Annotated in this window: 52 protein-coding genes (1 of these 52 running past the window's edge); 29 read left to right on the top strand and 23 right to left on the bottom strand. The window is 55.7% G+C overall.

The window, feature by feature from the left end; translation table 11 throughout:
- The 4 genes from panB to MOY_RS15095 all read left to right on the top strand — a co-directional run.
- Window positions 1-242, top strand: partial view of a 3-methyl-2-oxobutanoate hydroxymethyltransferase gene (gene panB, locus MOY_RS15110; RefSeq protein ID WP_009101428.1) — the end only. It extends 550 nt beyond the left edge of the window; only the last 242 of its 792 coding nucleotides appear in the window; the start codon falls outside the window, past its left edge; the stop codon is at window positions 240-242.
- A gap of 45 nt (window positions 243-287) precedes the next feature.
- Window positions 288-1,157, top strand: coding sequence for a pantoate--beta-alanine ligase (gene panC, locus MOY_RS15105; RefSeq protein ID WP_009101427.1), 870 nt, complete (start codon window positions 288-290; stop codon window positions 1,155-1,157).
- A 26-nt stretch (window positions 1,158-1,183) separates the two neighbouring features.
- Window positions 1,184-1,564 carry an aspartate 1-decarboxylase gene (gene panD, locus MOY_RS15100; protein ID WP_009101425.1) on the top strand — a complete coding sequence of 127 codons (381 nt, stop codon included), beginning with the start codon at window positions 1,184-1,186 and terminating at the stop codon, window positions 1,562-1,564.
- Between the two features lie 192 nt (window positions 1,565-1,756).
- The gene (locus MOY_RS15095) at window positions 1,757-2,935 is read left to right on the top strand and encodes an acetyl-CoA C-acetyltransferase (protein ID WP_009101422.1); all 1,179 of its coding nucleotides are present in this window, start codon (window positions 1,757-1,759) and stop codon (window positions 2,933-2,935) included.
- A gap of 114 nt (window positions 2,936-3,049) precedes the next feature.
- Here MOY_RS15095 and MOY_RS15090 read toward each other — a convergent pair whose 3' ends face one another.
- Both MOY_RS15090 and MOY_RS15085 read right to left on the bottom strand, forming a co-directional pair.
- Complete coding sequence (locus MOY_RS15090) at window positions 3,050-4,219, bottom strand: MFS transporter (protein WP_009101419.1); 1,170 nt, start codon at window positions 4,217-4,219, stop codon at window positions 3,050-3,052.
- Window positions 4,220-4,498: 279 nt separating this feature from the next.
- The gene (locus tag MOY_RS15085) at window positions 4,499-4,783 is read right to left on the bottom strand and encodes a hypothetical protein (protein ID WP_443134867.1); all 285 of its coding nucleotides are present in this window, start codon (window positions 4,781-4,783) and stop codon (window positions 4,499-4,501) included.
- Between the two features lie 346 nt (window positions 4,784-5,129).
- Here MOY_RS15085 and MOY_RS15080 point away from each other — a divergent pair, with 346 nt between their 5' ends.
- Window positions 5,130-6,071, top strand: coding sequence for an exopolyphosphatase (locus tag MOY_RS15080; protein WP_009101416.1), 942 nt, complete (start codon window positions 5,130-5,132; stop codon window positions 6,069-6,071).
- Window positions 6,072-6,216: 145 nt separating this feature from the next.
- Window positions 6,217-7,422: a CaiB/BaiF CoA transferase family protein gene (locus MOY_RS15075; protein WP_009101414.1), complete on the top strand. Its 1,206-nt coding sequence runs from the start codon at window positions 6,217-6,219 to the stop codon at window positions 7,420-7,422.
- Window positions 7,423-7,567: 145 nt separating this feature from the next.
- Here MOY_RS15075 and MOY_RS15070 read toward each other — a convergent pair whose 3' ends face one another.
- The 7 genes from MOY_RS15070 to speB form a co-directional block, all read right to left on the bottom strand.
- Window positions 7,568-9,040, bottom strand: a complete 1,473-nt coding sequence (locus MOY_RS15070) for an aldehyde dehydrogenase family protein (protein WP_009101410.1) — start codon at window positions 9,038-9,040, stop codon at window positions 7,568-7,570.
- A 13-nt stretch (window positions 9,041-9,053) separates the two neighbouring features.
- Complete coding sequence (locus tag MOY_RS17685; RefSeq protein ID WP_250645364.1) at window positions 9,054-9,233, bottom strand: hypothetical protein; 180 nt, start codon at window positions 9,231-9,233, stop codon at window positions 9,054-9,056.
- Window positions 9,154-9,789, bottom strand: a complete 636-nt coding sequence (locus tag MOY_RS15065; protein ID WP_009101405.1) for an MBL fold metallo-hydrolase — start codon at window positions 9,787-9,789, stop codon at window positions 9,154-9,156. Before MOY_RS15065 ends, MOY_RS17685 begins: the two co-directional genes overlap by 80 nt.
- Entirely contained in the window at window positions 9,786-11,096 is a 1,311-nt protein-coding gene (locus MOY_RS15060; protein WP_009101402.1) for a purine-cytosine permease family protein, read from the bottom strand. The genes MOY_RS15065 and MOY_RS15060 overlap by 4 nt, the downstream gene beginning before the upstream one ends.
- A complete protein-coding gene (locus MOY_RS15055; RefSeq protein WP_009101400.1) occupies window positions 11,086-12,774 on the bottom strand; it encodes a 5-guanidino-2-oxopentanoate decarboxylase in 1,689 nt (562 codons plus the stop codon). The genes MOY_RS15060 and MOY_RS15055 overlap by 11 nt, the downstream gene beginning before the upstream one ends.
- 10 nt (window positions 12,775-12,784) lie before the next feature.
- A complete protein-coding gene (locus MOY_RS15050) occupies window positions 12,785-14,167 on the bottom strand; it encodes a YjiH family protein (protein WP_009101398.1) in 1,383 nt (460 codons plus the stop codon).
- 105 nt (window positions 14,168-14,272) lie between these two features.
- On the bottom strand, window positions 14,273-15,223 hold the full coding sequence (speB, locus tag MOY_RS15045) for an agmatinase (RefSeq protein ID WP_009101397.1): 951 nt from the start codon (window positions 15,221-15,223) through the stop codon (window positions 14,273-14,275).
- A 287-nt stretch (window positions 15,224-15,510) separates the two neighbouring features.
- On the opposite strand from speB, the gene MOY_RS15040 reads away from it, so the two are divergent.
- From MOY_RS15040 to recQ, 6 genes are all read left to right on the top strand, one after another.
- Window positions 15,511-16,926: a sigma-54 interaction domain-containing protein gene (locus tag MOY_RS15040; protein ID WP_009101395.1), complete on the top strand. Its 1,416-nt coding sequence runs from the start codon at window positions 15,511-15,513 to the stop codon at window positions 16,924-16,926.
- 113 nt (window positions 16,927-17,039) lie between these two features.
- On the top strand, window positions 17,040-18,170 hold the full coding sequence (locus MOY_RS15035) for an ABC transporter ATP-binding protein (RefSeq protein WP_009101392.1): 1,131 nt from the start codon (window positions 17,040-17,042) through the stop codon (window positions 18,168-18,170).
- A 41-nt stretch (window positions 18,171-18,211) separates the two neighbouring features.
- Window positions 18,212-19,492: an ABC transporter substrate-binding protein gene (locus tag MOY_RS15030; RefSeq protein WP_009101391.1), complete on the top strand. Its 1,281-nt coding sequence runs from the start codon at window positions 18,212-18,214 to the stop codon at window positions 19,490-19,492.
- A gap of 80 nt (window positions 19,493-19,572) precedes the next feature.
- On the top strand, window positions 19,573-20,457 hold the full coding sequence (locus MOY_RS15025; RefSeq protein WP_035540867.1) for a carbohydrate ABC transporter permease: 885 nt from the start codon (window positions 19,573-19,575) through the stop codon (window positions 20,455-20,457).
- On the top strand, window positions 20,454-21,308 hold the full coding sequence (locus tag MOY_RS15020) for a carbohydrate ABC transporter permease (RefSeq protein ID WP_009101387.1): 855 nt from the start codon (window positions 20,454-20,456) through the stop codon (window positions 21,306-21,308). Before MOY_RS15025 ends, MOY_RS15020 begins: the two co-directional genes overlap by 4 nt.
- Before the next feature lie 62 nt (window positions 21,309-21,370).
- The gene (recQ, locus tag MOY_RS15015; RefSeq protein ID WP_009101385.1) at window positions 21,371-23,197 is read left to right on the top strand and encodes a DNA helicase RecQ; all 1,827 of its coding nucleotides are present in this window, start codon (window positions 21,371-21,373) and stop codon (window positions 23,195-23,197) included.
- Window positions 23,198-23,234: 37 nt separating this feature from the next.
- On the opposite strand, the gene MOY_RS15010 is transcribed toward recQ, so the two are convergent.
- The gene (locus tag MOY_RS15010) at window positions 23,235-23,813 is read right to left on the bottom strand and encodes a YgjV family protein (protein WP_009101383.1); all 579 of its coding nucleotides are present in this window, start codon (window positions 23,811-23,813) and stop codon (window positions 23,235-23,237) included.
- Between the two features lie 223 nt (window positions 23,814-24,036).
- On the opposite strand from MOY_RS15010, the gene MOY_RS15005 reads away from it, so the two are divergent.
- From MOY_RS15005 to MOY_RS14955, 11 genes are all read left to right on the top strand, one after another.
- Window positions 24,037-24,450 carry a DUF350 domain-containing protein gene (locus tag MOY_RS15005; protein WP_009101380.1) on the top strand — a complete coding sequence of 138 codons (414 nt, stop codon included), beginning with the start codon at window positions 24,037-24,039 and terminating at the stop codon, window positions 24,448-24,450.
- A gap of 12 nt (window positions 24,451-24,462) precedes the next feature.
- On the top strand, window positions 24,463-25,068 hold the full coding sequence (locus MOY_RS15000) for a DUF1190 domain-containing protein (protein ID WP_009101379.1): 606 nt from the start codon (window positions 24,463-24,465) through the stop codon (window positions 25,066-25,068).
- A 19-nt stretch (window positions 25,069-25,087) separates the two neighbouring features.
- The gene (locus tag MOY_RS14995; protein ID WP_009101376.1) at window positions 25,088-26,254 is read left to right on the top strand and encodes a glutathionylspermidine synthase family protein; all 1,167 of its coding nucleotides are present in this window, start codon (window positions 25,088-25,090) and stop codon (window positions 26,252-26,254) included.
- 217 nt (window positions 26,255-26,471) lie between these two features.
- Entirely contained in the window at window positions 26,472-28,484 is a 2,013-nt protein-coding gene (locus MOY_RS14990; protein WP_009101374.1) for a methyl-accepting chemotaxis protein, read from the top strand.
- A gap of 12 nt (window positions 28,485-28,496) precedes the next feature.
- A complete protein-coding gene (cheB, locus tag MOY_RS14985; protein ID WP_009101372.1) occupies window positions 28,497-29,567 on the top strand; it encodes a chemotaxis-specific protein-glutamate methyltransferase CheB in 1,071 nt (356 codons plus the stop codon).
- The gene (locus tag MOY_RS14980; protein ID WP_009101368.1) at window positions 29,564-30,991 is read left to right on the top strand and encodes a CheR family methyltransferase; all 1,428 of its coding nucleotides are present in this window, start codon (window positions 29,564-29,566) and stop codon (window positions 30,989-30,991) included. The genes cheB and MOY_RS14980 overlap by 4 nt, the downstream gene beginning before the upstream one ends.
- Before the next feature lies 1 nt (window position 30,992).
- Window positions 30,993-33,101, top strand: coding sequence for a hybrid sensor histidine kinase/response regulator (locus tag MOY_RS14975; RefSeq protein ID WP_009101366.1), 2,109 nt, complete (start codon window positions 30,993-30,995; stop codon window positions 33,099-33,101).
- A gap of 37 nt (window positions 33,102-33,138) precedes the next feature.
- The gene (locus MOY_RS14970; protein ID WP_009101365.1) at window positions 33,139-33,495 is read left to right on the top strand and encodes a response regulator; all 357 of its coding nucleotides are present in this window, start codon (window positions 33,139-33,141) and stop codon (window positions 33,493-33,495) included.
- Window positions 33,496-33,579: 84 nt separating this feature from the next.
- Window positions 33,580-35,259 (top strand): diguanylate cyclase, encoded by a 1,680-nt coding sequence (locus tag MOY_RS14965; protein ID WP_009101363.1) that lies wholly within the window; start codon window positions 33,580-33,582, stop codon window positions 35,257-35,259.
- The gene (locus MOY_RS14960; protein ID WP_009101361.1) at window positions 35,249-35,782 is read left to right on the top strand and encodes a chemotaxis protein CheW; all 534 of its coding nucleotides are present in this window, start codon (window positions 35,249-35,251) and stop codon (window positions 35,780-35,782) included. The genes MOY_RS14965 and MOY_RS14960 overlap by 11 nt, the downstream gene beginning before the upstream one ends.
- A 1-nt stretch (window position 35,783) precedes the next feature.
- Window positions 35,784-36,191 carry a hypothetical protein gene (locus tag MOY_RS14955; protein WP_009101359.1) on the top strand — a complete coding sequence of 136 codons (408 nt, stop codon included), beginning with the start codon at window positions 35,784-35,786 and terminating at the stop codon, window positions 36,189-36,191.
- A 12-nt stretch (window positions 36,192-36,203) separates the two neighbouring features.
- Here the strand turns inward: MOY_RS14955 and MOY_RS14950 are convergent, their stop codons facing one another.
- The 11 genes from MOY_RS14950 to MOY_RS14900 form a co-directional block, all read right to left on the bottom strand.
- On the bottom strand, window positions 36,204-37,409 hold the full coding sequence (locus MOY_RS14950; RefSeq protein WP_009101357.1) for a molybdopterin molybdotransferase MoeA: 1,206 nt from the start codon (window positions 37,407-37,409) through the stop codon (window positions 36,204-36,206).
- Entirely contained in the window at window positions 37,402-37,920 is a 519-nt protein-coding gene (gene moaB, locus MOY_RS14945; RefSeq protein WP_009101355.1) for a molybdenum cofactor biosynthesis protein B, read from the bottom strand. The genes MOY_RS14950 and moaB overlap by 8 nt, the downstream gene beginning before the upstream one ends.
- A gap of 3 nt (window positions 37,921-37,923) precedes the next feature.
- Window positions 37,924-38,250, bottom strand: a complete 327-nt coding sequence (locus MOY_RS14940; RefSeq protein WP_009101353.1) for a DUF1244 domain-containing protein — start codon at window positions 38,248-38,250, stop codon at window positions 37,924-37,926.
- Window positions 38,251-38,335: 85 nt separating this feature from the next.
- Entirely contained in the window at window positions 38,336-39,436 is a 1,101-nt protein-coding gene (locus tag MOY_RS14935) for a formate dehydrogenase subunit gamma (protein WP_009101351.1), read from the bottom strand.
- An 11-nt stretch (window positions 39,437-39,447) separates the two neighbouring features.
- On the bottom strand, window positions 39,448-40,062 hold the full coding sequence (gene fdh3B / locus MOY_RS14930; protein WP_009101348.1) for a formate dehydrogenase FDH3 subunit beta: 615 nt from the start codon (window positions 40,060-40,062) through the stop codon (window positions 39,448-39,450).
- A 75-nt stretch (window positions 40,063-40,137) separates the two neighbouring features.
- Window positions 40,138-42,990, bottom strand: coding sequence for a formate dehydrogenase subunit alpha (locus MOY_RS14925; protein ID WP_009101346.1), 2,853 nt, complete (start codon window positions 42,988-42,990; stop codon window positions 40,138-40,140).
- 25 nt (window positions 42,991-43,015) lie between these two features.
- Window positions 43,016-43,219 carry a twin-arginine translocation signal domain-containing protein gene (locus tag MOY_RS14920; protein WP_009101344.1) on the bottom strand — a complete coding sequence of 68 codons (204 nt, stop codon included), beginning with the start codon at window positions 43,217-43,219 and terminating at the stop codon, window positions 43,016-43,018.
- Between the two features lie 30 nt (window positions 43,220-43,249).
- On the bottom strand, window positions 43,250-43,864 hold the full coding sequence (locus MOY_RS14915; RefSeq protein WP_009101343.1) for a TorD/DmsD family molecular chaperone: 615 nt from the start codon (window positions 43,862-43,864) through the stop codon (window positions 43,250-43,252).
- Window positions 43,865-43,868: 4 nt separating this feature from the next.
- Window positions 43,869-45,593: a 4Fe-4S binding protein gene (locus tag MOY_RS14910; RefSeq protein WP_009101341.1), complete on the bottom strand. Its 1,725-nt coding sequence runs from the start codon at window positions 45,591-45,593 to the stop codon at window positions 43,869-43,871.
- A gap of 186 nt (window positions 45,594-45,779) precedes the next feature.
- On the bottom strand, window positions 45,780-46,403 hold the full coding sequence (locus MOY_RS14905) for a DUF3306 domain-containing protein (RefSeq protein ID WP_009101339.1): 624 nt from the start codon (window positions 46,401-46,403) through the stop codon (window positions 45,780-45,782).
- Window positions 46,400-46,840 (bottom strand): DUF3305 domain-containing protein, encoded by a 441-nt coding sequence (locus MOY_RS14900; RefSeq protein ID WP_009101337.1) that lies wholly within the window; start codon window positions 46,838-46,840, stop codon window positions 46,400-46,402. Before MOY_RS14900 ends, MOY_RS14905 begins: the two co-directional genes overlap by 4 nt.
- A gap of 172 nt (window positions 46,841-47,012) precedes the next feature.
- Between MOY_RS14900 and MOY_RS14895 the strand changes: the two genes are divergently transcribed.
- The 5 genes from MOY_RS14895 to MOY_RS14875 are packed head-to-tail and all read left to right on the top strand — an operon-like array spanning window position 47,013 to window position 51,752.
- Window positions 47,013-47,870: a formate dehydrogenase accessory sulfurtransferase FdhD gene (locus MOY_RS14895; protein WP_009101335.1), complete on the top strand. Its 858-nt coding sequence runs from the start codon at window positions 47,013-47,015 to the stop codon at window positions 47,868-47,870.
- Window positions 47,867-48,487, top strand: a complete 621-nt coding sequence (gene mobA / locus MOY_RS14890) for a molybdenum cofactor guanylyltransferase MobA (protein ID WP_009101333.1) — start codon at window positions 47,867-47,869, stop codon at window positions 48,485-48,487. The genes MOY_RS14895 and mobA overlap by 4 nt, the downstream gene beginning before the upstream one ends.
- Entirely contained in the window at window positions 48,484-49,737 is a 1,254-nt protein-coding gene (moeA, locus tag MOY_RS14885) for a molybdopterin molybdotransferase MoeA (RefSeq protein ID WP_009101330.1), read from the top strand. The genes mobA and moeA overlap by 4 nt, the downstream gene beginning before the upstream one ends.
- A complete protein-coding gene (gene moaA, locus MOY_RS14880) occupies window positions 49,734-50,741 on the top strand; it encodes a GTP 3',8-cyclase MoaA (protein ID WP_009101327.1) in 1,008 nt (335 codons plus the stop codon). Before moeA ends, moaA begins: the two co-directional genes overlap by 4 nt.
- A 3-nt stretch (window positions 50,742-50,744) precedes the next feature.
- A complete protein-coding gene (locus MOY_RS14875; RefSeq protein WP_009101325.1) occupies window positions 50,745-51,752 on the top strand; it encodes a CobW family GTP-binding protein in 1,008 nt (335 codons plus the stop codon).
- Here MOY_RS14875 and MOY_RS14870 read toward each other — a convergent pair.
- On the bottom strand, window positions 51,720-54,713 hold the full coding sequence (locus MOY_RS14870; protein ID WP_009101322.1) for a bifunctional diguanylate cyclase/phosphodiesterase: 2,994 nt from the start codon (window positions 54,711-54,713) through the stop codon (window positions 51,720-51,722). The two genes, MOY_RS14875 and MOY_RS14870, sit on opposite strands and share 33 nt — an antisense overlap.
- Before the next feature lie 293 nt (window positions 54,714-55,006).
- Between MOY_RS14870 and MOY_RS14865 the strand changes: the two genes are divergently transcribed.
- Window positions 55,007-55,912, top strand: a complete 906-nt coding sequence (locus MOY_RS14865) for a LysR family transcriptional regulator (protein WP_009101320.1) — start codon at window positions 55,007-55,009, stop codon at window positions 55,910-55,912.
- A 60-nt stretch (window positions 55,913-55,972) separates the two neighbouring features.
- Here MOY_RS14865 and MOY_RS14860 read toward each other — a convergent pair whose 3' ends face one another.
- Window positions 55,973-57,490, bottom strand: a complete 1,518-nt coding sequence (locus MOY_RS14860) for an NCS1 family nucleobase:cation symporter-1 (RefSeq protein ID WP_009101318.1) — start codon at window positions 57,488-57,490, stop codon at window positions 55,973-55,975.
- Window positions 57,491-57,671: the final 181 nt, after the last annotated feature.

The following is a 57,671-nucleotide window of genomic DNA, read 5'->3' as shown; positions in this document are numbered from 1 at the left end:
CGGCAAGCTTAGGCAAAGCGGTTACCGAGGCCCTGGACGTACCGGTCATTGGCATTGGTGCAGGCCCCGATACCGATGGGCAAATTCTGGTAATGCACGATGTCCTTGGCGTTACCCACGGTCGCACACCACGCTTTGTGAAAAACTTTATGGTCGACGCAGATAGCATTCAGAACGCTTTTCAGGACTACCATGAAGCGGTCAAAACTCGCGCCTTCCCAGCACCGGAACACTGTTTTTAAGCGGTGTTTTCACTTTTGTAGCCTGTGAACGACGAAACTTCTCTTATGCGTACTTTACGAGACATCAACGAACTACGTAGCGCTCTAGGCGAGCACCGCTTAGACGGCCAGCGCATTGCACTGGTGCCCACCATGGGCAACCTGCATGAAGGCCACCTGGCGCTCGTCGCGCGGGCCCGCCAAATTGCCGACATCGTAGTCGCCAGCCTGTTTGTGAACCCCATGCAGTTTGGTCCCGGTGAAGACCTTGATGCATACCCACGCACGTTTGAGGCAGATCACGCAAAGTTGAGCGATGCAGGCTGCGATATGTTGTTCGCCCCGACGGTTAGCGCGCTCTACCCAAACGGCTTGACGGCTCAAACCAAAGTACACGTACCAGAGGTCGGCGAAGGCCTGTGCGGTGGCTCACGACCTGGGCATTTCGACGGCGTATCTACCGTCGTCAGCATGCTGTTTAACCTCGTACAGCCAGACGTTGCCTGCTTTGGCGAGAAGGATTACCAGCAGCTAGCAGTGATTCGTAAGCTGGTGAGCGACCTGCATATGCCCATTGAGATTATCGGCGTGCCTATTGTGCGTGCCGAGGACGGCTTGGCGCTCTCTTCGCGGAATGGATACCTAAACGAGCAAGAGCGCACCACGGCTCCGATGCTCTATCGCACTCTCTGTACACTTAGGGACGCGCTGGAACGCGGCGAATCCATCGAACAGGTACTACAACAGGGCAAAACGACCCTGTATGATGCCGGCTTTACGCCCGATTACCTTGAGCTGCGCGATACCACCCTTGGCCCAGTAACCGCCACCACGCGCCAAGCGGTAATGCTAGCTGCCGCGAAGCTAGGCCCTGCCCGGCTTATCGACAACCTCAGCGTGCAGCTGCCAAGCACGACTACTGACGCTAGCCGCTAGGCTAGCTTCACTATTTAGGAGTTACCATGCATACCATTATGCTCAAAGCCAAGCTGCATATGGCTCGCGTTACTCACGCGGTACTCAACTACGAAGGCTCCTGCGCTATCGATGGCGACCTTCTCGATATGGCGGGGATTCGCGAAAACGAACAGATTCAAATTTATAACGTAGAAAACGGTGAGCGCTTCACTACCTACGCTATTCGCGGTGAAGAGGGCTCCCGGCTAATTTCCATTAACGGCGCGGCTGCGCACTTAGCGGCCCCAGGGCATCGTATTATTATTTGCAGCTATGCTCACTACTCCGACGCTGAGCTGGACAACCACCAGCCCGCACTGGTGTATCTGCAAGAAGGCAATCACGTTAGCCATACCAGCAACGCCATTCCTGTGCAGTTAGCTTAAACAGAATCACTGAGTAAGCGCACTTATTAACGGGCCGTTGATCGGCCCGTTTTTATTTACCCAAAATTGCGTATTGCCGCAACGCACAACCTTCCCCTATGCTGAAGATACGGCTGAGAGATACGGCTAGCAGAGTACGCCTATCAGGCAACTGGTTTCAGAGTGTCTGTTATTTACTCCAGGAGTCATTTTATGCAAGAAGTAGTCATTGTTGCGGCACGCCGCACCGCCGTAGGCGCTTTCGGTGGGTCCCTCGCAGGTATTCCCGCGAGCGACTTGGGCGCCTTAGTGATCAAAGATATTCTCGCCTCCACCGGCGTTTCTCCGGATCAAGTTGACGAAGTATTGCTGGGCCAAGTACTTACCGCAGGTGTTGGCCAAAACCCGGCACGGCAAGCGGTGATTAAAGCAGGCCTGCCTGAATCTGTTCCCGCCATGACGATTAATAAAGTCTGCGGCTCCGGTTTGAAAGCGCTTCACCTAGCCACCCAGGCGATCCGCTGTGGCGATGCCGAGCTCATTTTGGCCGGCGGCCAGGAGAATATGTCCGCATCGCCCCACGTGTTGCCTAATTCCCGTAACGGCCAGCGAATGGGTGATTGGAAAGCGATCGACACCATGGTTCACGACGGCCTGTGGGACGCTTTCAATAACTACCACATGGGCATTACCGCTGAGAACCTGGCTGAGAAATACAGCATCACCCGCGAAGCCATGGACGAGTTCGCTGCTGCATCTCAGCAGAAAGCAGCTGCCGCCATCAAAGAGGGCAAGTTCAAAGGGCAAATCGTGCCGGTGGAAATTCCACAGCGCAAAGGCGATCCGGTGGTGTTTGATACCGACGAAAACCCACGCGAAGTATCGGCTGAAAAGCTTGGCGGCATGCGCCCAGCGTTTAAAAAAGACGGTACCGTGACCGCGGGTAACGCTTCATCACTCAATGATGGCGCAGCCGTCGTCATGCTTTGCTCCGCAGAAAAAGCCAAAGAACTTGGCCTTGAGCCACTAGCGCGCATTGCTGCCTACGCGAACGCTGGCGTTGACCCCGCGATTATGGGCATTGGCCCCGCACCGGCCACCCGCCGCTGCTTGGAAAAAGCGGGCTGGAGCCTGGACGACCTGGATCTAGTTGAAGCCAACGAAGCCTTTGCCGCCCAAGCACTGTCGGTAAACAAAGAGCTTGGCTGGGATACGTCCAAGGTCAACGTCAACGGCGGCGCGATTGCCCTGGGCCACCCGATCGGCGCCTCCGGTTGCCGTGTGCTGGTTACTCTGCTGCATGAGATGATCGCGCGTGACGCCAAAAAAGGCCTCGCGACATTGTGTATTGGCGGCGGGCAAGGCGTTGCGCTGGCGATTGAACGCCCTTAACGCCTAGGCATCACCTACCGGCTTAAACCCTCTTCGCAATTATGAAAAAGCCCTCGTCATTTCAAACGACCAGGGCTTTTTTAATGTTTATTCGTGTAAAACAGCACGGCCATTTCAGCGAGCTTTTACGCCTACCACCGTGCTGGGTGTCCTCAGCACCAGTAATGCGCCGACTAAGAACAAGCCAGACGCTATCCACATGGCAATGGGTAAGCTAGTGCTATCCATCACTTGCCCACCCAACATGGCCCCCAGGCCAATCGACATATTAAACGTAAACGCCATTAGCGCAGTGGCCGCCTCGGTGTTTGGCGCTGTACGTATAATCCACGTCTGAATACTGACCGAGACGCTGCCAAATACCGCTCCCCACACCATCAATAGCATCACACCGCTGCTCGGCTGCCCGCCTAACAGTGGAAAAGCGGCTACGACAATTAGCAACAGGCTAGGAATAACCAGCACGGCGCGATAAGGGTGACGCCCAGCAAACATACCCGCCGCTATATTACCCATGATGCCCGCTGCTCCATAAAGCAGCAGTAGGCTGCCCACATGGCGTTGAGAAATCCCACTGATTTCTTGCAGAATCGGGCTGATAAAAGTGTAAGCCGCGAAGTGCCCAACCACCACAAAACCCGTGGTTAAGACCGCCACGCGCACGCCGCGATTGCTAAACTGCTGAGCAAGCACCCGCAGGCGCACCGGCTCGCGCGGTGGTAGTGGCGGCAGCCAGCACCATAGCGCAATAGCCGTTAATAAACTAAAGCCCCCTAACGCTCCAAAGGCCACACGCCAGTTGCTGTAGTCCCCCAGCAGCGTGCCTAATGGCACGCCGAGCACCGATGCCGCCGCAACGCCACCAAAAATCATTGTCATCGCTTTAGGCACCTGAGCTTCAGGCACTAAGCGTGGTGCGATACCGCCTGCAACGGCCCAAAAGCCACCAATGCTTAGTCCCACCAGCACACGGGCGGCCAACAGCTGACCAAAACTGCTCGCAAACGCCGAGAGTAAACTCCCCACCACCATGACAACCATGAGTACCGTGAGCATGATGCGTCGATCTAAGCGCCCTACAGCGACGGGTAGTAAAGGCGCTGAAAACGCAGCAACCACGCCAGGCACCGTCACCATCAACCCCGCCATGCCCGGCGTAACCCCCATTGAATAAGAGACTTGAGAAAGCAAACCAATCGGCAGTTGTTCTGCAGTCACCAATAGAAAAATACCGGTCATCACGGCGACCACCGCCCACCAGCGCGGTGTTTGTTCCTGCTCCATGGCTCTCTTCTCTTTTTCTGTACGACCTATAAAACACTGCGCTAACCGCAGCTAATAAATAAGGAGGAGGACTATACCCGTAATATGGGTTAATTAGCGATATCTGCTATCGCTATGCCTGGATGGAAAATGGGATGAGCTTTAAAACCTGCTATCGATAATATTTACAGCACACAGAGGGTAGGTAACGCGCGCACCAAAAATGCCCCGCAGCTGGCGGGGCATTTTTTATCTCATCCATGAGACGTTGAAGCGATTAATCCTTTAGCAGGTTAGAGATTACCAAGCGGTATCATCTTCTTCCTCAGTTTCCCACTGATCCTGCTCATCGTCCTCTTCATACGTAAATTCTTGCTCTTCCTCTTCAAACTCAGTAGTCGCGTCGTGCTCATGCTCAGTGTCGTAAGAGTTGAAAGAGCCTTGATCGTCCTGCATGGTCTCTTCTTGCGGAGTCGGCTCGTACTCGTCATTGCCTTCCATTCCAGCGAAAGCTAATGGGCTGGCCATCAGGCCGAAAGATACACCTAGGATGCCGAGTTTCTTTAAAGAATCCTTCTTCATCATCATGCCTCCTCATATGGCTTCTTGGTAAAAGCGTCATGCCTTCCTGACATTTCGCTCTTACCCAAGTCATTGCACAGGCCATACCCAAAAGTGCCAATAAAAAATATAAATTATAAAAATCAATAGTTTAAAAACAAAAACACTGTGCCAACTCTGCGCCTAGTTAATGTTTAAGGCGCTTTTAATTGTTTACTAATGACACATGGGGCCTAGGTGCCCATGCCAAGATACTCCGCTGTACGTTGGCTAAACCGTTGGAGCAAGCGACGATAAGCCTGGATGGTTTGTTTTAACCCTTAGTGACTACTGGTATCTTTTGTTGACCTTCATCGTCATGAGAAAAACCATGCCTACGCAACAAGCCTCCACGTTTCGTTTAGTTACCCGCAGCGATTTTGATGGGTTGGTATGCGGTGCACTGCTCAAGCACCTACGCCTTATTGATGAAATCACCTTCGTGCATCCAAAAGATATGCAGGATGGCAAGATTGATATCGATGCCAACGACATCACAACCAACCTGCCCTATGTACCCGGCTGCCACTTGGCCTTCGACCACCATTTAAGCGAGACCGTGCGTAATGTGGAGCGGGCAGACAACCACATCATTAACGCCGATGCGCCATCCGCTGCTCGTGTGGTCTGGGAGTATTACGGCGGCCATGACGCCTTTCCCGCCCGATGGGACGATATGATGGAAGCCGTTGATAAAGGCGACTCAGCTCAGTTTAACAAAGAGGAAATTTTAAACCCTCAGAGCTGGGTACTGCTTAATTTCATCATGGATGCGCGCACGGGCCTGGGTCGCTTCCGCGACTTCCGCATTTCCAACTATCAATTGATGATGAAGCTGATTGACTACTGCCGTGAACATACCATCGACGAGATTCTCGCCCTTGATGATGTTCAAGAACGCACAGCGCTCTACCGTGAGCACGAACAATTAGCGAAAGAACAGATTCAGCGCTGCGCCACCGTACATGGCAATTTAGTGGTGCTAGACCTGCGTAACGAAGAGACGATTTACGCCACCAATCGCTTTGTAATTTATGCCCTATACCCCGAGTGCAATGTCTCTATTCATGTTATGTGGGGGCTTAAGCAGCAGAACACCGTGCTGGCGATTGGTAAATCGATACTCAACCGCTCAAGCCACACGAATATTGGTGAGCTATGCCTTAGCTACGGCGGCGGCGGGCACTTAAATGCGGGAACCTGCCAAATAGATAACGACCAAGCTGAAAGTGCACTCACTGGCATTATTGAGCGCATTAATGCTGATGGGTAATCTCCACCCGTAATATGCTTCGCCCCTGGCTCAGATTATATGATGGGGCGAAGTAAACCTATTTCTCTCTTCTCAATACCCCATCGTTTTGGCAGCCAAGCCACCCGTTTCAGCATCATCATTAGTCGCACAGAGAGAGGCCTTCATGAATGTTTCCGAAGCGCGCCAGCTTCCGCTACAGGGCTTAAAAGTGCTTGAGCTCGGCCAACTGATTGCCGGGCCTTTCGCCACCAAACTGCTGGGTGAATTCGGTGCCGATGTGATTAAGATTGAGCCGCCCGGTACCGGCGACCCACTTCGCAAGTGGCGAATAATTGAAGACGGCACCTCGCTGTGGTGGCACGTCCAGACCCGCAACAAGCGCTCGGTGGCCCTGGATTTACGCAGTGAAGAGGGCCAACGTCTGGTACGCCAGCTTGCCACCGAGGCCGATGTGGTAGTTGAAAATTTCCGCCCCGGCACGCTTGAGAACTGGGGACTGGGTTATGAAGCGCTCTCAAAACTCAACCCCCGGCTGATCATGGCGCATATATCCGGCTACGGGCAGACAGGACCGTACCGCGACAAGCCCGGCTTTGGTGTCATTGGCGAAGCCATGGGAGGGCTGCGTTACCTCACAGGCCAACCGGGGGAGCCTTCGGTACGCGTGGGCGTAAGCATTGGCGATTCCCTTTCTGCCCTCTACGCGGTCATCGGCACCCTACTGGCACTCCAGGAGCGCAACCGCAGTGGCCTGGGTCAAGAGATCGACGTGGCGCTGTATGAATCGGTGTTTGCGATGATGGAGAGCCTGCTGCCGGAGTTCGATGCCGGCGGCCAGGTTCGCGAACCCAGCGGCAGCGCCCTGCCCGGCATTACCCCTTCCAACGCTTACCGCTGTCAGGGCGGCGATTACGTGCTGATTGCCGGTAACGGCGATAGCATCTTCAAACGCTTGATGAGTGTCATTGGCCGGGATGATCTCGGCTGCGACCCAGCACTGGCCCATAACGATGGGCGCAGCCAGCACGCCGAGATGATTGATGCCGCTATTCAGGCCTGGACTGAAGAGCGCCCTCGGGAGGCCATCTTAGAGGCGCTGGACGGTGCCCGTGTGCCAGTAGGCTATCCGTATACCGCCGAAGATATTGCCGTTGACCCCCATTACCTAGCGCGGGAGATGATTCAAACTTTTACCCGCCCCAACGGCAAAACGCTCAAAGTACCCGGCGTGTTGCCAAAGCTTAGCGCTACCCCTGGGCGAATTGGCGACGGCGGCCCAACGCTTGGTCAGCATACCGACGACGTGCTGGATGAGCTGGGCATTGATCACGAAACCCGCGCCAAACTGCGCCAAGCGGGCATCATCTAAGAAGCGTGCTTAACGTGAACCCGCCAAGCCCATGCCCCACCAAAATCGAGATCTAAGACGTTGCCCCGCAACGTCTTAGAGATTGAAACAGGCTTTATCTCAACCTCTAAAGGAGGATAAAGCCCACTGATTTGACGCGTTCGCCTTATGCAGGCCCTACGATATGCTTCACTTCCAGGTAAGCACTTAGCCCCCAGGGGCCAAGCTCACGACCAATGCCGCTGCGCTTGAAGCCACCCCAGCCGGTTTCGGGTAGCACTAGCTGCTCACTGTTATACCAAATGCTGCCTGCCTTAAGCTGGCGGCCAATACGCTTTGCCCGCTCAGGGTCACCGCTAATTACCGTTGCCGCCAAACCATAGGCACTGTCGTTGGCAAGCTGGATAGCCTCGGCTTCGCTTGCCACGCTGCGACCGCAGAGCACCGGGCCAAAAATTTCTTCCTGCCATAAACGGCTCTCGACCGGCACGTCACGGTAAAGCGTGGGCGCGAGGAAGTAGCCTTGAGCGGGTAGCGTGCGGTGTTTGCCGTCGCGCACGACTGAAAGCCCCTCCTGTTCAGCAATATCCAAATAGCGCTGCACGGCATCACGCTGCTTGGCGCTGGTCAAAGGCCCTAAGTCGGTGCCTTCAGCAAGTGGGTCGCCTAGCGTTAGCGCATCCATCCGCTCGGCAAGGGCGGTATAGAGTGCTTCTGCTACGTCTTCATGCACCAATAACCGTGAGGTCGCAGAGCAAATTTGCCCAGCATTGAAGTAAATACCCGCCATTACCCAGTCAGCGGCCTGGTCTGGGTCGGCATCTTCCATCACTAGGATCGGAGACTTTCCACCTAGCTCTAGAGAGACGCTGGCGGTGCGAGCGGCGGCGGCTTGCATGACCGCTTCGCCAACGCGGTTACTGCCCGTGAAGGAAATTTTATCCACGCCAAGATGGTTGGTCAGCGGCGCACCAATGCCCTCACCGTCGCCATTCAGCAGGTTGAGCACACCTGCGGGCAGGCCAATTTCCAAGGCTATCTTTGCCAGCACCCGCTCGGGGAGCGGCGTCACTTCCGACGGTTTGAGCACCGCGGTACAGCCGGCCGCCAACGCAGGCGCCAGCTTCCAGGCGCTGGTCACCAGCGGGAAATTCCACGGCGCGATCAGCCCCACGACGCCAACGGGGTCGTGATACGTGCGCGCCTCAACGCCCTCCATGTCTACGCTGACTAACTCGCCCTGGCGGGCATCTAGCGCTTTGGCCTGCCCGGCGTAGTAACGATAGCAGGCAATCGCGTCGTCGAGATCGATCTCCGCTTCTGCGAGCGGCTTACCGTTGTTGGTCGCTGAAAGCGTGATAATTGAGTCTCGGCGGGCCTCCAGCGCATCAGCGAATCCATCGAGATACGCTGCACGTGCAGCACCGCCCAGCGCCTGCCAAGCGGGCTGCGCCTGCTGAGCCGCTTTTACCGCGGCGTCGACATCCGCCGCATCCCCGGCGGTTACCTGAGCAATCCGCACTTCGCGATAGGGGTTCATCACGTCAAGCAGGCGGGTGCCCGCCGAGGGCACCCACTGATTGTTGATGAATTGGTGGTCAACCACCGAAGGGTAATCGGTCTGGGAGGTTATGGGCATTGCCGTGGCTCCTTTAAAGATCGTGTTGGCGAAGCCAATCATCGATAAGTTGGGTTAGGTGCTGGCCGCTAAAGCTAGGGAAATGGCCGCCGTGCACGGTGCGAACGGGCAGCTTACGCAGCCTGCGCATGCTGGCAGCGTAGTCGGTAAGATCGCTGTGCCAGAGGTCTTCGATTAACGGGCCATCGTAAATCAGATCGCCCGAAATCAGCGTTTGGGTTGCGGCTTCCCACAAGGCGATACCCCCCAGGGGAGTGCCCCGGCGTGTGAATCACCTCCCACTGACGATTGCCTAAATCCAGTATCTCGCCATCCTCTAGCGGGCATACCATTTGCGGCGCCGTAATGCGGTAGCCCGCGTGGGAGTATGGCTTTGCGGGTAGCGCCTCAAACATCTCATCGCTAAGAAACTGCTCTGCCAGGGTGCGCGCGTTGTCGGGTGAGGCAAGAATCTCTGCCTCGTCGGCATGTACATGACAGCAGCCAAACTCGTGGGCGGCGCCGATATGATCAAAGTGCGTATGGCTCGCTACCGCCAAAAGATCACGCTCGCTAAGCAGCGCCACGTGTTGACGCAGCGGCACGGCCCCCAGCCCAAAATCCACGACCATGCCCCGCTTGCTGCCCTGCACATGCCAGATATTGCAGCGATAAAACGGTTTGATCCACGGTTCGTCAATCAGGGTGATACCGTCCGCCTTGGGGACGGTACGGTACCACTGCTGTTCATTGATGCGCTGAAGGCTCATACGGCTACCCGCTTCGCGAAAGCAACCTTACTAACTACAAAATAGAGCGCCCCCGTAATCACGAAAACCGGCAGCGACGCGCCAAAGTCCAGCGGTGCGACCCAGTTCCAGTAGTAAGCCAGTAACGCCCCGACTGCGTAGCTGCCGAGCGCCAGCCAGTTGAAGGCGGGTAGGCTATTTTCATCCTGGATTAACTGTGCCGAGGTATAGCGCTGGCGACCCAGCAGGTAGTAATCCACGATCATCAGGGAAAAGGCCGGAATAAACACGCTGCCAATAATTAATAGAAAGGTCTGGAACTGGTCAAGAATACCGGGGATCAGCGCGCCTACTACAGATACCACGCCAATGATTAATGCCGGTTTCCAAAACGGTACTTTAGGCCGCACGCTCATAAATGAAAGCGTTGCGCTGTAGACACACATGACGTTGGTCGTCAGTACCGAAAAGAAAATCACCAAGGCGGCGGGCAGGCCGAAACCAAATCCGCTGAGCAGTGCAGTAGGGTCATAGGTTTGCTCCATACCCACCGTAATTGAGAGTGCCGACACCGTGGCCCCCAACCCCATCGCAATTAATGTGGCAGTAACGTAACCGCCCCACGTACCCACAACGGCAGCTTTCAGCGAGCGGCAGTGACGGTTGTAATCCGCGGCTAATGGTATCCAAGAAAAAGCGGTCGCCACCACAATGTCGAACACCACGCCACCGCCTAGCACGCCTTCAGGAGGAATCTGAGTAATGCTGGGTAAATCATAGTGACGACTCAGCGCAAAAAGCACTACGGCCGACAGCCCTACCATCAGAACCGCCGCTATTTTCTCTACCTTCTCGATGCCTAAATGACCGCGTAAGGCGATCAATACGACCAGCGACTCACACAGCACCGTAAACAGCGCCACATTGGAGTAACCGGTGAGACTTTCAACCGCGTAATCCAGGCTCATGCCTGCTAAAAGCGCTTGAATCCAGCTCCACGCAATGAGCGCTAGCAAATTAACCCAGGCGGGGAAATTAGCGCCTTTGCGGCCAAACGTGCCCCTCGCCAGCACCATGGTCGTCATGCCAGTTTGCTGCCCCATTACACCGATTAACACCAAAGGAATAATGCCGATCGCTGAACCCAGGACAATCAGCAGCATGGCATGCTGAAAAGTTAGGTCGGGCACCAAAAACATGCCGGTAAGAATGGTAGTAACCACCACATTAGCCCCCAGCCACAGGGCAAAGGTTCCCGGTAGTCCAAGGCTGTGCTCAACGCTATCCGCTGAGAGGGTGTCTTGGCCCAACACGCTATTATTCTTCATTATTATCTCCTGGTTTTAGCAGGCTTTTTTGCCAGGCCGCGGCGTCAATTTCGATCATTAACGGCCCGTTGGTTTCGCGGTTGGCGAGCGCCTTGGCAAGTTCAGCGGAGCTTTCTACCCGTACGCCGGGGCAACCAAAGCCTTCGGCCAGGGTGAGGAAGTTGGGCGCTTGAATATCCACACCCAAGCGGGCCACGCCGTTGGCATCCATATAGCGACGAATCTCTTCGTAACCAGCGTTGTGCCATAGCACAATCACCACGGGCAGGCGCTCTTCTACGGCCGTTGCCATTTCCGAAAGCGTAAACATCACGCCGCCATCACCCACCAGTGCCACCACCGGCAGATCCGGCTGCGCCAACTGTGCTCCCAGCGCCGCCGGCAACCCATAACCCAAGGTGCCGTAGCCGGTAGATGCATTGAAGTAGCGCCTTGGTGCTGGCTGGCTAACCAAGTGGTTACCGGCATATACCGGAGCGGTGGAATCGCCCACCAAAATCGCCTCAGGCAAATAATCAGCCAGGGTTTTATAAAGCGGCACAAAGTCGCTAAAGGCAGGATCGTTTGCCAGATTCAAAGCGCTCAAAGCTGCAGCGGTTCGCTCAACGCCGTTCCGCTTCAATGGGTCAGGGAAGTGAGCTAGCAACAGTTCCAGGCTACGCCCAGCATCGCCCACTAAGCCAAGCGTTGTACGCTGGTTGCGCACCAACTGCTCAGGATCGAGATCAATACGAATCAGCGTGCCGTTGAGGTGAAAGCCACCATCAAACACTACGTCGTAATCGGTTTCACCTAGCTCGGTGCCTATGGCCAGAATCACATCGGCGTTGGCCGCCAGTTCACGTACCGCGGGCAGCGCCGCATTCGCGCCCAAGTCCAGCGGATGGTCGCGGCCTAGCAGCCCTTTGGCATTAATGGTGGTGACCGTCGGAGCATCGAGTTTGTCTATCAATGCCCGCGCTGCCGCTGGCGCTGAAACACAGCCACCGCCTAACAGCACTAAAGGCTGCTTCGCTGCGTGTAACAAGCGAGCGGCTTCAGCGAGCCCATCTGGATCAGGCGTTGCCCGATATAACGTGGGCGCGTGCCAGCTAGTCGGCAGATGGACTGGTGCATTGAACAGGTCGATAGGAATTTCGATATGCACCGGGCCTGGACGCGCGCCATTGAAGATAGCAAAGGCGCGGGCCAGCACGTCAGGTAGCGTATTGGCATCCAGCAGCGTGTGGCTAAACCGCGCCACACCGCTGATCATCTGCTGCTGGCTGGGCAGCTCATGCAGCCGCCCCTGGCCTAAGCCCAGGGTGTCACGGCGGTTCACGCTGGAGATCACCAGCATGGGGATAGAGTCCGCCAGGGCTTGGCCCATGGCGGTGGCAATATTGGTCATCCCCGGCCCGGTGATAATCAGGCACACCCCAGGCTGGCCGCTGGCGCGGGCATAACCGTCGGCCATAAACCCCGCTCCTTGCTCATGGCGCGGGGTGATATGCCTTACATCGCTGCCTTCCAAGCCGCGATACAGCTCCACCGTGTGCACGCCGGGGATGCCGAACAGGGTACGCACCCCGTAAGTATCGCGCAGCAAGCGAATCAGTAGCTCAGCACAGGTCATGGTTGCACGATTTTTCTTTGCATCAGCGTTCGTTGCATCAGAGTTCTTTGCATTAGCGTTCATTGCAGGCCCCTTAGAAGAAAAACGTATGGGCCATAAAGGCAATGATCGGCAGCGTAATGGCAGTCCGCAGTAGGAAAACGACCGCCAGTTCCCAGAACTTAATGGGAATTTTCGACTTGAGCAGCAGCGCGCCAATTTCCGACATATACACCAACTGCGTCATGGAAAGACAAGCAATCACGAAGCGGGTCAGCTCGCTTTCGATGTTGGTCGCCAATACCGCCGGTAAGAACATATCGGCAAACCCTACCAGCGTAGCAGGGGCCGCCGCCTGAGCTTCAGGAATACGCAGCAGCTCCAGCACAGGCACCATCGGGTAAGAGAGCCAAGTAAACAGCGGCGTAAATTCGGCCAAAATCAGCGCAACAGTGCCGATTGCAAAGACCAGCGGCAGCAGCGTGAGGAAGATATCAATGACATTGAGTAGCGCTAGGCGGGCTAGCTCCCGTGGCCCCGGCGCACTGCCTGCCCGGCGGGTAGCTTGCAAAAGGCTGTAGCGGAACAGGCCTACATTGTCGTGACGCTCTTCGCTTAACTGACAGCCGACCGGCTCATAGTAGTCGTTGGTTTTGCGCGACAGCGGCGGAATTCGTGACACGATGACCGCGGCGATCAGCCCGGACACCACCACCGTAAAGTAGAACTGCACAAAGAGGTGGTTAATACCGACAAAGTTGATCACCAACAGGCTGAAAGCGATAGAGGCAACCGAAAAGTTGGTGGCAATCACCGACGCTTCGCGGCCATTGTAATAGCCTTGCTCGTACTGCTGAGCCGTAATCAAAACACCTACGGTACCCGAGCCCATCCACGAAGCTGTGGCATCGATAGCACTACGCCCAGGCAGATTAAAAATCACCCTAAACGGTTTACGCACCATGGTGCCGATAAACTCCATAAAGCCGAACTCAACCAAAAACGGCAGCAGCACCGCCGCAAAGAAGAAGAACGTCAGCAGCACCGGCGCCAAATCGTTGAGCATCACGCCACCGGTAAAGGAAGCAGTGACGAACTCTGGCCCAAACTGGAAATAGGTCATCAGGACAAAAATGGCGCCTAGTACGCGCATCACCACCCAAATAGGCCCTACATCAAACATATCGTGAAAGGGGCCACTTTTTATCCAGGCAGGCTGGGCGATTTTGGCGTACAGCGTTACCACGACGGACAAGCAGAGTATCACCACGGCAATGGCAGGCAGCGCCGAGCCCAGCAGGGTTTGCAGGCCATCGGCCATCAGGCCCATACCAATATTAATGGAGTCACCCACTTGAAAGGGGATTAGAAACAGCAGCACCCCAATCAATGAAGGAATCAGAAACTTCAGTAAATGCGCGCGGGGTATCGGTGCCGGAGGGGACGGCTGCTCCGCTTTATCATTGCTATACGACATAGGGGTCACCCATTGGAAGTGATTATTGGAGGTGGGCTGGCGGCGTTGTTAGGTCGGCGCTTTTTTTATTTGTTAGCTATTTATGAGTTAGCTATTCGGTTGGCATTAATCGCTACGCTTAACGCCCGGCAGTACGCAAAGCATTTCATACAGCAGCGTGGCGCCCATCAAGGCGGTGTTACCGCTGGGGTCATAGGGAGGTGACACTTCTACCAGATCACAGCCAACGATATTGAGGCCAGCGGCACCACGCACAATCTCCAATCCTTGAGCAGACGTCAGGCCACCCATTTCAACAGTGCCGGTACCGGGGGCAACAGAGGGGTCTAAGCCGTCAATATCAAAACTGATATACACCGGAATATCGCCCATCTGTTCACGCACTTCTTGCATCAACGGCGCTAGCGAGCGGTACCAGCACTCCTCGGCGGGCACGACGCGAAAGCCTTGATCGCGGCACCAGTCAAAATCTTCAGCGGCATAGCCAGTGCCGCGCAGACCGATTTGCACTACTTTACCGTGGGCTAACAAGCCCTCTTCTTGAGCGCGACGAAATGGCGTGCCGTGGGCAATCGGCTCGCCGAACATGTGCTCGTTAACATCGGCGTGGGCATCAATATGAATCAGCCCCACCGGGCCGTGCTTTTTGGCCATGGCTCGCAGAATCGGCAGCGTCAGCGTATGTTCACCGCCCAGCGTTAGCGGAATGCAGTTGTGCTTAAGCACGTCATCGTAGAAGGCGGTGATGATGTCGACGCTTTTCGGCAGGTGGAAGGTATTGATAGGTACGTCACCGATATCCGCCACTTGTAAGCTTTCAAACGGCGCGGCGCGGGTTGCCATATTGTAGGGGCGCAACATACGCGACTCATCGCGAATCTGACGCGGGCCAAGGCGTGTACCCGGGCGGTTGGAAGTGCCGATATCCATGGGGATGCCAATAAACGCAGCGTCTAAGCCCTCGGCAGTGGCTTGGGTAGGCAGGCGCATCATAGTGGCGGGGCCTGCAAAGCGTGGCATGGTGTTGCCACCTAGGGGCTGATTAAACTCCGACATAAACATCTCCTTGGATTTGTTGTGACGCTCTGGCGTGGTTGACGCATCTTTAACTAAGGCACTGCCTTAGCTATCTCTTTTAAACATTGCACAGACCATGCCAAGTCGTAGATGCCCTAAACAGGTAGGATTACCAGCCAATTGATGCAAAAATGAATCGAATGCGCGCCCATACAATTCATTTATGCATCAATAATTCAAAAATGACTTAAAAAAGAGCCGACATCATTGGCTTCACGTGAGTGGCACTTAATGAGTGAGATAGAACGAGAGAGCTGAGAAATAAAATGAGTGAAATAGACAAGCGCGTACTGCAAACCATCGTGGAGACCGCCAACGACCACTTCTTTATCGTCAGTGGCGATGGGCAAATAGTCGATATTAGCCCAGGCGCTGAAGCGGTTTACGGCGTTTCGCGGGAAGAGCTTCTCTCCAGCAGTGTTCATCAGCTACAAGCGGCCGGCGTGCTTAAACCGTCTATTACCCTGGAAGTGATGCGCACCCGCAAGCCTGCACAGCTTATGCAGATAACCGGGACAGGTCGCCGAGTCATTGCCGAAGCCTACCCTGTGTTCGTCGATGGCAAGCTGGAACGCATTATTAGCCGCTCGCGGGATTTAACCGACCTGCAACTATTGCAGGACGAATACGCGCTGCTGCAAAAACGCTTTAGCGAACACTTAAAACGCAGCCAGGCAGCCCCGGATGCCGAGGAGCAGGCGTTGGATGACGCCTTAGACAATTTGCAGGTGCGCAGCAGCGTAATGCGCGAAATAGCGCTACTGCTTAAGCGGGTCGCCCCATCGGATGCCAATGTGCTGATGCTAGGGGAGTCCGGCGTAGGTAAAACGGCGTTCGCCAAGCAGCTACACCGCTGGAGCCAGCGCTGTGATGGCCCCTTTATTGACGTTAATTGTGCAGCGATACCTGAAAACTTATTTGAGTCGGAGATGTTTGGCTATCAACCCGGCGCCTTCAGCGGGGCCGCGCGGCAGGGAAAAGCGGGCCTATTAGAGCAGGCCGAAGGCGGTACGCTGTTTCTGGATGAAATTGGTGAACTGCCGCTGTTGATGCAAACCAAGCTGCTCAAAGTGATTCAAGACGGCAGCTTGACCCGACTGGGTGACACCCGTGCTCGCAAGGTCAACTTTCGTTTGGTAGTGGCCACCAACCAAGACTTGGCAAAACAGGTAGAAGCCGGACTGTTTCGTCTGGATCTTTACTACCGACTTAATGTCATCCCGGTCACCCTGCCACCACTACGTGACCGCCGGGAGGATATCCCTGATCTAGTTGAAGCGTCGTTAAATCGGCTCAACCAGCGCTATGGCCGACGAAAAATTCTTGATACCCGCGTTTGGTCGACGCTGATGGGCAGCGAATGGCCGGGTAACGTCCGCGAGCTGGAAAACTGGTTAGAAAGAGCCTGGCTCTCAAGCCCCACCGACCAGATCGAGGAACCCGCCGTGCTCCCTCACGCCGAGCAGCTCCCCGTCAATTTACCGAACGCTTCACCCGCACAGGCAGTTACACTTGAACCCCACGAAACGCTTAAGCAATATCTTGCTCGACTGGAACGGGAAACCCTTGAAGAACTCAGCAACATACTCCCCAGCACCTACGCCATTGCGAAGCGACTTGGCATTAGCCAATCCAGCGTGGTGCGGCGGCTGCAGCACTACGGCATCAAAATTACCAAGTGAGTTTTTGCTTAATGCCGCTCACGTAATACACCTGCCACACAAGCGTCACACAACGGCAACATCTTCATAACAAGATTTACCCATTACAGCTAGCAGCCGGTGATGGGTGTGCCATGTCAAATCAATCGCGAATCCGCTTGGAAAGTGTCAGCAAGCGCTGGGGTGCAACCGCCGCTGTCGATAACATTTCCTTCGACGTCACCCCCGGGCAATTTGTGATTCTGCTGGGCCCTTCAGGCTGCGGTAAATCCACCACGCTACGCATGATCGCAGGCTTGGAAGAAGCCAGCGACGGCCACATTCATATTGGCGAACGCGACGTTACGCGCCTACCGCCCGGTGATCGCGGGCTCAGCATGGTGTTTCAATCCTACGCGCTGTTTCCGCATTTAAGCGTGGCCGACAATATCGTGTTTGGCCTGCGCAGCCGCAAAGTGCCCAAAGATGAACAGCGTCAGCGGCTGGCGAAAGTCGCCGAGCTGGTCGATTTAACCGACTACCTGAACCGCAAACCTGCCCAACTTTCCGGCGGCCAACGCCAGCGGGTTGCGTTGGCGCGCTCGGTTATTTCTGAACACCCGATCTGCTTGATGGACGAGCCACTCTCCAACCTGGACGCCCGGCTGCGTAGCGATATGCGCAGGGAAATCAAAGCGCTGCAAAGCCGCCTGAACATGACGGTTATCTACGTTACTCACGATCAAGTCGAGGCCATGAGCATGGGCGATCGCGTTATTTTAATGCAGCACGGCAAAATCGTTCAGGATGACTCGCCTGACGAGCTCTATAACCGCCCCGCTAGTGCCTTTGCGGCAAGCTTTATTGGCAGCCCCGCCATGAACCTGCTGCCACTGTTGCTAGGCGAGAATGGTGCTGTGATCGAAGGCGAACCCAGCACGCCAGTAGCCCCTATGGAAGCGGCAGGTGGTCACTTGGGTGTCCGCCCAGAAGATATTGAGCTAAGCACCACGTCAACCACAGGTGTACCCGCCATAGTTGTCAGCGATGAGTACCTGGGTGCCGATACGATTGCCCATGTCACCGTTGGCAGTCATACCGTGAGGGTTCGCATGAGCGGTAAACACGCGCTAGCGGGTCAGCCCTGTCGCCTTCGCTGGGCAAGCCAACACGCTCACCTGTTTGGCAGTGACGGCCTGCGCCGAGATGACATAACGCCACACGCTTTACCCAACGCCTCTCGAGCTGTTCCTCGCCCACCGGCAGTGGGCTCTTTCCAACACTGATCGCTAAACCTGGTTCAGTACTGACACTTGCGGAGTCTCTTATGCGTTTGCGTACCCCTTTTGCAATGACTGCTTTGGCAGCGGGCTTATTAAGCGCCGCTCAGGTAAACGCCGATAGCATTGATCTCACCATGTACTATCCCGTCTCGGTGGGCGGTGCACTCACGGATGTCATCGACAACTTGGTCGCTGAGTTTGAGAGCGAACACCCTGAGATTAATGTGGAAGCGATTTACGCCGGTAACTACGACGACACCCGCGTACGGGCAATGTCGGCCATTGAGGCCGGTGATGCACCGCAACTATCGGTACTGTTCTCCATCGACCTTTACGAGCTGATTGAGCAGAATGCCATCGTCGCTTTCGACGACTTAATCGAAACTGACGAAGAGCGCGAATGGCTAGATAGTTTTTATCCTGGCTTGATGGAAAACGGCCAGCTAGACGGCAAAACCTACGGCATACCCTTCCAGCGCTCTACCATCGTGCTGTTCTGGAACAAAGATGCCTTTGAAGCCGCGGGCCTAGACCCCGATATGCCTCCCGAGAACTGGGAAGAGATGGCCGACATGGCCGCTACCGTGCGTGAAGCCTCCGGCGGCGATCAGTGGGGCGTGATGGTACCTTCCACTGGCTACCCCTACTGGATGTTTCAGGCCTTCGCCTTTCAAAACGGCCATCGTCTAATGAGCGAAGATGGCACCGAGGTCTACTTTGACGATCCGGCGGCCATTGAAGCGCTTGAATACTGGGTATCGCTAACCACTGAGCACAATGCCATGCCCGACGGCACCATTGAGTGGGGCACGTTGCGCCAGAACTTCCTTGAAGAGTCCACCGCTATGATGTGGCACACCACGGGGAACTTAACCGCCGTGCGGAGTGAGGCCAATTTTGATTTTGGCGTCGCCATGCTGCCCATGAATACCCAGCGGGGTAGCCCCACCGGCGGCGGCAACTTCTATATTTTTGAAGACGCGACCGAAGAAGAACAGCGCGCAGCGATGACCTTTATTCGCTGGATGACAGACCCCGAGCGCGCCGCTGCATGGTCCATTGAGACGGGTTATATGGGCGTTAGCTCTGCCGCTTATGAGACCGACGCGCTGCAAAGCTACGTGGAAGAGTTCTCACCAGCAGCGGTAGCCCGTGACCAGCTCGAACACGGTACTGCGGAGCTTTCCACCTACCAGGGGGGCCGCGTGCGCCGCGCCTTGGACAACGCCGTGCAAGCCGCGCTAACCGGCCAGATGTCGCCGGAAGAAGCGCTAAGCCAAGCGCAGCAAGAAGCCGATGGCGTGCTTCGTCGCTACGCACGCTGAGTGCACTAGCGCTGTAACACTTGCCCGATTGCCATGCTCGCCGGGGTACGCCCCGGCTTTTTCTCCTGCGGTACACCCCTATGAACTTAACCTCTTATCGGCGAATGCAGTTATATGGCGGCTTGTTGTTACTGCCTGCCGCAGTGCTGTTAACCACGTTCGCCTACCTGCCTACGATCACAACCGTTATCAACAGCTTGTTTTTGCCCGGCTTTCGCGGTGCGCCCGCCGAATTTGTGGGGCTCGAAAACTATCAGGTGTTGTTTGATGACCCCACGTTTTGGAAGGTAGCGCGCAACAACTTAATTTATGCCGTGGGTACGATTCCGACGTCCATTGCACTGGCACTGGGCATGGCGCTGTTCGTTAACGGTAAACTTCCGGGGCGCGGCTTTGTGCGTATGGCGTACTTTACGCCCACCATCCTGCCCATGATCGCCGCTGCCAATATCTGGATGTTCTTCTACGCCCCACAGATTGGCTTATTTAATAAACTGCTCGGCGCATTAGGGTTTTCTGGGGTTAACTGGCTTGGCGATCCCAGCATGGCGCTGGGGTCAGTGATTGTGATGTCGGTATGGAAAGAAGCCGGCTTTTTTATGATTTTCTACTTAGCGGCATTGCAGGGTATTGCCCCCGAGCTTAAAGAGGCTTCCGACCTTGAAGGCACCAGCCGCTGGAGCTTCTTCTGGCGAGTCACCTTTCCGCTGTTAATGCCCACCACGCTTTTCGTGCTCATTAACGCCTTGATTAATGCGGTAAGGGTCGTCGATCACCTGTTTATTTTGACTAAAGGTGGGCCCAATAACGCCACCAACCTGCTGCTTTATTACGTTTATGAGAATGCGTTTTCGTTCTTTGACCGCACCACGGCGGCCACTATTACAGTGGTCATTTTGCTGGTACTCGCCGTCGTTGCCACGCTTAAGTTCACGATTTTAGACCGCAGGACCCATTACCAATGAGTTCAACCCTATCGCCTTCAAAAACCTATGCGTCCCGCTATCGTTACCTCTCCATTCCATCGCTGGAAACCGTGGCAGCATGGTTGCTGGCGATTATCTGGGTATTTCCCCTACTGTATGCGTTCTGGGCCGCCTTTCATCCCCCGGCCTATATGGTGCGCTTCGACTTATTTGCCCCCCTTACGCTGGATAACTTTAAAAACGCTTGGGCGCAGGCGCCCTTTGCCCGCTACTACCTGAACACGTTTGCCCTGGTTACCGGCGTTGTTTTTGCTCAGTTTGTAGTCTGCACCCTGGCAGCCTTTGCCTTTGCGCGTTTTCCCATCCCAGGCAAAAACGTGCTGTTTATGCTGGTGCTAATTCAGCTGTTTGTGTTCCCCGAAGTGCTGATTGTCGAGAACTACCGCATCGCCAGCGAGCTGGGGCTGATCAACACCATCACTGGCATTGGATTGCCCTACGTGGCCAGCGCCTTCGGTATTTTCCTGCTGCGTCAGACGTTTAAAACCATACCCAGGGAGCTTGAAGACGCTGCGCGTATTGAAGGCTGTAACTGGCTAGAAATTCTCTGGAAGGTGTACGTTCCCCTGGCCAAACCCACCTACCTTGCTTACGGGCTTGTCTCGATCAGCCACCACTGGAATAACTTTCTATGGCCACTGGTGGTCACCAATTCGGTAGAGAGTCGTCCGTTAACGGTAGGCTTAGGGGTTTTCTCAGCGCCCGAAACCGGCGTTAACTGGGCCACCGTTAGCGCCGCCACGCTGTTAAGCATTGCCCCGTTGCTCATCGCTTTTCTACTCTTTCAGCGCCAGTTCGTGCAGTCGTTCTTAAGAGCGGGGATTCGCTAGGCAAAATTCCTTAGGGTTTCGTGCGACAATTCTCCCTCACGCACGCGACAAGGAGAGCATTGATGCACGGCGACGCCCATCCGGCAGCCCTCAAGGTGTTGCAGGAGGTCTTTGGCTACGACAGTTTTCGCGGCCCGCAACAGGCAATTATTGAGCATGTGATTGCTGGTGGCGATGCGCTGGTGTTGATGCCCACCGGCGGTGGCAAATCGCTGTGCTATCAGATCCCCGCGCTACTGCGCGAAGGTACCGCGATTGTGGTTTCGCCGCTGATCGCGCTGATGCAGGATCAAGTAGCAGCGCTGGAACAGAACGGGGTTAGGGCAGCCTACCTCAACTCAAGCCTCGATTATCACGAGGCGGTTGATGTGGAAAATCGCCTGCGGGCGGGCGAGCTGGATCTTTTGTATGTGGCCCCCGAACGGCTCGCTATGCCGCGCATGCAGATGCTGCTGGAACAGACCCAGATCGCGCTGTTCGCCATTGATGAAGCCCACTGCGTCTCCCAGTGGGGTCACGATTTTCGCCCGGAGTATCGCCAGCTCTCCCACCTGCATCAGCGCTTTCCCCAGGTGCCGCGCATCGCCCTGACCGCCACCGCCGACGTGCCCACCCGGGGCGATATCATGGAGCACCTGCAGCTTCAAAACGCGGCGCTATACAACAGCGGCTTTGACCGCCCCAACATTCGCTACCATATCGCCGAAAATCAGGGCAACGCCAAGGAACAGCTGCTGCGCTTTATTCGCGAGCACCACAATGGCGAGGCAGGCATTGTCTACTGTCTTTCCCGGCGCAAAGTAGAGGAGACTGCCGCTTGGCTGGAACGCCAGGGGCTCACCGCGCTGCCCTACCACGCGGGGCTTCCCGCCGAGCAGCGCCAGCACCACCAAACCCGCTTTCTACGTGAAGATGGCGTGGTAATCGTCGCCACTATCGCCTTCGGCATGGGCATCGACAAGCCAGACGTGCGCTTTGTGGCGCACCTCAACCTGCCCAAGAGTATCGAAGCCTACTACCAAGAGACTGGCCGTGCCGGGCGCGACGGCCTGCCCGCCGATGCCTGGATGGCCTATGGGCTTCAGGACGTAATCACCCTGCGCCAGATGCAGCAGGGCTCCAGCGCCGCTGACCAGCAAAAACGCATTGAGCAGCAGAAGCTCGACGCTATGCTGGGGCTATGTGAAATCATTAGTTGCCGACGCCAGGCGCTGCTCCACTACTTTGGCGATCACTTAGACGCGCCCTGCGGCAACTGCGACAACTGCCTCACCCCACCCGAGACCTGGGACGCCACCGTGGCGGCACAAAAGGCGCTCTCCTGCGTCTACCGCACCGAGCAGCGCTTTGGTGTGACCTATCTGGTGGATTTACTGTTGGGCAAAAGCAACGAACGAATCACCCGCTTTGGCCACGACAGACTCAGCACCTACGGCATAGGCAAAGACCTCTCTGCCAACGAATGGAAGGCGCTCTTTCGGCAGCTGATTGCTAGCGGTTTTTTAAGCGTGGATATGGAGGGCCATGGCGGCATCAAGCTGACTGCTAACGCAAAGCCGGTACTGCGCGGCGAGCATGACCTCACCCTGCGCAAGCCAATCAACAAACCCAGTAAGGCTAAAGCCGCTCGGCGGGGCAGCAAAGTCTCTGCCACGCACAGCCACGGCCCACTGTGGGAGGCACTGCGCCAGCACCGCAGGGAGCTTGCCGAAGCCCAGGGCGTGCCCGCCTATGTGATCTTCCACGACGCCACCCTTGCCGAACTGATCGAACAGAAACCCCAGAGTTTGGAGGCATTGGGGGCAATCTCCGGCATTGGCGCGCGCAAGCTGGCAGATTACGGCGAGGGCTTTCTGACAGTTATTCTGGCGCAGCAGGAAGGCGAGTAGCGTTAATGCAGCAGGCTATCTTGACTGCTGGGCGATGCTAGGTCGGGCGGTTTTTCGTAGTGATGGGATCAAGCCCATCTGGATCTTCGAATACTTCAGGATATCTGCGCTTGGCCCGCACTAAACGAATGATGGTGACGATATTGGTGATCACAATCAGCCCTTCCGCAATAGTTCCGCCGATCGCACCAATGAGCAGGTTGTTCAGCATCCACGCTAAGGCGGCCAGCCCTAGGCATACCCGCATGGCGATGCCGCGCAGCAAAAACATGCCAACGGTTCCCATTACCATGGCCGCCATGGGCAGAACATCCACCCAGTTTTGCCAAGTGAAAGCGGCAGCAATACCACTGGCCAGCAGCACGCCCACCATAACGGCTTTGCTACCCATATAGCGTCGGGCCAGCACAATTCGCACAATCACCATTACGGTGAGCGCGGCCGCCGTCCAACTTCCAAAAAAGACAAACTGCAGCGCAAAGGCCACATTGGCGGAGATCAGCAGCCCTAATAATCTGTTGTCGTTTTTGCTGGCAAAAGCCACTACGCATATCACCAGCGCCACCAAGCCAAAGAGCTGACCCGCCAGAACACTGTGGCTTAGGCTATCTAGCATTGCATATACTCAGTTAGATTTTTCAGCGGCCCATACTCGCATAAATACGCCGCGCCCTCTTGATGAAACCGCCTGACTTTAGCGCACGAGATCCAGCAGTACTTGCGAGACTTCTTTCCCGATCACTATTTAATCAAACATCCCTAAGAGCCACCCATTAAGCGGAATGCTATGACACAATGGGGCAATCGATACGACGCACTTAACAAGGAAGACACCGGCCATGTTTCACTACTTACAAGGTTTACCCCATTTTTTTGGCTACTTGATCAGCGCTCTTGGGCTGTTAGTTGCCTTTATGTACTGCTATAGCCGCATTACGCCACACCACGAGTGGACACTGATTCGTGAAGGCAACGCTGCTGCCGCCCGCGCCTACGGCGGCTCTATTCTGGGTTTTACCATTCCGCTGTATAGCGCCATGGCGAACTCTGTCAGCTATATCGACTTTATTCTCTGGGGCATTATTGCCTTTGGTGTTCAGTTAGCGACTTTCTTTGGGTTGAAGCTGTTTCTGCGTCAGCAGGGCGAAAGCCTTTCCCAGCATATTAACGAAGGCCACCAAGCCTACGGCACGTTGGTAGGCAGCGTTTCCATTGCGGTCGGCTTGATCAACGCAGCCTCAATGACGTGGTAAAGGAGAGTGACATTGGATACACATAACCACCCGGCACATTTACCCCGTCGCAAGCGCAGCGCTCGCCTGACCCTGGCGATGATGGGCACCAGCGCGTTTGGCTTAACTGCCTGTGTTGAATCAGCGCCTGATGAGCACGTAACCGAGGTCAGCTTCGATGAACCCAGAAGCTTTCAAAGTGTTGAGGAGTGCGTTGCTGCTAACGTTTATACCCGCAGCGCCTGCGAAGATGCTCACGCTGCATCGCTTGAGTCTGTTCCCCGCTTTGACACACTAGAAGCCTGCGAAGCAGAGCACGGCGAAGGCGCTTGCACAGCACCTACCGAGGAACAAGCCCAAGCCACTAGCGGTGGCGGCAGTTGGTTTATGCCCGCCATGATGGGTTACATGATGGGCAGCATGTTGTCGAACACCAACCGTGGTCGTTCTATTGAGCGGGTCTATCAAGAACCGGTTTACCGTAATCGCCAAAACCAAGGCAATTGGAATACCGCCTCCACCCAAGCAACCCAGCGTGTTAATCAGCGCAATGAGGCCATGCGTAGCTCGGTGGTTCAGAACCGCCAAGCAACGACACGACGCGGTCTGGGCACACGTTCAGCCTCCTGGGGTTCATAGCCAGTATTCGAGGATTGCTATGCTGCGGGTAGATATACCTGAACGTAAAGAGTGGAAAGCCCTAGCCGACGAGCTAGGGTTTCATTTTCACACCATTGATGGTGCACCGTACTGGAAAGAGGACGCCTACTACCAGTTCACCCTGGAGCAGGTAGAACAGGACATCGAGGCTCCAACTGAAGCGCTGCATGAAATGTGTATGGAGTTGGTCGACAAAGTCTGCCACTCCAATGCGTTGATGCAGCGCTTAGCGATTCCTGAGTTTATGTGGGACACCATTCATAACTCCTGGAAAACGGGCCAGCCGCACCTGTATGGTCGTATGGACTTTGCCTATACCGGTAACGGCCCAGCGAAGCTGTTAGAGCTAAATTACGATACGCCCACATCGCTCTATGAAGCGGGATTTTTCCAGTGGGTATGGCTTGAACAAGCCATTGAGCAGGGCATTCTTCCTCGTCAGGCAGACCAGTACAACTCGATTCAAGAGCGCTTAATCAACGCCATGGCCCATTTAGGCGACCGCTTGGAAAGGCGTACGCTCTACTTCTCCTGCGTAAAAGGCAGCGATGAAGAGCGTGCAACGGTGAGCTACTTGCAAGATATTGCCCTTCAAGCGGGGCTGAATACACCCTTTATTTATACCGATGATATAGGCCTGCAGCCTGGTGCCACTCACTTTGTCGATTTAGACAACCAGCCCATTACAGCGATCTTCAAACTCTACCCCTGGGAAGAGATGGCTGACGATGCGTTTGGCCAACAGCTGCCGTTGCTCGACACGCACTGGTTCGAGCCTCCCTGGAAAGCGATTCTATCCAATAAAGGTATTTTGCCGCTGCTTTGGGAGCACTTTGAGGGCCACCCTAACCTGCTACCGGCTTTTTTCGAAAATGCTAACAGCCCACCGCTACCAGCGGGCTGGGTGCGCAAACCGTTCTTCTCTCGGGAAGGCAGTAACATAGAGCTGATTACCCCATCAGGCCAGCGCGAGGCCGTAGATGGCCCTTACACTGACAGCCCCTGGATTCGTCAGGCTTACCACCCGATGCCGCGCTTTGGTGACAATCATGCCCTAGTCGGTAGCTGGGTAGTGGGTGACCGCGCCTGCGGCATGGGCATTCGTGAAGATATGGGCCGCATCACCAAAGACACCTCGTGCTTTATTCCCCACGCGATCGTATAAACAGAAGTACCAAATTCAACTTATTAGCGCTGGACATTGCTCCCTAAAAAAGCTGAAATCGTTGGTATTACTGATTGATACTACCGGGAGTATTACTTCCGCGAGTAGAGGGGCCATCGACCCTTCATCTTCTATACCCTGAGCGTTGCCTAACAGCGTTAATGCTAAATGCCGTTGCGTCTTCAGGGCCACCATCTACTTTGGAGCAACGGCGAACATGATGGCGCGCTGGAAATCCCTACCTTTAAGGCTTCGGCTATTTTCATCCTTTGGGATCGTCTTAGCGCTGGCAATGCTTCTAGCGCTCTATCTTCAAGCGCGCTCCCACAGCCAGGCGCGGCTTGATAACCTGCTTAATCAGGAGCTACCGGCACAGATCGAAGGATTAGCTGCGCATATAAACCTTAACCTTAGCCAGGATCTGGCCATTTCCAAAAGCCTTGCCAATAGCTACTTTATTGAACAGTGGATTAGCGACGGATTACCTGAAGCACAACAAAACGATATTACCCGCTACCTTATGCGCCTGATGGAACAGATAGACACCGAGCTACTGTTTATCGCCGCTCAGCACCAGGGCCGCGGTTACTATTTCCAACTGCGCAATGGCGAACTCCTGCAACGTACTATCCAGCCGCCAGGCAGTGACGATGATTGGTACTACCGTTTTACTGAAAGCGATAACGCTTACGAGTTAAATTTAGATAGCGATACTTTTTCACCCGAAGATGCCTTTGTGTATGTTAACTACCGCAGTGCCGTCGATGCCGCCAACGGACGACCGCTGGTAGTGGCTGGAGCGGGGCTTGATCTCTCCCAAATGGCCAGCTTGATTAGTGACTTCCGCTTAGGGAATACCGGACGCGCTTCGCTTATCAGCGCCGAAGGTGAACTGCTCATTCACAGCGGTGAGGGCGTAATAACATCGGAACCTCTGCCCGATCAAATGTCCCAGCGCTTGCAGCCCGATGAACGGCGCCAGGTTCACGAAATTGAGCGCGATGGCAGCACACTGCTGGTTAACACACGCTGGCTGCCCGAGCTGCAGCGCTACCTCATGGTTGAGGTCGATAAAGAGGCGTACTTGGCATCCACGCGTGAGCGCTTTCTGGAATCTAGCGGTGTAGGTTTACTCATACTGCTTGTTGGGTTGCTGATTCTCTATCCGCTGACCGGCAGTCTTATTCGTCCACTCATTGATTTCCAGCGCCAGTTGAAAGATATCACCCACAGTTTAGATCTCTCGCGGCGCGTCAGCACCGACGACAAAGCGGAGCTTGGCGACTTAGCCCATCAAACTAACGAGCTCCTTGAGCGTCTCTCCCGCGCCATTGCGGCGGTGGCCAAGAACGCAATGGCGCTAACACACGTCGCCGATCGGCTGGCAAAAACCGCTGGCCTTTCCGGTGTGCACGGCAGCGATATTGACAATGAAGCAAGCCAAACCATGGCCGCAGCCGTCGAAGAGATGGCCTCTTCGGTGGCTGAAATCACCTCCACCATGGAAGAACTTTCTACCTCATCTACCCAAATCGCTGACCACTCCCAGTCAGTGGTCGACGTTGCCAACCAAACTCTGGAGCGCAGCCGCAAAGGCAGTGCGGCCATGCAGCTTCTACAGTCAAAAATGCAGGATATCCGCAGCGACAGCGAGCAGAGCCTGACCGAGATCATGACGCTGGGGGCTAAATCTAAGCAGATCAATAAAGTCATGGAGTTGATCAATACGCTAGCCGCCCAGACCAAGCTGATCGCCTTTAATGCCGCGCTGGAAGCCTCCAGCGCGGGGGAATCGGGCCGACGCTTTTCGGTTGTGGCCAGCGAGATACGCCGCTTGGCTGACAGCGTGACCGACTCTACCCAAGAAATCGAAGCGCACACCGATGATATTCAGACGGCTATTAATCGCTTAGTTGTGGCGTCTGAAAAAGGCGCCTCCTCCATCGAGCAAGGCGTTGAAGCCAGCATGAGCACTGCCCAGGACCTTGAAGCACTGCTCAAAGCGGCCAGTCAAACCAGCAGTGCCGCCCAGCAGATATCGCTCTCTACTCAGCAACAAAAAACTGCCAGTAGCCAGGTGGTCATGGCGCTGCGCGACATCGACACAGCCAGTTCACGCAATGCCCATTCGGTGCGCAGCATTACCGATATCAGCCAAGATATGATTCAAATGTCGACAGAGCTTAACGCGCTGGTGCAGGAGTTCACCCTTACCCATAAAGATCGCTGATAAGGATACCGGATGAGTGTAATTCGGGTAGTCATTGCCGACGACAGCCAAGTAGCCCGCGACGTGCTACGCGATATCCTTAGCCGAGCCGATGATATTGAGGTCGTAGGTGAAGCCACTAACGGCCGCGAAGCAGTAGAGCTGGTCAAACGCCTTGCACCGCAGCTGATCACCATGGACCTCAACATGCCGGTGATGGACGGCCTAAGCGCTATTGAAGAGATTATGTATAGCAGGGGCGTGCCCATCCTGGTGGTCAGTGACCGCTCCGATGCTCAAACGGCTTATCAGGCTTTAGAAGTGGGTGCGCTTGAAGTAATGCCTAAACCCACATTAGAAGGGGCCGACGCAGATCGCCTATTGGAACGTGTTCGCCTGCTTGCGGGTGTTGCGGTGATTACTCGCCTACGGCGGCGCGTCACAACACCGGCTCCCATTATCACCCTGCCTACCCTGCCCGCGGCCTCAAGTGGCGTGCCGCGGAACTTTCAACACGTCGTCGCGATCGCTTGTTCGACCGGTGGCCCGCAAGCCTTAGTGCGCCTGTTGCGAACGCTACCGGCTAGGTTTCCAGCGCCTATTGTGATCGCCCAGCACATCAGCCATGGGTTTATTGATGGTATGGCTGAATGGCTAGCATCGCTATGCGCCATGCCGATCAGTGTTGCCAAAGAGGGCGAGCAGATTCAGCCTGGGCACATTTACCTATCACCTTCAGAGCGTGATTTATGTGTCTCCCCCCGCCACCGTTTCCAGCTTCAGCCCAGCCCCCAAAGCTCTCTGTATCATCCTAGCTGCGATGTGCTGTTGCAGAGTGTCGCAGAGGTCTACGGCAGAGATGCCATCGGCATTATCCTGACCGGTATGGGCCGCGATGGCGTTATTGGCATGCGGGCTATTTATCAGGCAGGCGGCACCACCTTCGCGCAAGATGAAGCCAGCTCAGTTATTTATGGCATGAACCAGGAAGCCGTTAAAGCGGGTGTTATTCAGTATGAGCTACCGCTAGATAGCCTGGCGGGACGTCTATTGCGCGATGTGCGCGGCTCCCTAAATAACAACCGACCGGAGCCTCTAGCATGAGCGCGTTAGCGCCCTTTAAAGCCCTTGTGCATCAGCGCTGCGGTTTACACCTAGAGGGCTTGGCCGAAGCTCGGCTATTACGAGCGGTCGCCAGCTTACAAGCCTTCACAGGACTAGCGGATAACACCCAGCTTCTTAAACAATTAACCAGCGACACAGTGCTCTTCGATCACTTTGTCAGCCAGTTAACGGTTAACGAAACCTATTTTTGCCGTGAACCGGATGCCTTGAACTGGTTGGTTAGCACCTATCTGCCTGAGCGCTTAGCGGCAAGGGGGCCACCGCTATCCATCTTTAGCGCAGGCTGTTCTTCCGGCGAGGAGCCCTATAGCGTAGCGATGATGCTGTTTGAGCGCTTTGGCGAGCGCGCTAAATCGCTGTTTACTCTCACCGGCGGTGACCTGGATCACCAAATTCTCGCCAAGGCACGCCAGGCGATTTATGGCGGCATGGCGTTTCGCGCGCTCTCACCCGACTTCAAAGCGCGTTACTTTAGCCCTTTCCAGGGCCGCTTTAAGCTTCACGAATCTCTTCGCCAATGGGTAACTTTTTGTCCGTTTAACCTTTTAAACGCCCATGAAAGCCATCCAGGCGGCCCCTTTGATGTGATTCTGTTTCGCAATGTATCGATCTACTTTGACCCGCAGACGCGGCGGCGTATTCACCATCAGCTGAGCCAGTTGCTGGCCCCGAATGGCATCTTACTCTGCGGTGTTACCGAAACGTTGGGTAACGATCTCGGCGTTTTTGAGCTGGTCGAAGATCAGGGCATATTTTACTTTCGCCGCGCTGAGCAATCCGCCGCAGTGCCAACGGCTCCCCTTGAGCCGCCCATGCTTGCGATGCGCGCAAAGGCTGATGACAGTAGTGACATCCGTGAGAGCGCCCGTGAAACGCTAGGGCTAGCAAGCAGCACTGATTTAGCGCCCGATGCGCCTCTTGCCCAAACAGCGGATAGCGAACAAGCAGATAGCACCGCTGATCAGCTGCATACCGCCCATCAGTTGCTCAATCAAAATGCCTTTAACGAGGCCGCAACGCTGCTTGAGGCGCTTCTTAAACAACAGCCGTGGTCAATCGATACGCTAGTACTAGCCGGGCTAGTCGCCCGCTGGCAGCAAAAGCCCCATGTGGCCTACGACTATTTTAAACGGGCTATTTACGTTGCCCCAGAGTGCTGGCCAGCGCACTTCTACTTAGCTGAACTGTATCGCCAGGGTGAATTGACCGACGAGCCGCTACAACGCAAGCAACGCTATGCCGCGGTGGTGCGTTTGCTGACCACTGCGCCCACCTCAAGCGGCGGGTTAGACACTATCGTCCCACCGCTGCCACCTGGCGATGCGCGCTTCCTTGCCGAACGTTATTTAGAAGCGGACAGCACCACGCTGGCATCCCCTCACCTCTCACAGGGAGTGAGTTAACATGGCGCTGGATATTCGCCGCTTTATTCAGCGCTTTGTGGAAGAGGCCGCCGACCACCTGCCGCGCTTACGCGAAGGGATAAGTGCATTAGAGCAGGGCTATGCTGACCGAGAGCAGATCAATGAGCTGTTTCGCGCAGCGCATACGCTCAAAGGCTCGTCGCGTATGTTAAAGCTGGCGCCCATTACGGCACTGGCGCATAGCACGGAAGAACTGCTCAGCGCCCTGCGCGACGGCACCCTAACCGCATCGCCGACAGTTACCAGCCTGCTTAACCAAGCCGTTGATGGGCTTTCTGACTTTGTCAGTCAGCTAGCCCAAGGGGCAACAGGCGATGACTTACCGGCCACGGATGAGGCGTTGTGTAACGCCCTTGAACAGGCGGCTCTTCAAACCCAACCCCTGCCCAGCACACCTGCACCCCCGCTTCCTGTTACGCCTTCAGCACCTTCGACTTCCACTGCGCTGACCACCGAGAGCGAACTACGCCTCAGCGATACGGTGCGGGTTCGTTTGGACCGGCTAGACGATGTTATCCGCTTGATGGGTGAAGTACTTTCCGGCCACCACCACTTACATACCTTGGTTGACCAAGCCCGCGCGTTAAGCACCACGCTCCCTGCCGAGCAGCAGGCGCCCTTTCACGCTTTTCACCGTGAGCTGAAAGATAGCGTTTTAAGTCACGATTCGCTGATGAACGACTTGCACGACCGGGCACTGCAAATGCGCATGCTACCGCTAAGCGTAGTGTTTGATCCGCTCGCGCACATGTCCCGTGAGTTGGCTCAATCACTCGGCAAACAGGTCGACTGCCGCTTACGAGGCGCCGAAATAGAGCTTGATCGCCAGATGATTGATCGCTTGTCAGACCCGCTCATTCACCTGCTGCGCAATGCCCTGGATCATGGCTTCGAGCCACCTGCCGAGCGCGTGGCATCGGGTAAATCACCCCGGGGGAAGCTGGTGATTGAAGCGTGGCAAGATGCGGACTGGGTAATGGTTGAGATGCATGATGATGGCGCAGGTATTGCGTTAGACGCGGTGCGTCAGAAAGCGCTTGCCAAACAGCTCGTCAGTGAAGAGCAGCTGAATACACTGAGTGAGCAGGAAACCCTGGAGCTTATTTTCCTGCCGGGTTTCTCTACTAAAAGCATGATTACCGACTTTTCTGGGCGCGGCGTGGGCTTAGATGTGGTCAAGCGCACGGTTATGGACGAGCTTAACGGCGACTTACAGCTTACCAGCGAACGCGGCAGCGGCACGCGCTTTACCCTGCGCCTGCCACTCTCACTGGCCATGATGCGCGTGCTGTTGATCAGCGTTGGCGGTGTCACCCTAGGGGTAACCGCGCCTTACGTATCCGAGCTGGTGGAGTGTTCACCTGGCTCATTCATTGATGCTGCTGGACAGCGCACGCTGATTTTGCGCAATGAATTTGTACCGGTGGTATCACTAGCCCAACTGCTTGAGCTACCTGAGACAACGTCCGACACCGATAATACCTTACTGCTGGTCGTCCACCAGCGACACCAGAAGCTCGCCTTGATAATTGATTCACTGATTGATGAGCGCGATATGGTGATTAAGCCGCTCCCGGTGCATCTACGTCACTTACCGCTGGTCTCGGGCATGGTTTCCATGGGGCGTAATGCGCTGGTGAGCCTACTGCACATACCTGCGTTGCTGGAGGCTACCCGGCACAATGTCCAGCACCTTGGTAATGAGCGTCCCTCATCCACTCTCGCGAAGCGCATTTTGGTAGTCGATGACTCACTGAATACCCGGGAAATAGAGAAAGACGTACTCGAAGCGTGGGGCTACCACGTTACGCTGGCCGAAAATGGTCGCGATGGGTTAGCCAAAGCACTGGCGGAGCCATTTGATGCAGTACTAACCGACGTTGAGATGCCAATAATGGACGGCTTTGCGCTGACTGCCCGACTGCGCGAAAATGAGGTTTATCGTTATCGGCCGATTATTATTATCACCTCGCGGGAAAAAGAGTCTGATCGGCGACGCGGCATTGAGGTTGGTGCCGATGCCTATATCGTCAAGGGCAGTTTTGATCAAAACAATTTAGTAGAAACTCTCCAGGCCCTGCTGGGTTAAAGCGCGGGTTACTTACACAACACTCAAGAGGTCATGGATGCATATTCTGGTCGTAGACGACGATCCGCTAGCGGGTGAAATGACGGCGGCACTGCTTGAATCGCAAGGGCATAATACTCTGATGGCCAATGATGCAATGGACGCCGTCGAGCAGTTAGATTCTCACAGCGATATCAAACTGATTGTCAGCGATATGCACATGCCCCTTGTCAGCGGCACAGTACTGCTAGCGATGCTGCGCGAGCAAGGCAATCACCTGCCGTTTATTTTACTTACCGGGGACACCCCGGATGAAGCACTACGCCAGACACCGGGCCTGAACGCCTGTTTGCGTAAAGATGCCGAGCTGGCAAGTAATCTAGAAGCCGCCGTTCAACAGGCACTCAACAGCTAAGCATGCTCCGAAACAATGTTAGATGCGATGGAATGGATAAAATGGAACGGATCGCCGCTTTCGACCAATCACTTAGGTAGTCTGATGTCTCAGCCCGCCCCTTCGCTGCACGAAAAGCTCAATCAGCTGCGTGCGCGTTTTATTGAGCAGCTTCCAGCCCGCTTAGCGCACACCGCCAAGCTGTGGGAGCAGAGCCGCGCCTCGACCGAAGAGCAAACGCGACTCGCGCCGGAGCTGCACCGCTTCTTTCATAGTTTGAAAGGAACCGGGAGGTCGTTGGGCTTTGAGCGGCTTGCCCAGCTAGCAGACCAGGCTGAGGAGTCGCTCACCTCCTCTCCTCTGCGTGCTGATATCGACACCTATATCAGCGAGCTGCTACATAAGCTGGGGCGCGAACAGCAACACTTGCGTTCGCATAATGGCCAGCAGCAAGCGCTGTCCGCGGTGCACAGCTTTGAGCTGACCGGCCAAGTGGAGCCGATGCGCAATAAGCGCCAGCGGTTAATTTACTTGTGCGACGATGAGCCCGAGCAGGTCGATCAACTAATCCACCATCTCCGCTGTTTTGGTCATGAGGTCGTGCACTTTATCGACACAGAAACGTTCTTTAACGCCGTGCTCACTCGTCGGCCAGACGCGGTGATCATGGATGTGCAGTTCCCCCAAGGCCAGACAGCCGGCACGGAAACCCTGGCCAGCCTCAACAAATTGACCGACCAACCGCTGCCTGCCATCGTACTGTCGGCCCACAGCGACTTTCATTCACGCCTGAGCGCCGTTCGCGCAGGCTGCGACGGCTACTTCATAAAGCCAGTGAAGCCGCTGGATCTTATGTTGGCGGTGGATGAGCTCACCGCTCCGGCGGCGGAAGAGCCGCTAAAGGTACTCGTGGTGGATGATGAGCCTGAAGTAGCTGCCTACCATGCCTTACTGCTTGAAGAGGGCGGCATGATGGCTCATCAAGTTCACCATCCCGCCGATGCACTCACTACGATGGAGCGCTTTAGTCCCGACTTACTGCTGGTCGATGTGTATATGCCGGTGTGTTCAGGGGAAGAGCTGGCGACGATTATTCGTCAGCAGCCGGAGTATCTAGGGCTACCGATCATCTATCTCTCTAGTGAAACCGACAGCCAAAAGCAAATTTCCGCGATGTCCGCGGGTGTTGAAGCCTTTCTTACCAAGCCCGTACAGGCAGAGGAACTGGTCTCGGCGGTGCGGCTGCGCGCTGAACGCCTACGCCTACTGCGCTCATTAATGACCCGCGATAGTATGACCGGCTTGTATAACCACAGCACTACCACCGAGCTCATCAATAAAACCCTCGCCCAAGCACACCGCGAAAACAGCCAGCACGCCATGGCGATGATTGATATTGATCACTTTAAACATGTGAATGATACCCACGGCCACTTGGCGGGCGATCAAGTGATTATCACCTTGGCAAGGCTATTAAAGAGCCGCCTGCGGCTCTCAGATATTATCGGCCGTTACGGCGGCGAAGAATTTGTTGTGCTGCTAAAAGGTATCAACGCCGAGAAGGCCGCCACATTAATTAATAGTTTGCGCGAGGATTTTGCACTGGTCGATTTCCACGCCGGTGATGTCCGCTTTCGCTGCACCTTCAGCGCAGGTATCAGCAGCTTCCCCGCGCAGCCTTCTACCGAGTCACTGCGTTTAAGCGCTGATCAGGCGCTCTACCTTGCCAAAGACCAGGGACGCAATCAGGTCGTCGTATCAATGGAGCAAGCCGATGAGCGCTGAAACGCCACGCGACAGCCACTCTTTGGAAGAGGCGTTAGCGGCACACGGCGATGCTAATACAGTGGTCGATGTTGATGAGCCCACCCAGCAGCTAGTGCTTTTTCGGCTCAATGGCCAGCGCTTTGCACTACCCGGCAGCGCAGTGAGCGAGATTTTACCCAGCGATCAGCCCGTTTATTACGTACCGGGGCTACCTGTCTCTACTGAAGGCGTACTGCACCTGCGTGGCCACATTGAGTCTGTCATTAGCCTGCATCAGCTACTCGGCCTGCCCACGCCTGAGAACCCAACCCACGGCATGATTTTGTTAGTCAACGCAGCGGGCATGAGCAGCGGCGTGCGAATAGAACAGCTAGACGATGTGTGCGACGTGGCCCAAAGCATGCTGCAAGCGCCTCCCGAAACGCTTCCCAGCACGTTGCACCCTTATGTTAGCGCGCTGTGGCAGATAGATGATCGCCAAGCGCTTGCACTGCTTGAGCCAGAGGCGCTATTCAACGCCTACCAGCAGGGGCTGGGTTAACGTGCTTCAGCATCAAGATCATGACGAGCAAGCTCAGGTGGCTATGGTGCTGTTTCGCGTAGGGCCTTACCGTGCCGCCCTAGAAGCGTGTCATGTTATCGCCATGGCCGATCAACCGACGGCATTGCGCAGCGCCAGCGCCCACTCGTTGCTTTATGAAGGGCGCGACCAACCTACGCCACCTAGCCGCTGGCTAACCCTGCGCGACGCTCAAGTAAGGAGCGAAAAAAACAGCACTTGGCAGCTAGGCGTAAGCGGCGACATTACCCTTCGGCAACTGCCTGCCAACACGCTTTACCCGCTACCTAAGCTGCTGCGTTCCCGACGGTTTTCAATGGCGCTGTGCGGCTTTACGTTTGAACAGCAGCAACTCGTACTGCTGTTGGACGCGCGCAAGCTGACTCCTTAGCCTTCTCATCCCCTAACTTGCCAACCATAAACAGCGGATCTTATCGCCCTTAGCGATTTCGCTATTAGGCGGGATCACCGCTAAGGCATCGGCGTTGATGCACGACGAAAGCACGCCGGAATTCTGATCGTCAAAAGCCTTGGCCGTCACACCGCTTGGCGTAAAGTTTAGCGTCACGCGCATATAGTGTTCGCGGGGGCCGGTTGAGGTGGCAAAACCAGCGCTAGCAGTCATATTGGGCAGTGCTTTTAAAGTAGGGCAGCCAAGCAGTGCGCCCATTAGTGGCCGCAAAAATAGCCATGCCCCTACAAAACTAGACACAGGGTTCCCAGGAAGCCCTACAAAGCGTGCGTGGCTGCCATCGTTGCGGGGCAAACGGCCCAGTGCCAGCGGCTTGCCAGGGCGAATCGCCAGCTTCCACATATCGAGCTGGCCCAGCGTTTCCAGCGCGGCTTTGACATGATCCTCTTCGCCCACGCTTACACCACCGGTGCTGATAACCACGTCAGCGTTTAGCCCCGCTTGGCGCAGTAGTTCAACGGTTTGAGCATAGTCATCCGGCACGCTAACCAGTTGCACGACGTCAGCCCCAAAGTTTTCTAACAGCCGCTTGAGCATTGGCCGGTTAGAGTTATAGAGCTGACCGGGCTTTAATGGTGTGCCGGGGTCAACAATCTCATCGCCAGTGGAGAGTAATGCCACACGGGGCCGACGGCGTACGCTCACATCGGTGACGCCTTGCCCGGCCAAATGACCTAATGCAGCAGCTTCCAACCGTTCACCGGCATTTAGCAGCACAGAACCACTTTGCACGTCGCGCCCCTGACGGCGCACATTGTCCCCCGCCGGAATATCCGCTGGAATCAGTGCGCGCTCACCGTCAATCTCTACGCGCTCTTGCATCACCATACAGTCAGCGCCAGCAGGAATCTCACCGCCGGTAAAAATACGTGCGCAGCTGCCGGGCGCAAGCGTTTGGGCCTGGGTGCCTGCGGCAATGCGCTGACTTATCGGCAGCCATTGCCCCGCATCAGCGGCGCGCAAGGCGTAGCCATCCATGGCGCTATTATCAAACGGCGGCACGTCCAACTGGGCATAAACAACGTCGGCCAGCACGCGACCCGCCGCCTGCACTAGCGGCACTGGCTCAGCCTCCAGCGGCACCACCCCTGCCAGCAGCGCCTCAAGGGCTGTTTCGATCGGCTGTAAATCAGCCATGCTGCCCCCGGCCTGGAATCACTAAGTTGGCAAAATTGCACGGCTTATGGCGGCTATCCAACTGCTCGGCCAGAATGCCGTCCCAGCCGGTGCGGCACGCACCGGTTGAGCCGGGCAAACAGAACACGACAGTGGCGTTGGCAAACCCACCCAAAGCGCGGCTTTGAATCGTGGAGCTACCGATCTCGTCGCCGCTCAATTGGCGAAAGCGCTCACCAAAGCCTTCGATGCGCTTATCCAGCAGCACCGAGATAGCCTCGGGGGTGGAGTCGCGCCCGGTAAAGCCTGTCCCCCCCGTGGTAATCACCACCTGAATCGCAGGGTCGGCAATCCACTGGGCCACCACCGCGCGAAGTTGATACACATCGTCCTGCACAATGCGCTTTTCAGCCAGGGTATGGCCCGCGCCGGTGAGCCGCTCTATTAGGAATTGGCCCGAACGATCGGTCTCTTCCGTGCGCGTATCCGACACCGTTAACACCGCTACGTTTAACGCCACCATGCTTTCCATGGGCTACTCCTGGGTTTTCTTCTGAGCGTGACGCGCCTCTAGCGCAGCGAGCTGTTCGGGCGTTGCCTTACCTTGGTAGTGCGCTTTCCACTCGCTATAGGGCATGCCATACACGTACTCGCGGGCGGCTTCCATCTCAAGCGAAGTACCCTGCTCCTCTGCCGCCGTGACCAGCCACTTGGAGAGGCAGTTACGGCAGAAGTCAGCCAGGATCATCAGGTCGATATTTTGCACGTCTTTGTTGTCGTCTAAATGCTTCAGTAGGCGGCGAAAAGCGGCTGCTTCAATTTCGGTACGCGCGGTAGTATCCAGTTCGTCAAATGTTGCCATGTTGATTTCTCTTTAAAGTGCGTTAAGGGCAGCATAACAAAAGACACCGCCCGTAGGCGGTGTCAAAGGGCATTACTATACGTCGCTAGCTAGGTCGAGAAGCTGAAACGTCACTGCTGCTGTCACCCGACTTGCGAGCAGCAACCTCCTCTTCCGAGATTGCTTGATCCTTCACTTCTTCATACCAAAGGTTGTGGTGCTCTTTCGCCCAAGCTTCATCCACGTAACCCGTGGTCATGGCTTCAAGCGACCCTTCGGTACCCACCGTGCCAATGTAGATATGGCCAAGCGCTACTGCGGTTAAGCCAAGGGCACCCACCGCATGGATAATATTCGCCCACTGCATGGTGTCACGGCTTTGGCCGTAGTTAGGAAAGTCGAGTACAAAGCCACTAACAACCACCACAATGCCTGCGGTAGCCAGCAACCAATACCAAGCTTTTTCCCCGCCATTAGCGAAACCTGCATCCGGATGGCCTTTTCCTACAAGCCCACCGCCCTGCTTGAACCACTGCAGGTCGTGCTTTTTGGGAATGTTATCTTTAAGCAGCTTCACTAGCAGTACAACCAGCAGAATGCCAAATAGCGGCCCCAGGTAGTTATGTAACACTTTCGAGGCCGAAATCATCCACCCCCAAAAAGCATCACCGAAAAGCGACCGGAATACGAACTTGCCGTACAGTAAGTTCAAACCGGTCAACGCCAGGGTGATAAACAGGGTGGCCACGGTCCAGTGCAACGAGCGCATAAATAGTGACCAGCGGAACAGCTTGCGGCCAGTACGCGGCTCTGCTAATTCCTTACGGCCGATGATCAGATAGAACAGCGTGATAATGCTCACCATGCCAAACACTGCGATTAGGCCAAATGGCGACACCCAGCGGTTGCGCAGCGTGCGCCATGTTTCACCACTGGCATTGATCAGGTTGTAGTTGCTGTCATGACGAGAATCTCGGAAATTTGCATCCGTCTCGCCACTACGCACCTGGCGCCATTGATCAGCCGTAATGCCGGGGGCAGCGGTTCTCATTTCGCGGTCAGGTTCCGCCTGGGCCACCGCTACCTGGGTGAACCCAAGGCTCAGCATCACTACCAGCGCTACCATCACCAAGCGCCAAATGCCCAGGGCGAGCCCTTTACCTGAGCGCGGCACCCTGACGGGTGCCTGTGCAGTCAACAGGTTCATGACACGCCTCCTCACCCTTTACGGGTAGCATCATAGGCTAAGTTATCGGCACTGGCCTGAGGATTATTAGACCAAGCACCGTCTGGGTGGCCGCGATGCACTACACGCTGACGGAAGATATCAGCCACGTCTTGGGCGTCACCCGCCAGTAGCGCCTTGGTAGAGCACATCTCTGCACATAGCGGCAGCTTACCCTCGGCAATGCGGTTAGAGCCGTACTTCTCATACTCCTCTTCTTTGCTCTCAGCAGGGCCGCCAGCGCAGAAGGTGCATTTGTCCATCTTGCCACGTTCACCAAAGGCATTCTGTTTGGGGAACTGGGGCGCACCGAAGGGGCAAGCGTACAGGCAGTAGCCACAGCCAATGCACAGGTCTTTATCGTGTAGCACGATGCCGTCATCGGTTTTGTAGAAGCAGTCGGTGGGGCAAACGGCCATGCAGGGGGCGTCATCACAGTGCATGCAGGCCACTGAGATAGACATCTCGCTTGCTTCACCGTCGTTCAGCGTGACGACACGACGACGTTGAATGCCCCATTCGACATCGTTAGCGTTTTTACAAGCGGTGACACAGCCGTTGCATTCGATGCAGCGCTCGGCGTCACACATAAATTTCATTTGAGCCATGGTGTTCTCCTCATGCCGGTGCGGGATGGCTCCCGCACCGCCGTGCTGTCAGGTCGGTCGGCCTTTTTTCAAGCCTCAGGCGCGCTCAATGCGGCAAATGGTGCACTTAGTCTCTTGCATTAGTGTCACCGGATCGTAGCCATAGGTGGTGGCGGTGTTCGCTGCTTCACCAATGATGTACGGATCAGAGCCGTCCGGGTAACGGTCGCGCAGGCTCTCGCCCTGGAACATGCCACCGAAGTGGAATGGCATAAACGCAACGTTACGATCAACGCGAGGCGTGACTAAGGCTTTAACTTTTACCCGCCCGCCTTCTGCACCTTCTACCCAGACATCATCGCCATCCCGCACACCAATGTCGTTGGCATTGGCCGGATTGATCTCGACAAACATCTCTTGTTGGAGCTCCGCTAGCCACGACATGGAGCGCGTCTCTTCACCACCGCCTTCGTACTCAACCAGCCGGCCTGAGGTCAGGATAATTGGGTAGTCGGCGCTGTTATCCCGATCCTGAATGGTTTTATACAGCGTAGGTAGACGCATAATGGAGTCGAAGTCGTCCCAGGTGGGGAAGCGTTCAACCAAGTCACGGCGCGTGGTGTAAAGCGGCTCGCGGTGTTTTGGCACTTCATCGGGGAAGGTCCACACCACAGCGCGCGCTTTGGCGTTGCCATAGGGGGCGCAGCCGTGCTCAATCGCTACCCGCTGGATACCGCCTGAGAAGTCGGTTTTCCAGTTTTTACCTTCAGCGGCCACTTTCTCAACGTCGGTCAGGTCATCCCACCAGCCTAAGTCTTTCAGCAACTGATCGTTGAACTCGGGGTAGCCATCGTCGATGTCTCCACCGACAGGTGCCGAACCTTCGGCCAGCAGGTTGACGCCGTTTCGCTCAATGCCAAAGCGGGCACGGAAGCCCATGCCGCCTTCCATGACCGGCACGCTGGTGTCATACAGGTTGGGTGAGCCAGGGTGACGAAACTCCGGCGTTCCCCAGCAGGGCCACGGCAAGCCATAGTAGTCACCGTCAGCGGGGCCGCCCTGGGCACGCAGGTTTTCAAAGCTGAAGGTATGCCAGTTTTTCTGGTGCTCTTTGAGCCGCTCAGGGCTTTGTCCGGTGTAACCCACCGTCCACATGCCGCGATTGATTTCCCGCAGTACGTCTTCAATAAGCGGCTCGTTGCCGTTCATCTCAAAGTTTTTAACGAACTCATTTCCAAAGCCCAGCTTGCGGGCGAATAGGTACATGATTTCGTGGTCGGGCTTAGCCTCAAACAGCGGCTCAATCACTTTATCGCGCCACTGGATGGAGCGGTTGGTGGCGGTTACGCTACCGGTAGTCTCGAACTGGGTAGCCGCAGGCAGCAAGTAAACACCGTCGCTGCGGTCGTGCATAACGGATGCAACGGTGGGATAAGGGTCAACGATGACCATCATCTCAAGCTTCTGCATCGCCTTTTGCATTTCAACGCCGCGGGTTTGCGAGTTAACCGCGTGCCCCCAGTAGAACATTGCTTTTAGCGCGGTCCGCTGGGAGATGTTTTCATCCTCTTCCAGCACGCCGTCCACCCAGCGGGATACCGTAATACCGCTGGTATACATGGGTTTACCATCGGCATATTCGGTGTCATCAAAGCGCTCTTTCAGCCACTCATAGTCAACGTCCCATACGGTTGACCAGTGCTCCCAGGCGCCTTCAGCCAAGCCGTAGTAGCCAGGTAGAGAGTCGCTGCCCAAGCCAAGATCGGTAGCCCCTTGCACGTTGTCATGGCCGCGCAGAATGTTGGCCCCGCCGCCAGATTTACCAATGTTGCCCAGCGCCAGCTCTAAGATGCAGTACGCACGGGTATTGTTGTTCCCGGTAGTGTGCTGAGTACCCCCCATACACCACACTACGCAGCCAGGGCGGTTGTCCGACAACCGCTTGGCCACATCGAACATCTCTGCTTCCGGCACGCCGGTGATATCTTCTACGACCCTGGGCGTAAACTGGGCCACCTCAGCACGGACTTCGTCCATGCCGTAAACGCGCTGGCTGATGTACTCGCTATCTTCCCAGCCGTTCTCAAAAATGTGCCACAACAAGCCCCAGATATAGGCAACGTCCGAGCCGGGGCGCAGGCGTACGTACTTATTGGCTTTCGCCGCCGTGCGGGTAAAGCGCGGGTCGGCAACGATGATGTCGCAATTATTGCGCTCTTTGGCAATCAAGATGTGCTGCATCGCCACCGGGTGGGCTTCACTCGGGTTAGAGCCAATAAACAGGATGGATTTGCTTTTTTGCATATCGTTGAGCGAGTTGGTCATCGCCCCGTAACCCCAGGTGTTCGCCACGCCCGCCACCGTGGTGGAGTGACAGATACGCGCCTGGTGGTCGGTATTGTTGGTGCCCCACATGGAGGCGAGCTTGCGCATTAAATACGCCTGCTCGTTATTGAACTTGGCCGAGCCTAGCCAGTAAACGCTGTCCGGGCCGTGCTCATCGCGCAGCTCAAGCAGCTTGTCACCAATTTCGTTGACCGCATCGTCCCAACTCATGCGCTGCCACTCACCTGACACCAGTTTCATCGGGTATTTCAGACGGCGGGTGGAGTGGCCATGCTGGCGCAGCGAAGCACCCTTGGCACAGTGGGCACCACGGTTAATGGGGTGGTCAAAGGCAGGTTCTTGCTTTGTCCAAATACCTTCTTGAACCTCAGCATAAACGCCACAGCCTACAGAGCAGTGCGTGCAGATAGTGCGCTTAGTCTCTACAGGGGAGTCCAGCACCGGGGTTTTCTGGGCCGACTCGGCACGCTGCATCATCGGCGCGCCCATAAAGCCTACGGCCGCCACGCCACCGGTCGCGACACCCGTGCGCTGCAAAAACTGACGGCGGGAAATTCCAAGACCTGGGGCCTTGGGGGCTGTTGTTTTGCGTGTTAGACGCATGGCAATTCTCCTGGCGTTTTAGCCGTCAGTCGCGCAGCGACGCGTAGTAAGCACGAACATGGTCAGTCTCACGGTAATTAACTGACGCTTTTTCGCTCTCCACCGGCTTGTTGTTATCAGCTTGAGCCAAGGTTACATGGCCCACAGCAGCGGCCGCGCCCGCGGCAGCGGTTCCTAATCCTACGGTCTTGATAAACCGGCGGCGCTCAGAGTTATGTGACGTTTGCATGGGGGGTCTCCTCTTTCATGCCCTTTCTTTTTATGGCTCAACAATACGAACCGGCTGATAGGCCGCTTGATCACTCAAGCTAGCCTGTTCGCTTTCCATAAAAGCGCCACCCAACTGCCCAAGCGCTGCATAGAAAGCGGTGTCTACCTTGGCAAGGTCAGCAAAACAGCTACCGGCCCAGGGCTTGATATGTTGCTGAAAAAAGTAGCCTTGCTCTTGGCTCTGCGAGGCCACCAGCATTGCCATGACTTCGCATACAGCGGCTAGGTGATCTTCTGGCTCATGGACCGACTCGCGACGTTCAAAGCCTAATGCGCGCAGGTCGTGGCGCAGCGCCACCAACGCCGCTTCCATTAACTCGCCGTTTAAGTACCAGGAGCCATAAGGGACTATCTCGCCCTGAATGACGCCCACCAAATGGCGAAAATAAGCACGCTGTAACGCCTCAGGCGTAGTGTCACGGGCAGTGCTTGATAGCGCCGCCCAGCACTCTGCCAGTCGGCTGCCATCCTGCTCGATCTCAAGCGCTGCCAACCATTGCAGCAGCTCTGTGTCCGGCGCTTGGCGCAATAAGCTGGCTAGTAGCTGATAAATATCAGATCTCAGTGCCTCTGAATCACTCAGCGTGGGCATCGCATGGCTCATGGCTTTACACCTTTAATTGCGCGTCAGGGTCGCGGATCATGGTTTTCCAAACGTCCTTCACCCGGCAGTCTTCACACATTTCTAAACGTGCCATCGCCTCACCAGCAAAGTAAGGGTGGTGGGCGAGTTTTTGTTTAATCGCCGCCACGGTACTGGCCGTTGCAAAGGCTTTGCCACAGCTAATGCACTCAAACGGCGCCTCTTCATGGCAAACATGCCGCACATGCCGCTCAGGAGCGGCTAAAAATCCAGGCAACAGGCTAATGGCGTCTTCAGGGCAGGCCTTTTCACATAAGCCGCACTGCACACAATCCGCTTCGCGGAAGCTAAGCGAAGGCGTATCGCCACCGGCACTCAACGCAGGGGTTGGGCAGTTGCTAACACAGGCGTAGCAGAGCGTACAGGCGACACTATCTACTTCGATAGCACCATAAGCAGCACCGCTTGGCATCGGGTGGCGTTCGCCACTGGGTGTTCCAAGCGTGGCTAAGTGTTCCAGCACACGATTTAACCGCTGGCGCTTATCTGGTTCAGGCAAGGCCAGTGCAGCATCGGTTAGCGGCGTTAAGACGGGTAGCGCATCGCGGGCGTCACTATCGCCTGGCTCAATGAGCTGGATACGCGCGGCATCATGACCCAGCGCTTCAAGCAGGCTACGGGCCTGAGTAAGCTGATCAGTTAAAAAAGCGCTTAAGCGTGGAGGCATTGCTTCGTGCAGATGGATGCGCACTTCAGCGGCACCACTGGCCAGCGCGGTGAGCCACTGGTCGTGACCCGCAGCGCCAAGCTCTTCAAGAGGCGCATCCAATATGAAGCCCGGCGTGACGACGCCCGTTTGGCGTTCAGCGTCGAGGGAGTCTTGGGTGATAAAGCGCACTACCGGCACTTGCCCACCGGCCTCGCGATAGGCGGCCAGCCATGTCGACAAGGTGTCCTGCTGCCGGCGGGTTTCTGGCAAGCGAAACTCAATGGCGCCGGTAGGACAGGCGCTGGTACAGCTACCAACGCCCTGGCAAAGAAAGGGGTCAATTTCAATGCGCGACTCGATCCGCCCTTTATAGCTGGAAATGGCGTCTGCAGGGCAAACATCCAGGCAACGCGTACAGCCGATATTACCGCTGGATGAGTGGGCACACAGGTCGCTATTGACCTGAAAGTAACGTGGTTTATCAAACTCGCCAATTAGCTCAGCAACACTGTCTAGCACTTCACCAGGGTTGCTGGCCGTTGCCCAATCAAGCGCCACGTAGCCAGGCGGCGGCAACTCCCAGGGAGGCGTGTTAATCGAACACTCGGCCCCGGTCATGTCCAACACCACGTCAAAGTTACTTCGCTCAATCAGCGCTTGGGCCAGGTTAAGTACGTCACCTTCAACGGGACGAAGCTCAACGTGAAAAGCCCCTAAGTGGCCCGAAACGTGGAGCTGCTGCAACTGTTCAATGGAGAAGCGGCGCTCTATTAATGGCTCGCTGCCGACGGTAAGCGCGCTCTGCTGCTCAGGCTCATCCGTCATCAGCAGGGTCAGCGAAGCAAGACCGCGACCTTGTAAAAGGCGGGCGGCCGAGTACGCGGTATGAGCGCTGCCAATTAACAGCACATGGCCACGACTATGGTAGGTCACATTAGCCGGCGTTAAATTGGCCGGCCACGAGATGCGCTGACGCACCGCCTCACGGGCGGCGACATTGCGCTGGTCGTCTAACGACGCCAGTTGGATACGTTGATTCATGCATGCTCACGGTCAGAAAGTCATTTTTGTTATAATGAAATGTCATTTTTTAATTTCAGACGCTTATCTTAACGCTTTCTATTCCTTGAGCGTATGGGCCTATGGTCTTTTTTGCCACTCTCTTAGCGACTGAAACGTCAACGCTAAGCCATCTATATACTCATAACCCATTGTATAAAAATAATTTTATTGTTTTTCGTGTGTTGCTCCTGATGGGGCACTTACTCTATCAGACTGGTCGTCTAGACCGCCATTTTGCGCTAAATGCTCCTCATCTTCACAGGCATTCAACGCAGCTGAATGCTCTTCCACACCCGTTTTTTCTTCCTCTGTGATCGTTTCATCTACGACATTTTCATTAGTAGCGACGTGCTCTTCTGCCTTATTGGCCCAACGCCGCAATTTACTCGCTAGCTCACTCGCCATGGGCTTGAGTTGCTGACGGTAGTCGGCATCGTAGTCGTCTAAGCCATCACGCACGTTGTAGTTACCCGTAGCCCATAGCCGTTTGAGCGCTCGACGACGTAGCGCAGCGCTAACGCCAGAAGCCATAAACACGCTGAAGTCACTGCCTGGGGGCAACGCATCAGGGTCAGGTAACGTATGGTCCAAGCTGCCCGGTGCGGGCGTCTCATCAACCGCTTGCTGTGATGACAACTCGCTGGGCGCAGCCTGCTCTTCTGCGCCATCGTTTATCGGTGCGCTCTCCCGGGGCCGTTCTTCCACTGTTGCTGATGCCGCGCTTTCCAGCGGTTGCTCATCAACTTCTTCACCGCGCTTTTTGCGCGACCAGCGCTCTAATCGGCTCACTGCGGCTGCTCCTTGGTGGGCAGTTCTTTTGCTCGCCCGGCCCCTTTACGTTTTTTCTTACGCATTTCCAGTGGCGCCTCGCCATGGCGGGCAAGGTAATTTTCAATCCATACCTGAATCGCCATGGGCATCGGCGCTTCTAGCACCTGCTGCTCGCCATCCAGCCAGCCGGCCGCCACATCCTGGCTCGCGGTGATGGCATCCGGCTTAGGCGTTTGACCACTAAATCCTGCCCGTACGAATAGCCGAGGAGAAGCCGACGTTAGATTAAAGCGGTAGGCAGCACGCTCAGTCATCGAAAGCTGAAGCGCTAGCACACACTCGCCCTGATCTCCGGGCGCTAGGCTAGCAATGCGCCACTGTGTCAGGGTAAAACCCTTCACCTGTTTAGGCTCAGCGACCAAGGTAATACTCAATGCGCGTAAATTATCCGTCATAGCGGGAGACCTCTTAGCTAATTACCTTAGACTTAGAATGGGTAGACAAGTAAGCCCCCCGAGCGCCATCATCGTCAACTCAGAGTGTTTTACTCAACTATTATTGTTTTTAGGTACTGTTTTTCAGGTATTGCTGTTCAGGCGCTTGATTAAGTACCAGCGAGGATTGCGGATGCCCGCCCTTCAATTAAGCCGAGCCCGGTTACCAGCGACCACCACTATCAACGTCATGGATGCCTATGGCGAAACACGCCAGCAGGCGATTGCCGCCGAGCGCGCTTTGACGGTTTACCTCAATAAACGCGAAATCGTTACGCTCATGACCTTGGGAGACGACCCAGAAGCCCTGGTGGTGGGCTATTTGCGTAATCAGGGGCTGCTGCGCTCGGCCGAGGACTTAACCGCCGTTCAAGTGGAGTGGGAAGTGGAAGCGGCCGTTGTGGTTACACGCCACCTGCCGGAAGATTTAGAGGCGCGTTTAAGTACGCGCACGGTGACCACCGGCTGCGGTCAAGGAACGGTGTTTGGCAACTTGCTCGCCCAAACCTCATTAACCACCCTGCCTGAAACACTGCTTACGCAGTCAACGCTCTACCAGCTACTGAGCAATCTTAACGCTTACAACGAGACGTACCGCAGCGCAGGCGCGGTACACGGCTGTGCGCTATGCCGCCAAACCGAGGTGCTTGATTTTGTCGAGGATGTTGGCAGGCATAATGCCGTAGACACCTTGGCAGGCCGCCAGTGGCTTAAGCAAGCGGAGAGTGCTAACGCCGACATTTTTTACACCACGGGCCGCCTGACCTCCGAGATGGTGCTAAAAGTAGCGCAGATGGGCATTAGCGTGCTGGTCTCACGCTCCGGCGTCACCCAAAAAGGCGTGGAGCTGGCCGAGCGCTTCGGCGTGATGCTGATTGGCCGCGCTAAGGGAAAAAACTTTCAGGCGATCAATGCTAATGGCCGTTTAACCCTTGACGCCATCCCCGACAAACCACCGACTGCGCGCACATCAAAGGAGGCGGGCGTATGATCGCAACACACGACATAACCGGCATGATTTTGGCCGGCGGTGAAGGTCGCCGGATGGGTGGCCGCGACAAAGGTCTTGAACCCTTCGCCGGGCTGCCGCTGGTGGCCCATGTTGCAAAGCGCTTGGAAGGCCGCGTGGCTGAGCTGCTGATTAATGCCAACCGCAATAGTGACGGCTACGCGCCATTCGCTAACCGGGTGATAGAAGATGCAGAGGGCGGCTTTAAAGGGCCGTTGATGGGCATTTATAGCGGGCTACGGGCGGCTAAAACGCCCTGGCTTCTGGTCGCCCCTTGCGACTCCCCTGCTCTACCCAACGACCTCGTGCCGCGCATGCTTGCGGGCATTATGACGGAAAGCGGCGAGCAGGATATCGCCGTCGCCTTCGACGGTGAGCGCCTTCACCCGGTTGTCGTCCTCTTGCGCACCTCGTTAGCTGACGACCTTGCCGACGCCCTTGCCCAGGGCGAGCGCAAAATCGACCGCTGGTTCGCCCGCCACGCGTGGTGCAAGGTGGATATGTCCGACTGCCCTGAGGCGTTTGCCAACTTAAATACTGAGGAAGAAAAACATCGCTTGGAGCTAGCGCTAGCGACTGCCCCCCAGGAGAGACTATGAGCCTGTCGTGCTTTGAGCTAGGCGAACAGATGCTCCCCGTTGACACCGCGCGGGAAGCGCTTATGACACTGGTTGAGCGCCCAGTGGGGAGTGAGTACATCGCGCTCAGTCAGGCCTATGGCAGGCGACTCGCTGTCGATATCACCGCCCCTATTAATGTGCCGCAAAACACCAATGCTGCCATGGACGGGGTAGCGCTTGCTTGGCCCGAAACAACGCCTTGCCAGACCCGCTGGCCCATTGCAGGCGACGCCTTTGCGGGGCACATGTTTGCAGGCCAAGTGCGTGTAGGCCAGTGCGTGCGCATTACTACCGGCGCCCCGCTACCCGCAGGCGCTGATACCGTCGTTATGCGGGAGCAGCTAGTAGAGCACCCTGATTGCGTGGTGATTGATGCGCCTGAGCGGGTGTTACGCGGCCAGCACGTTCGCCAAGCAGGGGAAGATATCGCTGCTGGCGAAGTTGCCCTGGCCGCGGGCACTCGCCTTGATGCCGCTAGTTTGGGGCTTGTTGCCTCGCTGGGTTATGCCAACGTTGCGGTCTTTAAACGCCCCAAGGTAGCAATTTTCTCCACCGGTAATGAAGTGACGCCCCCTGGCGAGGCGCTACCCAGCGCCGCTATTTACGACACCAACCGATTTGCCTTGATGGGCCTACTCGCCGAACAAGTCGCTGAGGTCGTCGACCTAGGAATTCTGCCCGATGATCAAACCGTCATTCAGCATGCGCTGGCAGACGCTGCCGAAAACAGCGATTTAGTGATTACCAGCGGCGGCGTTTCCGTCGGCCATGCCGACTTCACTCGCCAAGCGTTAGAGCAGCTTGGGCAGTTAGCTTTCTGGCGGGTGGCGCTGCGCCCAGGGCGGCCCATGGCCTGCGGCAGGCTTGGCCAATCGCACACGCCGTTTATTGGCTTGCCCGGCAACCCGGTGGCGGTCATGGTAACCTTTAGCCAGTTTGTGGTCCCGCTGCTGCAACGCCTGCAAGGGCAAATGCCTTCACCACCTGCGCGCTTAACGGCCATTGCGGAAACGCCGCTAAAAAGCCGCTTGCAGCGCACCGATTTTTTACGTGGCGTGTATCGCTGCGACTCGCAGGGAACACTGCACGTGCGCACGACCGGCGCTCAGGGGTCGGGTATTTTGACCTCGATGGTAGCGGCCAACTGCCTGATTGAGCTGGGCGATGATCAGGCAGGTGCTCAGCCTGGTGAAACGGTATCCATTCAACCACTAACGGGGTGGCAATGACCGATCCACAGATTGCCAAACAACTGATTGACGACTTTGGCCGCCGTGTCAGCTACGTGCGGATTTCTGTCACTGATCGCTGCGACTTCCGCTGCGTCTACTGCATGAGCGAGGAGATGGTGTTTCTGCCTCGTGCGCAAGTGCTCACCTTGGAAGAACTGGCGATGGTAGCCCGCGCCTTTACCGAGTTAGGCGTTGAGAAAATCCGCCTCACCGGCGGCGAGCCGCTGGTACGAAAAGGCATTGAGCAGTTAGTGGATGAAATAGGCACGCTGCCAGGGCTTAACGACTTCACCATGACCACCAACGGCGCCAGCCTACGCAAACACGCGAAACAGTTGTTTGCGGGAGGCTTGCGCAGGCTGAACATAAGCCTGGACTCACTCGACCCGGAACGCTTTAAGCAGCTCACCCGCACCGGTGATTTAGCCAAAGTGATTGACGGCATCCACGCCGCCAAAGAGGCTGGTTTCCAGCGCATTAAGCTCAACGCGGTGATTTTAAAAGGCCGTAACGACGATGAAGTGCTCGACCTCGTCACCTTCGCCCGTGAGGAAGGTCTCGATATTAGCTTTATCGAAGAGATGCCGTTGGGCGACGTTTCTGACCACTCCCGGGCAGAGACCTTCTACTCCAGCGACGATGTACAGGCACTGATTGAAACGCGCTATCCGCTAATCCCCACCACAGAAAAGACGCCCGGCCCGTCGCGCTACTTTAAAATGGCCGATAGCGAAAGTCGTGTGGGGTTTATCTCGCCCCACAGCCACAATTTTTGCGACACCTGCAACCGTGTTCGCGTCACCGTTGAAGGGCGCCTGCTGCTCTGTCTGGGCAACGAGCACTCGGTAGATCTACGCGCTGTACTGCGCCGCTATCCAGGGGATATGCAGGCACTGAAAACGGCTATTATCAATGCGCTGCCGCTGAAGCCTGAACGCCATCATTTCACCACCGATGGCGACGTTCAGGTGGTACGTTTTATGAACATGACGGGGGGCTAGGGCGTGGCAGCTTTAAAAAAAGTACCGGTGCATATCATCACCGGCTTTTTAGGCAGCGGAAAAACCACGCTTATCCACAGCCTGCTTGAACAAAAGCCTGTGGATGAAACGTGGGCGATTCTGGTCAACGAGTTTGGTCAAATTGGCATTGATCAAGCGATGTTTGACCATCGTGAGGATGTGGTAGTGAAAGGCCTGCCCGGCGGTTGTCTGTGCTGCCAGCTGTCGTTTGTGCTCCAGGCAGCGCTGATAAACCTACTGGCGCGCAGCAAACCTGACCGCGTGATTATCGAGCCCTCGGGGCTGGGACATCCCGCGGGCCTACTTGACCTACTGCGAGGCGAGGCGTTTCAAGACGTCGTGGATGTCCACGACATTATCGCCACGCTCGACCCTCGCCGCCTGGATGAAGCGCGCGTGCGCGCCCACGAAACGTTTCAAGACCAGTTGGCCATGGCCGACGCGGTGGTGATTACCATGCGAGAACAGTCAGCCCCAGAGCAGCTTGAAAATGCTCAGCAGTTCGCCAACGCGCTTTGGCCAACGCGCAAATGGATTCACCACGCTAACGCCGGACAACTGCCTATTTCCCGATTACTTAACAGCGGTAAAGCCACCTCGACGCGTGCCGACGTACCCGTGGCCCATCAACAGCCCACCTCTCCTCCTAGTCTAGAAGGCGGTTTTTTTGACTTTCTACCTCCGCCTGGCAAACCCCAGCAAGAAACCGCTAGCGCCCTTGGCTACACCAGTACCGGTGTGCGCTGGCACCCGAGTGAGCGCTTTGACCTCGACCGCTTAGCAGCGTGGTTGGGCGAACTCCCCGCGGCGGCTCGGGTAAAAGGGGTGTTTCATACCGACAGCGGTTGGAAGCGCCTTAATCGCGCCGACGGTAAACTCAGTGTAGAGGGCTGCGCCTGGCGCCAGGATTCCCGCCTGGAAGTGATTGTTCCCGACGCGCTAGCAACCCGCCTTCAGCTACCCCTTCTGCTGGCTGACCCATTGGGTTAACGCAGACAACGCCATCGGCCGTGCAAACAGATACCCCTGATAACAGTAGCAGCCGTGCTCGGCCAACCAGCGCTGCTGTTCGCCGGTTTCTACGCCCTCAGCAATCACGTCAAGCCCTAAGCTCTTGGCCAGTGCAATGGTACTCTCCACGATCGCCGCATTGGCAGGGCTTTGCAGAATTTCACGCACAAAGCTCTGGTCAATTTTCAGCTGATCCAGCGGCAGTTTTGCCAGGTACGCAAGCGATGAGTAGCCGGTGCCAAAGTCATCCAGAGAGAAGCGTACACCGAGTGCTTTTAATGCTTCCATTTTAGCCCGGGCATCATCGCGGGCTTCTAAAAACAGGCTTTCAGTCACTTCAAGTTTCAACTTTTCCAGCGGCGCGCCAGTGCGTTGCAAAACAGCTTGGGTGCGGGCGAGAAAATCTGGCTCACGGAACTGCAGTGGGCTCACATTCACAGCCATTTCCAAGTGTGCGTACTGCGGCTGCTGCGCCCATTCGGCCAGCTGGCAACACGCCTCTTCCAGCACCCAGTCGCCTACTTCGTTAATTAACCGCGTGCTCTCAAGTAGTGAAATAAACACCCCGGGCGACACCATGCCGCGCTCAGGGTGCTGCCAACGTAGCAGCGCTTCTACCCCCGTTGGCACGCCGTCGCGGTCGACTTGGGGCTGATAGTGCAACCGCCACTGCTGATTGGCCAAGGCATGGCGAAGGTCTGCCTCAAGCCGCGCACGCTGCACCAGCTCTGACTGCATGGCGGGGTCGAAGAAGCTCAGCGTATCGCGCCCGGCTTCTTTGGCCTGGAATAGCGCCATATCCGCTTGCTGCAGATAGTCATCGACGCTTGGCGCACTGCCATCCACCACCGTAATACCAATACTCCCGGTGACCATCACAGTCTCATCGCGCAGCAGTACCGGGCGACGAATAGCGACCAGCAGCTTTTGGGCAATTCCCTCCGCCAGCAGCGCCGTTTGCTCAGCATCTTCGTTGAGCGTATCAATCACCACTGCAAACTCATCACCCCCTAAACGCGCCAGGGTATCTGTTTCCCGTAGTACCGCCTGCAGCTGCGAGGCCATTTGCTGAAGCAGCTGGTCACCGGCGTAGTGGCCCAGGGTGTCGTTGACCTGCTTGAAATTATCTAAATCAATAAATAGCAGCGCGCCGTGATGCGGGTTCCGCGGGCGAGCATTCATCATGGCTTCCAAGCGATCCTTAAACAAACGGCGATTCGCAAGCCCGGTTAACGGGTCGTAAAACGCTAGCTTGTGGATCTCTTTTTCCGCCGCTTTACGCTCGGTAATATCGCTAAGCGTCGCGACATAATGTGTCAGTACACCGTCATTATCTTTAACCGCACTGATGGTGAGCCACTCAGGAAATACTTCGCCATTTTTACGCCGGTTCCAAACCTCACCTTCCCAACTACCTGATTTAGCGACATTACCCCACAGCGTGCGGTAAAAATCAGCATCGTGACGGCCTGAGCTGAACATGCGCGGGTTTTCCCCCAACACATCGCTCTCTTGGTAGCCTGTAATGCGCGTAAAGGTTCGGTTAACTTTTAAAATGCACCCCTGGGCATCGGTAATCAGCATCCCCAGGTGGGTTTGAAACGCAGTCGCAGCAATGCGTAGCTGCACATCATCCAGCTTCGCTTGGGTAATATCTCGCACCAACGCCAGCACCCCATCAAAACCACCGCTAGCATCACTTAACGGGCTGACAGTGGCGGCGAAATATCTCACTTCGTCCTCAAATGTCAGCGAATACTCAAGCTCCTCAGCACGCCGATGGCGCCGTACGCGATAAAAGACGCTGGAAAATGCCTTCGCCACCTCCTCAGGCAACACATCACTGTAGTGTTTTCCGGTAATGTCATGAACACTCTTAAGCAGCCGGTGCTGATGAATCGCGTGAACGTAGATCACGCCCCCCTGGCTATCAAACACAAAGATCATATCCTGGATGGAGTAGACTAACGCCTGTAGCCGCGCTTCTCGCTGCTGCGCCTCTGCCCGTGCCAGCTCTCGCTCCTGCATACGCTGATAAAGCTGCATTTCAAGCTGTAGGCGGTTGAGATAGTGGCGCAAGCCCCAACCCCCCAGCAGGCCAATCAACACCAAAATGGCACTGAGTATCCATAGCCGCTGCCACCAGCCCGCCAGCACCTGCTGCATGCTCTCACCCACCACCACGGCAAACGGCAATCCCTCAACGCGGTGCAGCCAGAACAAGCGATCATCGCCTTCCAGCGGCGAGACGATGCGCATGCTTTCGCGAGGCATAGCGCTGTTTAAAAACTGGGTAATACGCGCGTGATCAATAGGCGTCCCCAGCGCAGTCTGATCATCTAACCCTGGACGGCGCGCCACTAATTGCCCCTGGGTATCAATGATGGCGATGCTCTCACCCGCTCCCATGCTTAAGCGCTGCAGAGCGCTGTCCAAAACACGGGGAGCAATTTGCACCACCGCCAACCCGCTGAAGTGTCCCTCTAAGCCCCGCAGTCGACGCACGTGGGAAATGTGGTAGTCGCGTGAAAAGGCTGACCAATAGAGAGGGGTCACCAGCTGCTCAAGCCGCGGCGATTGTTGAAACGTCTGGAAAAACGCCGTGCCACGGGTATCAAAGCCGGGAGGATGACTCAAGTTCGAACTGACCAGTAGCTGCCCATGCTCATCGATGATGCTTATCTCTTCGACCATCGGCAGGCTATCGCGGCGCTTTTGAAGCAGCGACTCAAAATGGCGGTGTTCAGTAGGAAAAGGGGGCATGGGAGGCTCTAGCAACTGAGAGACATCCATTAACACCTGATCGCTCAGGGAAAACGTGGTGCTTACCCACTCCCCTACCAGCTCCGCACGGGTCGCACTGCGATCTCGGGAGGCGTTGACCTCTTGATGGTATTGATCACTTAATACCCACGTAAACAGCACCAGCAGCCCCACCATGGCTGCATAATAAAGCGCAATGCTCCCCCAGCGCTGACGCCGGTATAAAGGAAAAGCGTTGGAAGACAAAGACGATGACGGCGGCAAACTCTGCGGCATGGTGCCTTAAAATCCTTATAATTATGTTCGCAACGGGAATGCAGGCCCTCTTTTGCACAGGGACAATAGCCCACTGAATAACGTTAAGCGTACAGCTCTATCTACGATTAAATTGGATATAGGCTTAGTTTACAATGTAATAGAGCCATTAAAGAGCTAATTTTGCTAGGTTTCTTCAAGGATATAAAAGCACCATGCCCACTCTAGGCCAAATGAGCGACTATGAAATACGCTTGGTGCGTATTTTTAAAACCGTGGTGGAGTGCGGCGGCTTTACCGCGGCCGAAACTGCCCTGGGGATTAGCCGCTCAGCCATTAGCCAGCACATGAACGACCTAGAAGGCCGTTTAGGCTTTTCACTCTGCCAGCGCGGGCGCGGAGGGTTCAGCTTAACCGAAGAGGGCAAAGAGATTTATCAGGCAGGCCTGACGCTTCTGACGGCGCTGGAGACGTTTAAAAGCGACGTTAACGCCCTGCACCACAGCATCAAAGGTGAGCTGAATATCGGCATTACCGACAACTTAGTAACGCTGCCCGACATGCACGTTACCCATGCACTGGCGAAGCTGACCGCCCCCCATCACAGCGTTACGGTTAATATTCACATGGAGCCTTCGGATGCGGTCATCCGAGGAGTAATGGACGGCCACTTGCAGGTTGGCGTGGTGCCTGCGGTGAACCTGCCCACCAGTTTGGAAACTCGCCTACTTTATGATGAGCCCTCCTACCTTTACTGCTCAGCCGATCATCCGCTTTATAAACAGCCTGACGACGCCATAAGCGCTGCAGAGATTGCCCTTGCGCCCGCCATCACCCCCCGCTACCCACTGCCCAGCGATGCGCGTATAGCCCACGACTCGCTTAACCTACAGGCGTCGGCTTCCGACCGCGAAGGCGCTGCCTTTTTGATTCTCACCGGACGCTTTATCGGCTTTTTACCGGAACACGTTGCCGCCCAATGGGTCGCCGCAGGCAAAATGCGCACGCTCCATGCAGCCACCCTCCACTATCTAACGCCCTTTGTGTTAATCACCCGCCGCGACCGCCGCCCCAACCGAGTGGTTAATGCATTTTTAAGCTTTCTCAAACAGCCAGACTAAACCGTCAACGCCCAGCCAAAGGCCGGGCGCTGTTTTTGCTGACCAAGCGTTAGTAACGTTTTATGGCTGTTTTATCACTTCACTTGCGTCTAGCGGCGTAGGACCCACCTGAGATGAGGTGGCTAACGCTTGGCTTGCAACATAATAAACAATCGCGCCCAACGCTGAGCCAGTAAACCAGCCGTAGTCATAGAACCAGTTCATAGTGCCGGTTAATAGTGAAAGCAACGTCAGCACCACAGGCACACCGAAAGCGATAAATCCCGCTACATTCACCGCAGGGTACGCATGGTTATCCATATAGAGGCTGGGCACGTCTAGACGCTGCTTTTTAATCAAAAAGTAATCAACTGCCATAATACCTGCAATAGGGCCTAACAAGCTGGAGTAGCCAAGCAACCAGTTAGCGTACATCTGCTCTAAGGATACGCCTTGGGTGATCACGCCTGCTTTTTGTAACAGGTCATAACCCATCAGCAGCACGCCTACCGCCCCTGTCATCAGCACGCCACGCGTCTGATTTATCCACTTAGGTGCAATATTTTGGAAGTCGTTAGTAGGCGATACAATGTTCGCGGCCGTATTCGTGGAAAGCGTCGCAATAATAATAAACACCATCGCCAGCACCACCCAGAAAGGGCTGTTGATCATGCCAATCAAGTTGACCGGATCAGCAATGGTTTGCCCCACCAGTGACTCAGATGCAGCGGTGAGTACCACCCCAAGTGCTGCAAAGAAGAACATGGTCAGCGGCAAGCCCATCACTTGCCCTACAATTTGGTCTTTTTGGCTTTTCGCGAAACGGCTGAAGTCGGGAATATTCAGCGACAACGTGGCCCAAAAACCTACCATAGCGGTTAAGCCAGCAAAGAAGTAACCATAAACCGACGCACCTTCAGGGCGCGATGGCGGCTGAGCCAGCAGCTCTGTCATCGACATATGCGGCCATGCCCACATCATCAGCCCAATCCCCACCGCCAACAGTAACGGCGCGGCCAGTGTTTCCAGCCATTTGATCGATTCAGCGCCACGAATCACCACATACAGATTCATCGCCCCAAAGACAAAAAAGCCGATCACTTCACCAACGCCACCCAAGGCTGCCCAGGCAGGAATTAACGCAGAGAGCAGCAGGTGAATAGCGAGACCGCCAAACATGGTTTGGATACCAAACCAGCCACAGCCTACTAACGCCCGTACTAAACACGGCACGTTAGAGCCTAAAATACCAAACGATGAGCGCAGTACGACGGGAAAGGGAATGCCAAATTTCGTGCCAGGAAAAGCGTTTAAGGTGAGCGGAATCAGCACGATGATATTGGCCAGAAGGATAGCAAACAGTGCCTCCCCTACGCTTAAGCCAAAATAGGCGGTGAGTACCCCCCCCAGCGTATAGGTCGGTACACAGATCGACATCCCTACCCATAGCGCGCCAATGTTCCATTTACTCCAGGTTCTTTCAGCCGCCTTTGTGGGGGCAATATCCTCGTTAAAGCGTGGGCTATCACGAACATCGTTTTCGACATCAAGTTCAATTAGCCCCTCTCTATCCACCATTTGGGAGGTTCGCTCGGTCATAGTGTTCTCCTCAGCAGTGCTGTTGCCCGTTGTATTCACGGTATCGCTTTATGTGCAGCAATAAGCGTGCCTAAACCAGCCACTAAGCTATTAACTTATTGATCAAGAAGCTGACTTATCTGACAGACATACAGACACTGTTAGCGTGATTGTTATTATTCGCCTTATGGTTTTACAAACC

It is taken from the genome of Halomonas sp. GFAJ-1, from assembly GCF_000236625.2.
Taxonomy (GTDB): domain Bacteria; phylum Pseudomonadota; class Gammaproteobacteria; order Pseudomonadales; family Halomonadaceae; genus Vreelandella.
Note: the sequence above shows the minus strand (reverse complement) of the source record. Positions and strands in the feature narration are given on the sequence as shown.

Coding starts and splice junctions, on each gene's coding strand:
- panC (WP_009101427.1), top strand. CDS start 288: ATGCGTACTTTACGAGACATCAACGAACTACGTAGCGCTCTAGGCGAG.
- panD (WP_009101425.1), top strand. CDS start 1,184: ATGCATACCATTATGCTCAAAGCCAAGCTGCATATGGCTCGCGTTACT.
- MOY_RS15095 (WP_009101422.1), top strand. CDS start 1,757: ATGCAAGAAGTAGTCATTGTTGCGGCACGCCGCACCGCCGTAGGCGCT.
- MOY_RS15090 (WP_009101419.1), bottom strand. CDS start 4,219: ATGGAGCAGGAACAAACACCGCGCTGGTGGGCGGTGGTCGCCGTGATG.
- MOY_RS15085 (WP_443134867.1), bottom strand. CDS start 4,783: ATGATGAAGAAGGATTCTTTAAAGAAACTCGGCATCCTAGGTGTATCT.
- MOY_RS15080 (WP_009101416.1), top strand. CDS start 5,130: ATGCCTACGCAACAAGCCTCCACGTTTCGTTTAGTTACCCGCAGCGAT.
- MOY_RS15075 (WP_009101414.1), top strand. CDS start 6,217: ATGAATGTTTCCGAAGCGCGCCAGCTTCCGCTACAGGGCTTAAAAGTG.
- MOY_RS15070 (WP_009101410.1), bottom strand. CDS start 9,040: ATGCCCATAACCTCCCAGACCGATTACCCTTCGGTGGTTGACCACCAA.
- MOY_RS15065 (WP_009101405.1), bottom strand. CDS start 9,789: ATGAGCCTTCAGCGCATCAATGAACAGCAGTGGTACCGTACCGTCCCC.
- MOY_RS15060 (WP_009101402.1), bottom strand. CDS start 11,096: ATGAAGAATAATAGCGTGTTGGGCCAAGACACCCTCTCAGCGGATAGC.
- MOY_RS15055 (WP_009101400.1), bottom strand. CDS start 12,774: ATGAACGCTAATGCAAAGAACTCTGATGCAACGAACGCTGATGCAAAG.
- MOY_RS15050 (WP_009101398.1), bottom strand. CDS start 14,167: ATGTCGTATAGCAATGATAAAGCGGAGCAGCCGTCCCCTCCGGCACCG.
- speB (WP_009101397.1), bottom strand. CDS start 15,223: ATGTCGGAGTTTAATCAGCCCCTAGGTGGCAACACCATGCCACGCTTT.
- MOY_RS15040 (WP_009101395.1), top strand. CDS start 15,511: ATGAGTGAAATAGACAAGCGCGTACTGCAAACCATCGTGGAGACCGCC.
- MOY_RS15035 (WP_009101392.1), top strand. CDS start 17,040: ATGTCAAATCAATCGCGAATCCGCTTGGAAAGTGTCAGCAAGCGCTGG.
- MOY_RS15030 (WP_009101391.1), top strand. CDS start 18,212: ATGCGTTTGCGTACCCCTTTTGCAATGACTGCTTTGGCAGCGGGCTTA.
- MOY_RS15025 (WP_035540867.1), top strand. CDS start 19,573: ATGAACTTAACCTCTTATCGGCGAATGCAGTTATATGGCGGCTTGTTG.
- MOY_RS15020 (WP_009101387.1), top strand. CDS start 20,454: ATGAGTTCAACCCTATCGCCTTCAAAAACCTATGCGTCCCGCTATCGT.
- recQ (WP_009101385.1), top strand. CDS start 21,371: ATGCACGGCGACGCCCATCCGGCAGCCCTCAAGGTGTTGCAGGAGGTC.
- MOY_RS15010 (WP_009101383.1), bottom strand. CDS start 23,813: ATGCTAGATAGCCTAAGCCACAGTGTTCTGGCGGGTCAGCTCTTTGGC.
- MOY_RS15005 (WP_009101380.1), top strand. CDS start 24,037: ATGTTTCACTACTTACAAGGTTTACCCCATTTTTTTGGCTACTTGATC.
- MOY_RS14995 (WP_009101376.1), top strand. CDS start 25,088: ATGCTGCGGGTAGATATACCTGAACGTAAAGAGTGGAAAGCCCTAGCC.
- MOY_RS14990 (WP_009101374.1), top strand. CDS start 26,472: ATGATGGCGCGCTGGAAATCCCTACCTTTAAGGCTTCGGCTATTTTCA.
- cheB (WP_009101372.1), top strand. CDS start 28,497: ATGAGTGTAATTCGGGTAGTCATTGCCGACGACAGCCAAGTAGCCCGC.
- MOY_RS14980 (WP_009101368.1), top strand. CDS start 29,564: ATGAGCGCGTTAGCGCCCTTTAAAGCCCTTGTGCATCAGCGCTGCGGT.
- MOY_RS14975 (WP_009101366.1), top strand. CDS start 30,993: ATGGCGCTGGATATTCGCCGCTTTATTCAGCGCTTTGTGGAAGAGGCC.
- MOY_RS14970 (WP_009101365.1), top strand. CDS start 33,139: ATGCATATTCTGGTCGTAGACGACGATCCGCTAGCGGGTGAAATGACG.
- MOY_RS14965 (WP_009101363.1), top strand. CDS start 33,580: ATGTCTCAGCCCGCCCCTTCGCTGCACGAAAAGCTCAATCAGCTGCGT.
- MOY_RS14960 (WP_009101361.1), top strand. CDS start 35,249: ATGAGCGCTGAAACGCCACGCGACAGCCACTCTTTGGAAGAGGCGTTA.
- MOY_RS14950 (WP_009101357.1), bottom strand. CDS start 37,409: ATGGCTGATTTACAGCCGATCGAAACAGCCCTTGAGGCGCTGCTGGCA.
- moaB (WP_009101355.1), bottom strand. CDS start 37,920: ATGGAAAGCATGGTGGCGTTAAACGTAGCGGTGTTAACGGTGTCGGAT.
- MOY_RS14940 (WP_009101353.1), bottom strand. CDS start 38,250: ATGGCAACATTTGACGAACTGGATACTACCGCGCGTACCGAAATTGAA.
- MOY_RS14935 (WP_009101351.1), bottom strand. CDS start 39,436: ATGAACCTGTTGACTGCACAGGCACCCGTCAGGGTGCCGCGCTCAGGT.
- fdh3B (WP_009101348.1), bottom strand. CDS start 40,062: ATGGCTCAAATGAAATTTATGTGTGACGCCGAGCGCTGCATCGAATGC.
- MOY_RS14925 (WP_009101346.1), bottom strand. CDS start 42,990: ATGCGTCTAACACGCAAAACAACAGCCCCCAAGGCCCCAGGTCTTGGA.
- MOY_RS14920 (WP_009101344.1), bottom strand. CDS start 43,219: ATGCAAACGTCACATAACTCTGAGCGCCGCCGGTTTATCAAGACCGTA.
- MOY_RS14915 (WP_009101343.1), bottom strand. CDS start 43,864: ATGAGCCATGCGATGCCCACGCTGAGTGATTCAGAGGCACTGAGATCT.
- MOY_RS14910 (WP_009101341.1), bottom strand. CDS start 45,593: ATGAATCAACGTATCCAACTGGCGTCGTTAGACGACCAGCGCAATGTC.
- MOY_RS14900 (WP_009101337.1), bottom strand. CDS start 46,840: ATGACGGATAATTTACGCGCATTGAGTATTACCTTGGTCGCTGAGCCT.
- MOY_RS14895 (WP_009101335.1), top strand. CDS start 47,013: ATGCCCGCCCTTCAATTAAGCCGAGCCCGGTTACCAGCGACCACCACT.
- mobA (WP_009101333.1), top strand. CDS start 47,867: ATGATCGCAACACACGACATAACCGGCATGATTTTGGCCGGCGGTGAA.
- moeA (WP_009101330.1), top strand. CDS start 48,484: ATGAGCCTGTCGTGCTTTGAGCTAGGCGAACAGATGCTCCCCGTTGAC.
- moaA (WP_009101327.1), top strand. CDS start 49,734: ATGACCGATCCACAGATTGCCAAACAACTGATTGACGACTTTGGCCGC.
- MOY_RS14870 (WP_009101322.1), bottom strand. CDS start 54,713: ATGGTGGGGCTGCTGGTGCTGTTTACGTGGGTATTAAGTGATCAATAC.
- MOY_RS14865 (WP_009101320.1), top strand. CDS start 55,007: ATGCCCACTCTAGGCCAAATGAGCGACTATGAAATACGCTTGGTGCGT.
- MOY_RS14860 (WP_009101318.1), bottom strand. CDS start 57,490: ATGACCGAGCGAACCTCCCAAATGGTGGATAGAGAGGGGCTAATTGAA.